55 protein-coding genes, 1 tRNA gene and 3 pseudogenes (1 of these 59 only partly in view) are annotated in these 57094 nt (G+C 62.8%); 29 read left to right on the top strand and 30 right to left on the bottom strand.

Annotated features, from left to right (window positions below; genetic code table 11):
• Positions 1-1062, bottom strand: partial view of a long-chain fatty acid--CoA ligase gene (locus B4F07_RS04775; RefSeq protein ID WP_349681311.1) — the 5' portion only. 591 nt of this gene lie to the left of the window's left edge; only the first 1062 of its 1653 coding nucleotides appear in the window; it begins with the start codon at positions 1060-1062; its stop codon lies off the left edge, out of view.
• 175 nt (positions 1063-1237) lie between these two features.
• A complete protein-coding gene (locus B4F07_RS04770) occupies positions 1238-2251 on the bottom strand; it encodes a serine hydrolase domain-containing protein (protein WP_037557614.1) in 1014 nt (337 codons plus the stop codon).
• Between the two features lie 196 nt (positions 2252-2447).
• On the opposite strand from B4F07_RS04770, the gene B4F07_RS04765 reads away from it, so the two are divergent.
• From B4F07_RS04765 to B4F07_RS04745, 5 genes are all read left to right on the top strand, one after another.
• Entirely contained in the window at positions 2448-3125 is a 678-nt protein-coding gene (locus B4F07_RS04765; RefSeq protein WP_197411506.1) for a GntR family transcriptional regulator, read from the top strand.
• The gene (locus B4F07_RS04760) at positions 3122-4426 is read left to right on the top strand and encodes a hypothetical protein (protein WP_037557615.1); all 1305 of its coding nucleotides are present in this window, start codon (positions 3122-3124) and stop codon (positions 4424-4426) included. The genes B4F07_RS04765 and B4F07_RS04760 overlap by 4 nt, the downstream gene beginning before the upstream one ends.
• A 242-nt stretch (positions 4427-4668) precedes the next feature.
• On the top strand, positions 4669-6771 hold the full coding sequence (locus B4F07_RS04755; RefSeq protein WP_293702472.1) for a TonB-dependent receptor: 2103 nt from the start codon (positions 4669-4671) through the stop codon (positions 6769-6771).
• A gap of 55 nt (positions 6772-6826) precedes the next feature.
• Entirely contained in the window at positions 6827-8374 is a 1548-nt protein-coding gene (locus B4F07_RS04750; protein ID WP_037557617.1) for a carboxylesterase/lipase family protein, read from the top strand.
• Positions 8375-8433: 59 nt separating this feature from the next.
• Positions 8434-9672: a serine hydrolase domain-containing protein gene (locus tag B4F07_RS04745; protein WP_293702467.1), complete on the top strand. Its 1239-nt coding sequence runs from the start codon at positions 8434-8436 to the stop codon at positions 9670-9672.
• 389 nt (positions 9673-10061) lie between these two features.
• Here B4F07_RS04745 and B4F07_RS04740 read toward each other — a convergent pair whose 3' ends face one another.
• Together B4F07_RS04740 and B4F07_RS04735 are read right to left on the bottom strand one after the other, a co-directional pair.
• Positions 10062-10475, bottom strand: a complete 414-nt coding sequence (locus B4F07_RS04740) for a hotdog fold thioesterase (protein ID WP_037557619.1) — start codon at positions 10473-10475, stop codon at positions 10062-10064.
• On the bottom strand, positions 10472-11263 hold the full coding sequence (locus B4F07_RS04735) for an alpha/beta fold hydrolase (RefSeq protein ID WP_293647197.1): 792 nt from the start codon (positions 11261-11263) through the stop codon (positions 10472-10474). Before B4F07_RS04735 ends, B4F07_RS04740 begins: the two co-directional genes overlap by 4 nt.
• A gap of 158 nt (positions 11264-11421) precedes the next feature.
• Between B4F07_RS04735 and B4F07_RS04730 the strand changes: the two genes are divergently transcribed.
• From B4F07_RS04730 to B4F07_RS17405, 5 genes and pseudogenes are all read left to right on the top strand, one after another.
• Complete coding sequence (locus B4F07_RS04730) at positions 11422-11691, top strand: MarR family winged helix-turn-helix transcriptional regulator (protein ID WP_058539116.1); 270 nt, start codon at positions 11422-11424, stop codon at positions 11689-11691.
• Positions 11688-11915 (top strand): hypothetical protein, encoded by a 228-nt coding sequence (locus B4F07_RS04725; protein WP_293646752.1) that lies wholly within the window; start codon positions 11688-11690, stop codon positions 11913-11915. The genes B4F07_RS04730 and B4F07_RS04725 overlap by 4 nt, the downstream gene beginning before the upstream one ends.
• Before the next feature lie 228 nt (positions 11916-12143).
• Complete coding sequence (locus B4F07_RS04720; protein ID WP_293646754.1) at positions 12144-12443, top strand: UbiX family flavin prenyltransferase; 300 nt, start codon at positions 12144-12146, stop codon at positions 12441-12443.
• A gap of 55 nt (positions 12444-12498) precedes the next feature.
• Positions 12499-13071 carry a hypothetical protein gene (locus tag B4F07_RS04715; RefSeq protein ID WP_052182497.1) on the top strand — a complete coding sequence of 191 codons (573 nt, stop codon included), beginning with the start codon at positions 12499-12501 and terminating at the stop codon, positions 13069-13071.
• Positions 13068-13553: pseudogene (locus B4F07_RS17405) on the top strand (FAD-binding oxidoreductase); the annotation flags it as partial. The gene B4F07_RS04715 and the pseudogene B4F07_RS17405, both read left to right, overlap by 4 nt.
• Positions 13554-13613: 60 nt before the next feature.
• On the opposite strand, the pseudogene B4F07_RS04705 reads toward B4F07_RS17405, so the two are convergent.
• The 11 genes and pseudogenes from B4F07_RS04705 to B4F07_RS04655 all read right to left on the bottom strand — a co-directional run.
• Positions 13614-13784: pseudogene (locus B4F07_RS04705) on the bottom strand (transposase); the annotation flags it as partial.
• Positions 13785-13878: 94 nt separating this feature from the next.
• Entirely contained in the window at positions 13879-14523 is a 645-nt protein-coding gene (locus B4F07_RS04700; protein WP_293646756.1) for a GntR family transcriptional regulator, read from the bottom strand.
• Positions 14524-14714: 191 nt separating this feature from the next.
• On the bottom strand, positions 14715-14882 hold the full coding sequence (locus B4F07_RS04695; protein WP_293702464.1) for a hypothetical protein: 168 nt from the start codon (positions 14880-14882) through the stop codon (positions 14715-14717).
• A gap of 47 nt (positions 14883-14929) precedes the next feature.
• Complete coding sequence (locus B4F07_RS04690; RefSeq protein WP_293702462.1) at positions 14930-16024, bottom strand: tyrosine-type recombinase/integrase; 1095 nt, start codon at positions 16022-16024, stop codon at positions 14930-14932.
• A gap of 45 nt (positions 16025-16069) precedes the next feature.
• Positions 16070-16783 carry a tRNA (guanine(46)-N(7))-methyltransferase TrmB gene (gene trmB / locus B4F07_RS04685; protein WP_293702460.1) on the bottom strand — a complete coding sequence of 238 codons (714 nt, stop codon included), beginning with the start codon at positions 16781-16783 and terminating at the stop codon, positions 16070-16072.
• A 41-nt stretch (positions 16784-16824) separates the two neighbouring features.
• Positions 16825-17880 carry a hypothetical protein gene (locus B4F07_RS04680; RefSeq protein ID WP_293702457.1) on the bottom strand — a complete coding sequence of 352 codons (1056 nt, stop codon included), beginning with the start codon at positions 17878-17880 and terminating at the stop codon, positions 16825-16827.
• A gap of 106 nt (positions 17881-17986) precedes the next feature.
• Complete coding sequence (metK, locus tag B4F07_RS04675; RefSeq protein WP_293702455.1) at positions 17987-19210, bottom strand: methionine adenosyltransferase; 1224 nt, start codon at positions 19208-19210, stop codon at positions 17987-17989.
• 51 nt (positions 19211-19261) lie between these two features.
• The gene (gene lnt, locus B4F07_RS04670; RefSeq protein WP_293702453.1) at positions 19262-20992 is read right to left on the bottom strand and encodes an apolipoprotein N-acyltransferase; all 1731 of its coding nucleotides are present in this window, start codon (positions 20990-20992) and stop codon (positions 19262-19264) included.
• Between the two features lie 33 nt (positions 20993-21025).
• Positions 21026-21436, bottom strand: a complete 411-nt coding sequence (locus B4F07_RS04665; protein WP_293702450.1) for a DUF2141 domain-containing protein — start codon at positions 21434-21436, stop codon at positions 21026-21028.
• A complete protein-coding gene (locus B4F07_RS04660; RefSeq protein ID WP_293702830.1) occupies positions 21381-22103 on the bottom strand; it encodes a sterol desaturase family protein in 723 nt (240 codons plus the stop codon). Before B4F07_RS04660 ends, B4F07_RS04665 begins: the two co-directional genes overlap by 56 nt.
• 35 nt (positions 22104-22138) lie before the next feature.
• Positions 22139-22888 (bottom strand): ParA family protein, encoded by a 750-nt coding sequence (locus tag B4F07_RS04655; RefSeq protein WP_293702447.1) that lies wholly within the window; start codon positions 22886-22888, stop codon positions 22139-22141.
• A gap of 100 nt (positions 22889-22988) precedes the next feature.
• Between B4F07_RS04655 and crtY the strand changes: the two genes are divergently transcribed.
• The 6 genes from crtY (at position 22989) to B4F07_RS04625 (ending at position 28384) form a co-directional block, all read left to right on the top strand.
• Complete coding sequence (gene crtY / locus B4F07_RS04650; RefSeq protein ID WP_293702444.1) at positions 22989-24146, top strand: lycopene beta-cyclase CrtY; 1158 nt, start codon at positions 22989-22991, stop codon at positions 24144-24146.
• Complete coding sequence (locus tag B4F07_RS04645) at positions 24143-25627, top strand: phytoene desaturase (protein WP_293702442.1); 1485 nt, start codon at positions 24143-24145, stop codon at positions 25625-25627. The genes crtY and B4F07_RS04645 overlap by 4 nt, the downstream gene beginning before the upstream one ends.
• 121 nt (positions 25628-25748) lie before the next feature.
• A complete protein-coding gene (locus B4F07_RS04640; protein WP_293702439.1) occupies positions 25749-26330 on the top strand; it encodes a TIGR00730 family Rossman fold protein in 582 nt (193 codons plus the stop codon).
• Positions 26331-26346: 16 nt separating this feature from the next.
• The gene (locus B4F07_RS04635) at positions 26347-27303 is read left to right on the top strand and encodes a phytoene/squalene synthase family protein (protein ID WP_293702436.1); all 957 of its coding nucleotides are present in this window, start codon (positions 26347-26349) and stop codon (positions 27301-27303) included.
• Positions 27300-27869: a nicotinamide riboside transporter PnuC gene (pnuC, locus tag B4F07_RS04630; protein ID WP_293702433.1), complete on the top strand. Its 570-nt coding sequence runs from the start codon at positions 27300-27302 to the stop codon at positions 27867-27869. Before B4F07_RS04635 ends, pnuC begins: the two co-directional genes overlap by 4 nt.
• Entirely contained in the window at positions 27869-28384 is a 516-nt protein-coding gene (locus tag B4F07_RS04625; RefSeq protein ID WP_293702431.1) for an AAA family ATPase, read from the top strand. The genes pnuC and B4F07_RS04625 overlap by 1 nt, the downstream gene beginning before the upstream one ends.
• A 140-nt stretch (positions 28385-28524) precedes the next feature.
• On the opposite strand, the gene B4F07_RS04620 is transcribed toward B4F07_RS04625, so the two are convergent.
• Positions 28525-30057, bottom strand: coding sequence for a class I adenylate-forming enzyme family protein (locus tag B4F07_RS04620; RefSeq protein WP_293702428.1), 1533 nt, complete (start codon positions 30055-30057; stop codon positions 28525-28527).
• 80 nt (positions 30058-30137) lie between these two features.
• Between B4F07_RS04620 and B4F07_RS04615 the strand changes: the two genes are divergently transcribed.
• The 4 genes from B4F07_RS04615 to B4F07_RS04600 all read left to right on the top strand — a co-directional run bounded on the left by B4F07_RS04615 (position 30138) and on the right by B4F07_RS04600 (position 33937).
• Positions 30138-30881, top strand: a complete 744-nt coding sequence (locus B4F07_RS04615; RefSeq protein WP_293702425.1) for a response regulator transcription factor — start codon at positions 30138-30140, stop codon at positions 30879-30881.
• Between the two features lie 95 nt (positions 30882-30976).
• Positions 30977-32509, top strand: coding sequence for an acyl-CoA synthetase (locus B4F07_RS04610; protein WP_293702423.1), 1533 nt, complete (start codon positions 30977-30979; stop codon positions 32507-32509).
• Positions 32510-32511: 2 nt separating this feature from the next.
• Complete coding sequence (locus tag B4F07_RS04605) at positions 32512-33120, top strand: 2-hydroxychromene-2-carboxylate isomerase (protein WP_293702420.1); 609 nt, start codon at positions 32512-32514, stop codon at positions 33118-33120.
• A 13-nt stretch (positions 33121-33133) separates the two neighbouring features.
• A complete protein-coding gene (locus B4F07_RS04600; protein WP_293702417.1) occupies positions 33134-33937 on the top strand; it encodes a crotonase/enoyl-CoA hydratase family protein in 804 nt (267 codons plus the stop codon).
• A gap of 119 nt (positions 33938-34056) precedes the next feature.
• Here B4F07_RS04600 and B4F07_RS04595 read toward each other — a convergent pair whose 3' ends face one another.
• Genes B4F07_RS04595 through B4F07_RS04570 form a run of 6 tightly spaced genes read right to left on the bottom strand, consistent with a single transcriptional unit; the run spans position 34057 to position 37814 of the window.
• Positions 34057-34746 (bottom strand): ATP12 family chaperone protein, encoded by a 690-nt coding sequence (locus tag B4F07_RS04595; protein WP_293702414.1) that lies wholly within the window; start codon positions 34744-34746, stop codon positions 34057-34059.
• A complete protein-coding gene (locus B4F07_RS04590) occupies positions 34743-34979 on the bottom strand; it encodes a hypothetical protein (protein WP_293702411.1) in 237 nt (78 codons plus the stop codon). Before B4F07_RS04590 ends, B4F07_RS04595 begins: the two co-directional genes overlap by 4 nt.
• A complete protein-coding gene (locus B4F07_RS04585) occupies positions 34976-35596 on the bottom strand; it encodes an FMN-binding negative transcriptional regulator (RefSeq protein WP_293702408.1) in 621 nt (206 codons plus the stop codon). The genes B4F07_RS04590 and B4F07_RS04585 overlap by 4 nt, the downstream gene beginning before the upstream one ends.
• Positions 35596-36828: an RluA family pseudouridine synthase gene (locus B4F07_RS04580; RefSeq protein ID WP_293702405.1), complete on the bottom strand. Its 1233-nt coding sequence runs from the start codon at positions 36826-36828 to the stop codon at positions 35596-35598. Before B4F07_RS04580 ends, B4F07_RS04585 begins: the two co-directional genes overlap by 1 nt.
• Positions 36825-37205: a fluoride efflux transporter CrcB gene (gene crcB / locus B4F07_RS04575; protein ID WP_293702402.1), complete on the bottom strand. Its 381-nt coding sequence runs from the start codon at positions 37203-37205 to the stop codon at positions 36825-36827. Before crcB ends, B4F07_RS04580 begins: the two co-directional genes overlap by 4 nt.
• 51 nt (positions 37206-37256) lie before the next feature.
• Positions 37257-37814, bottom strand: coding sequence for a thermonuclease family protein (locus B4F07_RS04570; protein WP_293704559.1), 558 nt, complete (start codon positions 37812-37814; stop codon positions 37257-37259).
• A 251-nt stretch (positions 37815-38065) separates the two neighbouring features.
• Here B4F07_RS04570 and B4F07_RS04565 point away from each other — a divergent pair, with 251 nt between their 5' ends.
• Positions 38066-39109, top strand: coding sequence for a MarR family winged helix-turn-helix transcriptional regulator (locus tag B4F07_RS04565; RefSeq protein WP_293702396.1), 1044 nt, complete (start codon positions 38066-38068; stop codon positions 39107-39109).
• A 55-nt stretch (positions 39110-39164) separates the two neighbouring features.
• Positions 39165-39240, top strand: a tRNA-Val gene (locus B4F07_RS04560).
• A gap of 359 nt (positions 39241-39599) precedes the next feature.
• On the opposite strand, the pseudogene B4F07_RS04555 reads toward B4F07_RS04560, so the two are convergent.
• Both B4F07_RS04555 and B4F07_RS04550 read right to left on the bottom strand, forming a co-directional pair.
• Positions 39600-39752: pseudogene (locus B4F07_RS04555) on the bottom strand (transposase); the annotation flags it as partial.
• Positions 39753-39787: 35 nt separating this feature from the next.
• Positions 39788-40948 (bottom strand): alpha-hydroxy-acid oxidizing protein, encoded by a 1161-nt coding sequence (locus B4F07_RS04550; protein ID WP_293702393.1) that lies wholly within the window; start codon positions 40946-40948, stop codon positions 39788-39790.
• A gap of 297 nt (positions 40949-41245) precedes the next feature.
• Here B4F07_RS04550 and B4F07_RS04545 point away from each other — a divergent pair, with 297 nt between their 5' ends.
• The 4 genes from B4F07_RS04545 (at position 41246) to B4F07_RS04530 (ending at position 46435) form a co-directional block, all read left to right on the top strand.
• Positions 41246-41878 carry a TetR/AcrR family transcriptional regulator gene (locus B4F07_RS04545; protein ID WP_293702348.1) on the top strand — a complete coding sequence of 211 codons (633 nt, stop codon included), beginning with the start codon at positions 41246-41248 and terminating at the stop codon, positions 41876-41878.
• A 120-nt stretch (positions 41879-41998) separates the two neighbouring features.
• A complete protein-coding gene (locus B4F07_RS04540; RefSeq protein ID WP_293702345.1) occupies positions 41999-44281 on the top strand; it encodes a TonB-dependent receptor in 2283 nt (760 codons plus the stop codon).
• A gap of 12 nt (positions 44282-44293) precedes the next feature.
• On the top strand, positions 44294-45184 hold the full coding sequence (locus tag B4F07_RS04535) for an MBL fold metallo-hydrolase (protein WP_293702343.1): 891 nt from the start codon (positions 44294-44296) through the stop codon (positions 45182-45184).
• 18 nt (positions 45185-45202) lie between these two features.
• Positions 45203-46435 carry a cytochrome P450 gene (locus tag B4F07_RS04530; protein WP_293702340.1) on the top strand — a complete coding sequence of 411 codons (1233 nt, stop codon included), beginning with the start codon at positions 45203-45205 and terminating at the stop codon, positions 46433-46435.
• Positions 46436-46439: 4 nt separating this feature from the next.
• Here the strand turns inward: B4F07_RS04530 and B4F07_RS04525 are convergent, their stop codons facing one another.
• The 5 genes from B4F07_RS04525 to B4F07_RS17440 all read right to left on the bottom strand — a co-directional run bounded on the left by B4F07_RS04525 (position 46440) and on the right by B4F07_RS17440 (position 52670).
• Positions 46440-47414, bottom strand: a complete 975-nt coding sequence (locus B4F07_RS04525; protein ID WP_293702337.1) for an NADPH:quinone oxidoreductase family protein — start codon at positions 47412-47414, stop codon at positions 46440-46442.
• A 21-nt stretch (positions 47415-47435) separates the two neighbouring features.
• The gene (locus B4F07_RS04520) at positions 47436-49391 is read right to left on the bottom strand and encodes a flavin-containing monooxygenase (protein ID WP_293702334.1); all 1956 of its coding nucleotides are present in this window, start codon (positions 49389-49391) and stop codon (positions 47436-47438) included.
• Positions 49392-49494: 103 nt separating this feature from the next.
• Entirely contained in the window at positions 49495-51129 is a 1635-nt protein-coding gene (locus B4F07_RS04515) for an AMP-binding protein (RefSeq protein ID WP_293704558.1), read from the bottom strand.
• A 47-nt stretch (positions 51130-51176) separates the two neighbouring features.
• A complete protein-coding gene (locus tag B4F07_RS04510) occupies positions 51177-52355 on the bottom strand; it encodes an iron-containing alcohol dehydrogenase (RefSeq protein WP_293702328.1) in 1179 nt (392 codons plus the stop codon).
• An 87-nt stretch (positions 52356-52442) separates the two neighbouring features.
• Positions 52443-52670, bottom strand: coding sequence for a hypothetical protein (locus B4F07_RS17440; RefSeq protein ID WP_414711726.1), 228 nt, complete (start codon positions 52668-52670; stop codon positions 52443-52445).
• On the opposite strand from B4F07_RS17440, the gene B4F07_RS04505 reads away from it, so the two are divergent.
• Entirely contained in the window at positions 52590-53660 is a 1071-nt protein-coding gene (locus B4F07_RS04505) for a CaiB/BaiF CoA transferase family protein (protein ID WP_414711724.1), read from the top strand. The two genes, B4F07_RS17440 and B4F07_RS04505, sit on opposite strands and share 81 nt — an antisense overlap.
• Positions 53661-53828: 168 nt before the next feature.
• On the opposite strand, the gene B4F07_RS04500 is transcribed toward B4F07_RS04505, so the two are convergent.
• The gene (locus tag B4F07_RS04500; RefSeq protein ID WP_293702322.1) at positions 53829-54833 is read right to left on the bottom strand and encodes a serine hydrolase domain-containing protein; all 1005 of its coding nucleotides are present in this window, start codon (positions 54831-54833) and stop codon (positions 53829-53831) included.
• 132 nt (positions 54834-54965) lie between these two features.
• On the opposite strand from B4F07_RS04500, the gene B4F07_RS04495 reads away from it, so the two are divergent.
• On the top strand, positions 54966-55706 hold the full coding sequence (locus B4F07_RS04495; RefSeq protein ID WP_293702319.1) for a GntR family transcriptional regulator: 741 nt from the start codon (positions 54966-54968) through the stop codon (positions 55704-55706).
• Positions 55703-57007 carry a hypothetical protein gene (locus B4F07_RS04490; protein WP_293702316.1) on the top strand — a complete coding sequence of 435 codons (1305 nt, stop codon included), beginning with the start codon at positions 55703-55705 and terminating at the stop codon, positions 57005-57007. The genes B4F07_RS04495 and B4F07_RS04490 overlap by 4 nt, the downstream gene beginning before the upstream one ends.
• Positions 57008-57094 lie beyond the last annotated feature (87 nt).

The raw sequence follows: 57094 nt of genomic DNA, 5'->3' as shown, positions 1-57094 counted from the left end.
GGAGGGCGTCGAAATCACGCCGAGCGGATTGGTTTCGGTCATGCCCCAGAGCTGCAGCACAGTGACACCATATTTGGCTCGGAATGTCTCGGCCATCGCCCGGGGGACGGCTGAGCCACCAATAACGAGGCGCTTGAGATTGCCGACCCCCGTCCCCGTGGTGTCGAGATGAGCGAGGTACATGGTCCAGATCGTGGGCACACCGCCCGAAAAGGTGACGCCCTCTTCGTTGATCAGATCGGCGAGACTGGCACCGTCCATCCTGTCGCAAGGAAGCACTAGCTTGCAGCCGTTAATCGCTGCCGTGAACGGAAGTCCCCATGCCGTCGCATGATACATGGACGAGCAGGGCATGATGACATCAAAAGCGCTGAACCCGAAGGCACTGCTCAGACCGGCCGCCATCCCGTGGAGAACGATTGATCGGTGGCTGTATAGGACGCCCTTGGGGTCGCCCGTCGTCCCCGAAGTGTAGCAAAGAAATGCGGCTGCCTTTTCATCGAAGCTCGGCCAGGTGAGGGCCCCGTCCTCGCGTGCCAGCAACGCTTCATAGTTCAACGCTTCAGCAACATCTGGCGCGGTCGCTCCGCGATCCGCGAGAAGGACATAACGCTCGATACCTGGAAGGAGAGGGCGCAGCCGTGCGACGAGCTCGGCTAGATTGGGCTCGAAGAAGAGAATGCGGCTGCCTGCATGAGCGATAGTAAAGGCGATTTGCTCGTCGCTGAGACGCGGGTTGGCAGTGTGCAATACAGCGCCCATGCCCGGCGCCGCATAGAAGAGTTCGAGGTGGCGGTGCGTGTTCCAGGCGAGCGACGAGACGCGGTCACCCGTTGCAATCCCGAGGACACCAAGAGCCTGCGCAGCCTGACGCGCACGCTGGTCGCAGCGGTGCCAGTCATACCGCCAAACCGGCTCATCGACAGCCTTCGAGACGATCTCCCTCTCGCCGTGCGCGCGCGCGGCATATTCCAATATTCCGCTGATCAGCAGCGGCGCGTCCTGCATCAATCCCCGTAACATGCTGCATCCTTCTTCGCCCCACTGCGGCGTCGCGTGCAAGATTCCGCCCCTCGGGTATGATTGCCGCGCGGGCTGTCAATGACCGTCATCATTTTGGTCCAGCGGCAAACTCCACGTGCCGCGTTTCCATTCGGCCAGCAATTCTCAATGATCATATTGCGGCGGCACGGCCTAGGTTCGATCGGCCCCGACATGTTTTCGGCCGCGTTTCAAATTATTCACTCGCTGGTTTCAGCAACAGCGACAGGAACCGCCAATCGGACCAATCACCTTTTTTCCCCGCCGCTAAGGCGGCAATGTCGAGTTTCGCCTGCCTCACGATCGTAAGCCGAAGCGACGGAATGATATAGAGGCGTTGATCGCCCGCGCCGGCGGCGACGACCATATCCGCCGGTAGTTCGGCGGCATGACTGGTGATATCGGTGGACCGAGTAACAATATCGACAGCCGGCGTGCTACGGGGTAGCCACCAAGTGAGACCGTAGGCAGGATTGACCTGGCTACCCTGGAACATCTCGCCGAATGTCGCTTCGTCGACAAGTGGCCTGCCTTCGAGCTTTCCGCCCCCGCGGACGAACTCGCCGATCTTCGCCCACTCGGATGCGGCCAGCACTAGGCCCTGCGGCATGAGCGGTGCGCCATCGGGGCCGCTGCGCCAATCGCCGACCGTTACGCCTAGCGGCATTAGAATGCGACGCTCGATATAATGGCGAGGGTTGCCGTCCTCGCCTTTGGCGACGAGCTTTCGGCGCATGATTTCGCCGACGACTTGCATCGGAGCAGGGCCATACTGGAATTTCCCGCCCGGTGCCGCCGCGAGCGGTGCCTTGACCGAGTCCAAATACCCTTGGGGTCTCCCGACGGTTGAGGCCTGACCACCTGTCATCGACAGCAGTTGGCGAAGCGTGATCTGTTCCTTTTCGGCGTCGCCCTTCCACTCAGCGAGCGTCTCTGATGCCCGCTCGTCGAGCGTCAAAAGCCCGTCCTGTACGGCCGCCGCCGCCATCAGCCCGACAAGACTCTTGGTGCCCGACCAGAGTTCCTGCGGTGTCGCAATATCTGCAGAACGGCATCGAACCTCGCCATCCTCAAGGATCAGCAGCGCCACGCCAGAGTTTGCCTCGGAATAGGCGATCGCCGCGGCACAGCCGGGAAGAGGAGCGGGTTCGCCTGCCGTGGCCGGCTGTGCCGCAACGGCTGCTGCGAAAAAGAGGATGGTGCGCTTCAAGTTCCGACTCCCATTTTCTGGTGCTTGTCATTCTCGATATTATCGATAATAATTTCATTCGCAATCATCGATTGCTCGCGTGCACTGTCCGATTAGGATGGTGCCGGTAGCAGGGAAAGCCGAACGGAGAGAAATGGGCGCGACGAAGACCGAAGACGACAGTGCACCGACTCAAGACCGCGTCATTGCGCGTCTCTTGACTGACGACATCGTCGAATGGCGCATCCAGCCGGGATCGTGGCTGCGCGAGCGCGAAATCGCCGCGCGCTTCGGGGTGAGCCATGCGCCCGTGCGCGAAGCATTCCGTCATCTTGCGCGGATCGGTCTCGTGAAGGTGGTCCCGTGGCGCGGAACCTATGTGATCGATATCGACGAGCATGCCGCGAACGAGGTCTATGAGCTGTGGAAATCCCTGTTCGGTGTAGTTTGCCGCCTGGCTGCGGTCGAGATGACGGATCGCGACGGGCGCGAACTGATGCACCGTCTGGTCGAATATAAGGATGTCACCCAGCGCACCGAAAATACGTTCGAGCATATCAAAGTCTCGAACCGCATCGGCCGCTTCATCGCCAAGCGGAGCAATGCGCCGCTCGCGCTGGAGCTCCTCGACCGGGTCGCGCTGCTCGCGCGCTGGCAGCACAATGTCTATACCGACAGCTATATCGAGACGCATGGCAATGACGCCGCGAAGCGATCGGCCATCCTCTACGACGCGCTTTGCCGCCATATCGTCACGCGCGATGGCGATGCCGCCGATGCGGTGGCGCGCGATCTGATCGGCGTTACTCAGAATAGTTTCGGGCGCGCACTCGAGGAATATAAGGCCCGGCACGCAAAGACTAAGCCCAGCCGCCGCCGCGCAAAAGTGACATGAGCCGCCTCCCGACCGACCGCCGCACGTTGCTTAAGGCGGGCCTCGCGGCGCCGATCGCATTGCAGGTTAACTCCGCTGCCGCTGTATCTCGGGATTTGACCATGTTCGGCTCCGAACGCCTCTTCACCGACGTCCAAAGCTATACCGAGGCCGGCAACAAGCAGTCGGGCGGCGAGGGCGATCGTTGGACCGCCGACTGGACAGCGAAGCGGCTGTCCAGTGCCGGATTCGAAGTCGAACGCCAGACGTTTGACGTGCCTTGGTTCGAGGCCTCGCGCTGCGACCTCAGGCTCGGCGACATCACGATACCGCTCGTCGCACAACCGCTCGCCATCGAAACCGGCGAGGCTGGACTCGCTGCGCCGCTGCGCCTCGCAGAAATTCCTGAACGCCTCGACGGCGCGATCGCCGTAGTGCGCCTGCCTTTCCGCCGCTGGTCGAGCCTCGTAGATCGTGCAGCGCGCGAGCCGCTCGCCGATGCGCTTGCGCGCGGTGCGAGCGGGGTCATTCTCATTACGACCGGGCCGACGGGCGAGGCCTTGCTCCTCAATGTCCCGGCCGGTCATCCCGTATCGGAAAAGCCACTTGCCTTGCTCGCGCCGCGACTCGCCGCCCCGGTGATTGAAGCCGCGCGCCACGGTGCCGCGGCGAAATTAGCGCTGCGCGGGCGCGGTGGGGCTCGGGCAGCTCAGAATATAATCGGGCGACTCGTTCGCTCCGGCCGCCCTTGGCTCGTCGTCTCGACGCCGCGTTCAGGCTGGACCGATTGCGCCGGCGAGCGGGGGCCGGGCATCGCGATGTGGCTCGCGCTCGCCGACTGGATGCCCCGAGCGTTTCCCCAGCACAGCCTGCTCTTTCTGTGCAACAGCGGGCATGAATATGAGAATCTCGGTGCGAGCCATATCGCCGACAAGTTTGGTCCAGCCCCCAGCGAGACGGCTTTCTGGTTGCATCTCGGCGCCAATGCCGCAGCACGTGACTATCAGGAAATGCCGGGGCGCTTGCTGCCGCTGCCGAGTGCCGATCCCTATCGTTTTCTCATGACATCGCCCGAATTCGTTGCGCGTGCGCGCGAGATATTCAAAGGCCAGCCAGGGTTGGAAATGGCCTATCCTTCGGCGGAAGGCACAGCGGGCGAACTCTCGGAAGTGATAAAGGCCGGCTACACACGTCATGCTGGCATCTTTGGCGCACACCGTCATCACCACGCTGTGACCGACGATTTATCTACCGTCACACCTGACCCGCTTGCCGCTACGGCGCGGGGCGTCCGCGACCTGCTGAGCGCCGTCGTCTCCTAAACCCGTGACCCACCTGCAATGACATTGCGCTTTCCGGCTTGACTCGCTCGCGTTTTCTGCACAAAATTATCGATAATAATTGCGATAACAAAATGGGGAGAGTGACCATGGGACGCAGGGCGAACCTTCTTTTCTGCACGGCCGCAATTTGGGTAGCCGTCGCTCCGCCTGCTTTCGCGCAAGACAGACCGCCCGAAGCTCTTCCGGACGCGGCGGAAGCGAACGATGACGGCGCGATCGTCGTGACGGCGCGGCGCCGCGAGGAGCGGCTCGCCGACGTTCCTACAGCCGCTTCTGTCATCGATATCACCTCACTCACCGATCGCGGCGGCGCAAGCGGCAGCGGCGAATTGCTAGCAGACCAGCCGAGCGTCAGGTTCAACAATCTCAGCTCATCGATCACTTCCGAGATTTCGATCCGCGCCTCGTCGACCGCGCGCGCGACCAATGGCGATCCCAGCGTCGGCCTGTATCGCAACGGTGCCTATATCGCCGGTGGTCCCGTGGGCGGGCGAAACTTCACCCGCCTCGATCTCCTCGATATCGGCCGGGTCGAGGTGCTGCGGGGGACACAGGGCGCACTCTATGGCCGCAACGCGGTCGGCGGCGCGATCAATATCATTTCGGCCGAGCCCGAATTCGATCTCTCAGGCTGGGCGAGTGCGCGCTACGGCTTCGAGAATAACAGCTTCCAGACGCAAGGCGCGATCAATGTTCCGCTTGCCGAAGGTCTTGCGATCCGTCTCAGCGGCGATCTCGTCGAGCAGGACAAGGGCTTCTTCTACAATCCGGACAACGACGTCTATTTCGACCAACAGAAGGGTCATGGTCTGCGCGGCCAGATCCGTCTCAAACGCGGACCCGTCGACGCGATCATCATGGCCGAGACCCAGCGGCTGATGACCCCGGCGGTTCATTATCAGATTTCCATCCCCGCCGGCACGCCAGGCTTCCCGGGGGGATATACCCAGGATCGCTTCCGCTATCCCTGGAACACGGCGCCCCGTGCCAGCCAGGATGTCGATGGACTGCAGGCGATTATCCGCGTGGACTTGGGCGGCGCCGACCTCACCTCGACAACATCCTTTCGCAAGCGCCACTCGGAATATGACCTTGACAATGACGCGGTGAGCCCGGCCGAACTTGCGCGCGCGCGCGCTGCAGGTCAGATCGGGGCGCTAACCCCGCTCGACCCGAGCGGCGCCTCCTATGTCGTCGACACCACCGACAATTTCTCGCAGGACATCCATGTGACGGGCGCGAGCGACCGTCTGACCTGGCTCGTGGGCGCCGAGATGCTGCTGCTCGACAGCGATTTCTCCGTGACGACGACGCGCACGCCGACGCTTGCCAATCCTTCTCCGGGCAACATCGCCCCCGCCCGGCTCCATTTCGAAAGCTATGCGGCTTATGGTTCGCTCGGTTTCGATATCACCGACAGCCTCAACTTGACCGGCGAGCTCCGCTATACACGCGACAGCCGGAGCATCAGCGCGCGGCTCTATGATCTCGCGACAGGCCTGCCAACAGGCGGGTCATCGCGGATTATCGACGACAACATCAGCGCCGACAATCTCTCCTACAATGCGACGCTTTCGTACAAACTTACTCCAAATATTCTCGCCTATGGCAAGGTCGGCAGCAGCTACCGCGCCGGCGGTTTCAACACGCGCCTGTCCGATCCCCGCGCTCCGAGCCCGGTACAGGTACTGTTCGGCAACGAAAGCAGCACCTCCTATGAGGTCGGCATCAAGGGCAGCCCGGTGCGGCGCGGCTATTTCGCAATCGCGGGATATTATACCGAGCTCAAGGATCTGATCGCGCAGGTCGACGATGGATGCGCGCTGACAAACGCGGCCTGCCCGGTCGCCGCGGTCGCCTATCTCACTAATGCCGGTAATGCGAAGAGCTGGGGTATCGAGGCAGAATATAGCCACGGATTCGACCTTGGAGAAGGCGACGGCCGCCTCGCGCTCAGCGGCTCGCGGCAGGGCGGCAAGGTCAAGACGGGCCGATACGACGGTCTCGATCTCGCGCAGGTTCCCGACTGGCTCGCCTCGGCGAACCTCAATCTTCGCTATCCGGTCACCGGCGACGTTGCCTTGACGAGCAATGTGCTTGTCAGCGGACAATGGGGTGGCAAGCAGGAGCTGACCGCAACGTCGGTCGACCTCGACAATTATGTCCTCGTCAATCTTCGCATCGGCGTCGACTTCGGAAAGGTCAATGTGAGCGCCTTCGCGAACAACCTCTTCGACAAGCTCTACTATGTTGCCCAGGCGCCGACGATCAACCGTTACAGCCAACCCCGGGTGCTAGGCGTCGAGGGCCGCATTTCTTTCTAGGGGATATGCTTGCCCGCGGCCTGCGGCCGCCAGCCGAGACGAAAGGGACGGCGAAATGCGGCAATGGGTCATGGCAGCATGTGCTGGAGCCGCGACGCTGCTCGCTTCAGCATCCGCCGCGGCGGCGGTTGCCCCTCCGCAAGCGACGCTGGCGCAGGGGCGACTAACGGGCGCTGCAGAGGCAGGAGTCGAGCGTTTTTTCGATATTCCCTTCGCTGCGCCTCCCGTAGGCGCGCTCCGCTGGCGCGCGCCGCAGGCTCCGCCGCGCTGGGCGGGTATTCGCAATGCCGCGAAGTTCGGACCCGCTTGCCCGCAGATGGTGCGGCCTGCGCTCGTCGCCGGTGGAGTAGCGGATGATCAATCCGAAGACTGCCTACAGCTCAATATCTGGCGCCCGGCCGGCGCGCGGAAACTTCCCGTCATGGTCTGGATCCATGGCGGTGCGCATGTCATCGGGTCGGGTACGTTCCCGGCTTTCGACGGTACAGCCTTCGCAAGGCAAGGGGTCATTCTTGTCACGATCAACTACCGGCTCGGCGCACTCGGCTATTTTGCCCACCCGGCTCTGAGCGCAGCCAAGCCGCGTCGCGAGGCGCTCGCCAATTATGGCCTCATGGACCAGATGGCCGCCCTTCGCTGGGTCCAGAAAAATATCGCAGCCTTTGGTGGCGATCCGGGGAAGGTCACTTTGTTCGGCGAGTCCGCGGGGGCAATCGGCGTGACGACGATCCTCGCCCACTCCGAAGCCAAGGGCCTGTTCGCGCGCGCCATCGTACAGTCGGGCGTCGGCCTACTCGACCCGCGCCCGCTTATCGAGCAGGAAGCGCTAGGCACGGCATTGGCGGCTCGCGCCGGCGCGCCGCCTTCGGCGACGATCGACGCGCTCCGGGCGCTTTCGGCCGACGCGCTCGTCGCGGCCGGCGATGTCCGGACGCCGGGCGCGATGGTCGGCCCCATTCTCGACGGCGAGCTGGTGCGCGAAGCGCCATGGCGCGTTTTTGCGCGCAGTGAGCCGATCGACGTGCCGCTCCTCGTCGGCGCTAACAGCAACGAAGCCAGCGTAATCCTCGCCATGGGCGTGCCGCCGGCGGCCGCGCTCACCTATCTCGGGCCCGACCAGGCGGCGGGCCGCGCCGCCTATGGCACCGGGCTCGCCGATGACGAACTGGCCCGCCAAATACTGGGCGACGCCTGGTTCGTCGCACCGTCGCGATGGCTCGCGGCGCGGACGTCCGCCGGCGCGCCGTCCTACCTCTATCATTTCGACTATGTTGCAGCAGCGCGCCGCGATCGGGCGAAGGGCGCCGGGCATGGCTCCGAAATTCCCTATATTTTCGGGACGCTGGGCTATTTCGCTTCGCTCGCCGGCCCCGTCGACGACGAGGATCGCCGCTTCGGCGAAGGCGTGTCCGCCTGCTGGGTCGCTTTCGCGAAGAATGGCGTACCCGACTGCGCGCTGGTGCCTGACTGGCCCCGGTACCAGCCGACTGACGACCGTCTCGCACATCTCGCGCCCCGGTCAGCCGTCGTCGCCGGTTTTCGCAAGGCGCAACTCGACCACCTGCTGAAAATCCATTTCGCGGCAGGCCAACCCAGGCCTTAGCCCGCTTGGCCAAACAGGCCCACCGTTTCGAAACGTGCAACGAAGCTGGGAGAGATAAAATGTCTGGACGACGGAAATCGATATGGCTTGCCGCCGGCGCCGCATTGGTCGGCGTAGCGGTTTTTGCGGCGCAAAGTGGCTTCGGGAGCAGCGACGGCGGCGAAACGCGTCCGATGGTCCAACTGCCACCCGCGCCGTCCGCCGCCAAGGCGACGGCATCCGCTGCGTCGGCGCTCGCGACCGCAAGCCTCACAACGACCGTCGGCGGTTACACCTATGACTGGACAGCGCTGAAGGCCGCGATCGTCGCTGACACCGAAGTCGCTAGTGGCTATTTCATTGTCGGGAACGCGTCCGATCCCACTTATCTTTTCGAATTCGACAAGGGCAGTTTTGGCATCGACCGGGTGACACCGCTCGCCTCGGCTTCCAAATGGTTTGCTGGCGCGCTCGGCATGCGCATGGTGCAGGCGGGCATTGCCACGCTCGACGATCCGATGCGGCCACCACTCGCCTTCTGGACGACGAGCGGAACGAAGAAGGATGTCAAACTCAAGCATACGCTGTCGATGACATCGGGCTTTAATGCGAGCCCGCTCGTCGGCGGCTGCCAGCTTCTCCCGACTTTTGGTCTCTATAACTGCGCCAAGAGCATCCACGACCTGCGCTACGACATCCTGCGCCCGGGCAATGCGCCTGGTGCTCAATATAGCTACGGTCCTCACGGCATTCAGGTCGCAGGGGCGTATTTGGAGGCCAAGGATACAAGCATAGAACCAGGAACGTCGCCAGCACGCGAGCGGAACTTCCACGAACTGTTTGCGCAGCACGTCACCATCCCGCTCGGGACGTCAAGCACCACGTGGTACGATCCCCACCCCCCCGCGACCGTCCCAACCAATCCGTGGGTGGCCGGCGGCGCCTTCTCCACGCCGCGCGACTATGCGAAACTGCTGCGCGCGTTCCTCGGCGGCAGCTTCATCACCAACATGACGGCCTTCACGCAGCCGCGCACGATCGGACTGCCGCGTGTTTTCGTTCCGGCGAGCACAGTGAACTGGGAATATGCGCTCGGCTCCTTCGTCGAATGCGACACGCCCTCGGCGTGCGCGACGTCGAAGATCAACTCTTCGCCCGGCGCCTATGGCTGGACCGGCTGGATCGATCGCGAGACCGGCTATTATGCCCTGATCGCGACCGAAATATCGAGCGGAGGCGACCGCAAGGGCGTCGAGCTCGAGCAGGTCATGCAGGATCTGATCGAGGATGCGATTGCGAACCGCACTCCGGCGCCCTGACCTGATCGGCAAAACTTCGCCTATGGTGCCTGGGCCAGGCCGCGCCGTGAGGTAGCGGTCTGGCTCAACGGAGGGGGCTGGACACCGCGTGGTTGTGCTGACAGCCGGCTTTCGAAGGGCATGAAGGACCGCTTTCTCGATCATGGAGCGGTTCAATACGAACGCGAGTAGAGCAAGTAGAACCGAAGGCGGACCATCTCGCCCTGCGCATCTTGCTCGAGCGTTCGGCGCGACGCATGACAGCGCCAAACGCGGTGCCGCAACTATGCCCTAAGACTTAGTTCCGCTCGATAACTCGCCGCAGCCGATCAGCGATGATCAAAAGGTCGCCGAGGCAGGACCGCACCAGCACGATGGCTGCGAGAAGTGCCACGACTCTTGCGCGATGGTCAGGCGACGTAAGCACCTCTACCACTCGCTATCAAGGTTCCGTCTGCAGACACAATCCGCGTCCCGGCTATGCTTATCTGCCGACCCAGTTTGACCGGCCTGCCGATCGCCCGCATCAGCCCTGGCAAGGCCGGTCGGTGAAAATCGACGTGCAAGTTTGCCGTAGCCCGCGCAGACCCTCCCATGGCAATGACCGTGTAAAGGCCGGTAAGATCGATCAGCGCCGATAAAATGCCACCATGCGCTGCGCCGACCGTCGGATTTGAGATTATTTCGTCTCGCCAGGGCATTGAGATCACCAACTCGTCGGTGCCGACCTCGGCGATCCTGAGCCCGAGCCAGCGGTGGAAAGGCGCAAGCAACAGCAGCTCCCCCAGTTCCTCAAGCCCAGGGGCGACCCGTGGGGCGTTCATGACTTCATCTCCATTTCATGGGTGCTGAGCAAAAACTCCACAATTGACTTGCCAAACGCGTCATTCTCGTCGCCCACCACCATATGGGTCGCATTCGCGATGTCGCTATATGCCATATGCGGGACCAATCTTCGGAAATGCTTGACGGCTTCCAGCGAAACTAGGTCGCTCGACCCACCGCGGATCAGATGCACAGGCAAGGCTAAACTGGCAGCGGCGGCGCTCAGTTCGCTGCGGCCATTGTCGCTTGAGACACCGCCTTGCCGCGTAACTCCTTCGATGAAGGTCGGGTCCCAATGCCAATAGAAGCGCCCATCGTCCTTGCGGCGCAGATAGTGGGCGAGCCCAGGCGAGGCCTTCCGGCTAGGCCGATGGGGCAGATAGTCGGAAATGACCTCAGCGGCCTCCTCCACCGACGCAAACCCTTCGCGCGCATGGGCCGCCATGAAACCGACCACGCGGGCAACGCCGCTCGGTTCCATCTGCGGCGTGACGTCGACCAAGGTAAGCGATCCAAAACTCCCCGGTGCGCGGTTTCCCTCCGCAATGATCCCAGCCAGCCCCCCAAGCGATGCGCCGATCATCGCCGGCTTTCTTCGCATCGCCGCAGCGATCTCAACGAGATCGGCCGCGAAATCGGAAATGTCATAAGCCCCATCACTGGCCCAAGCGCTCTCGCCGTGCCCGCGCATATCGACGGCGATCGTCCGAAAACCGTGGCTCGCGAGTTGACGGGTCACCGACTTCCACGCCCGGCGGGTCTGGCCGCCGCCGTGCGCCAAAATCACCGGAAAGCCCAGTTCCGGTCCATCGATCGACGCCGCGATTGCATGGCCCGCTTTTCCCGCAAGCGTGATCGTCCGATCATACATTCAGGCATCATACTGTATCATATCTTACAGTAAAGCATGTTCATATGCCGATAGTGGCTTTACAGTTTCAGCCGATGGTCGACTTTCGCAGCACCAGCGATGCTTCTCTCGGGAAAAGTCTTCTGACGGACTCAGACGAGTTTGTCTTTGTCATCGAAGAAGTGCCACGCAAACTTCGCCGCTTGTTCGACGCCTCAATGGCGCGCTTCGGATTGACCCGAACCCAGTGGCGCGCGCTCGTCTATATTTATCGGACCCCGGGCATTACCCAGACCGATCTCGCCAAATGCTCGAACTGGAGCGTGCCAGCGTTGGCCATGTTGTCGACCAGCTGGAAAGAATGACGCTCGCGGAACGGCGCGCTGCCAAGGGCGACCGGCGCGTCTGGGAGCTTCATCTCTTACCCCGAGCGATCGAAATCCTGCCCCAGCTGCGCGCCGAAGCCGACATGATCTACGCGCGGCTGCTCCATATGATTTCACCGAGTGAAATACGCGCGGTCCGCGCATTGCTGACGAAAATGTCAGGCAATCTCGAAAGCGGATCGGAAGACATGCCTCCTCGATAGAAGCATTGAAAGATTTGAAATAGCCGACGCCATTCATCGTCAGCAAGCCGATTTCCCCAATTGGCGCCGCTCGCGTTTGCGGCGGCGCACCGCCGCCGTTCTGCCCCCTCTGCACCAAATCGCCAGCACTGACGACTAACGGATTGCGAATATGGCGGCAGGGACGTGGTTCATAACATACGGAATGTCGGCGCCAGTATCGCGAGCGGATCGTTTCTCTGTGACGGCATGATTGTCGCGCCCTGCTCCATGCGCACCCTTGCGGCGATCGCCAATGGGCTCTCCGACAATCTGATCACCCGAGCTGCCGACGTCATGCTCAAGGAGCGTCGTCCATTAACGCTCATGGTGCGAGAGACGCCCCTGAACCTTGCCCATCTTCGAAACATGGCAGCCTGTACCGAAATGGGGGCGATAATTTTCCCACCCGTCCCGGCGTTCTACGCTCGGCCATCGTCGATCGACGAAATCGGGTCCTCGACCAGTTCGGCATCCATCGGGCCGCCGATCGCCGATGGACCGGACTGAAGGGCGCAGAAGTGATGCCTCTGGCGCAGGCGGATAAATCGGAAAGGACAATTTGATGGCGGCAGTGCTGATGCGCCGGGAGCTATTGGGCGCCGGGGTTTTTTGCGCGGGTCTGGTTGGAGCCTCCCGCTTCCGGTCAGGAAGTGCGGCGGACGAAGAGGCCGTTCTCGTCGTCAGCCAGCCAAGGGTTGAGGAAAGCGAGCGTTTTGCCGCGTCCCTCATATCGTCTTCGAAAAAGTCTCTCGCGCTGGATGTCGGAAGCGGGCTGGATGAGTTGCTTGGCGACTGGCCCCGCGGCGCGCAGGTGATTGCAGGCCTGACCTCCGACCCCGCTGCAATGATTGCGGCCCAGTTGCTCATCGAGAGTGGAGCGGAGCCTTTGCTTCGATGGGAACATTCCTATGAGGCGGGCCGCTGGACACACCGCATCGGCGCCGCCCCCGGCTTGGGCGCGCTCCCGCAATATACTTGGCCCGCCGTCGTTGCGCAGAAAGTTCGCGATGAGCTGGACGGCCACAAATCATCACCGCGCCGGGCCGCGTGCATTTCGGGGGAATGTGCACTCGCCTCGAATAGCCCCGGCCTACTTGTGACCTGGGCCTTTCGGCTTGCCGGAGAAACGCGGTGAGGCCGCCGCTGCCCGAGGGAATTGCGGCGGCCGACTTTTCACGGGCCCTCGATGAACTCGCAGGCGTCGTCGGCAAAACCTGGGTTTTCGTCGACGAGCTTCCGCTGTCGACTTACCGCGACGCGTATTCGCCGCTTGCCGATGGCACTCTGCTTCCTTCTGCCGCCGTCGCTCCGGAAAGCGTCGAACAGGTGCAGCGGATCCTTGCCATCGCCAACAGCTTCCGATTGCCGATCTGGACCATCGGGACTGGACGGAACTTCGCATATGGCGGGCCGGCACCCCGCAAATCCGGATATCTTGTCCTCGATCTGAAACGGATGAACCGGATCATCGAAGTCAACGAAAAATATGGATATGCGCTGGTCGAGCCGGGCGTTTCCTACATGCAGCTTTATCGCCACCTGCAGCGGATCGGCAGCAAATTGTGGATCGATCCGGCAGCGCCCGCCTGGGGCGGCGTCATGGGGAACGCGCGCGAGCATGGCGCCGGCTACACGCCCTATGGCGATCACTTCATTATGCAATGCGGGATGGAAGTTGCCGGCCTCCATGAACTCCTTCGACCAGGTGTAATACAGGCTCTGGGCGATCCCTTCCTTGCGGCACAGCTCGGCAATGCTGTCCTCGCCGCGCAAGCCTTCCAGCACGATCCGGATCTTGTCTTCGGCCGAGAAGTGCCGACGTGTCGCACGCCGGATGTCCTTCACCACCCGCTCCGCGGGAGCCTTGGGCGGCGATTTTTTTTAAGGAGGATTTGGGCTTCATCTTCGTTCCTTCGTCACTACGACGAAGCCCAAATCCTCCTTAAACCACAACCTCAAATCTGTGCCATTGGCCCTGACGGCGGACACCGATGTGTGATTCTGCCAGCCCGCGCGCGCGGGCAGGAGATTTGGAAGCGATCGCCTCAATGATTTCATCATGTTCACGTGCGGTATCGGCCATGAAATGATTGAAACCACCGGCTTGGTTGATGAAGAAATCAGACATGTCAAAATTGCTGTTCTGCCGCGCGTCGAGAAAGGGCGACTGAGCCATATCGTGGATGAGCTGATGGAAGGCACGGTTGAGTTCGCAATAAATTACCGCGCTGCGCGGCTCGTCAAAGTCGATCGTGAGAATACGTGCTTGCAGCGCGCGCAAATCGCGCGTTTGCGAATCGGTCCGACGCGCTGCCGCCAGTTCCGTCAGCAGTCCCTCGAGCCTTTCAAACATGATATAGAAATCTGCGATCTGGTCATAGCTTGGATTTATCACCTCGCAACCGACCTGCGGAATTATGCGAACAAATCCTTCCGAACTCAAACGGTTGAGCGCGGCCATGATCGGCTGGCGGCTCGCTCCGGTATCGCTCACAAGATCCTTGACCGACAGCCGCTGGCCAAAATTATATTGCGCGCCAACCATTCGGCTAACGAGAAGATCGTAAATTTCATCCTTCTTGTTCACTCGAATTGTCTCCAACTTTGGCGCTGCTACGCACGCCGCGAATATCCCCCTTGATTCAGCAAGAACGCAAGAGTCAGTCGTTGGCGAACGGATCCGGCTGCAAGAGCTGTTCGCAACGGAAATCGACAGATTCACTCTGCATATTTTGTTCGGCGCAATCGATCGTGGACAGCAAGTCTTTTTATAAGCGCTTACCATGCGCGATCACGCGCCATATTCGCCAAACGAATGATCGCCGCCAGATGATCGTTCCAACTCTTCATTGCTTCGCGCTTCTCGTCCTTCCAGTCGTGGCGCTGGTAGATACCGGCGACGCCCGCGCGGGAACCTCCGACGTGATTGAGCACAGCTTCGGTCACTTCAAATCGAACGCCTAGCCGTTGAAACCCGGTTGCAAGAGTTCGTCTCAAGTCATGCAGTCGCCAGTCCGGTAACGGTTCGCGGCCGTCTTGATAAGCAGGTCGAGCTTGATCTTGCCTTTGCTATATCCGGTGAACCTTCCGCCCCTGGAGGTCGTGAACATCCTGCCGCTACGCGGCCAGATAGCCGACCCGGCAACCTCGTCGAGGATCGCAACTGCAAGTTCGTTGAGCGGAATTCGGTTGGGCTCGCCATTCTTTGCCCGTTCGCCGGGCAGGGTCCATAGGAGATCTTTACGGTTGAGTTCCTCCCAACGCAGCGACGAAACCTCCTCTCGTCGCTGACCGGTGACGATCAGAAGGCGGATGATGGGTCCGAAACAGGAATGCGTGTTTGGCGCCGCCATCCAGATGCGGCCAAGCTCCTCGTCTGAAAGCCAGCGATCGCGAGGTTTGACCGGGGGCGGGGTTTCCATGCCTTCCATCGGACTCCGATCGATATCTCCCCGGCTGACGGCCCAGCGCAAAAGGCGGCGCAAAACAGCGAAGACGTTACGGATATTTGCGATCTGCGCGCGCGGCATGCGGTCGAAGACGGCAACGATGTCGATTCGCGTAAGATTGGGAAGGGGCTTTGATCCCAAGACCGGCTTTACATGCAGCTCGAGGCTGCGCTTGACGAGGCGCCTCCAGCCTTCTCCAACGCAGGCCTCAGCGAAGCGATCAGAGTAATTATCGAAGGCTAGATCGACCGACTCTCGCCGTCGTTGCCGCTCTGCTTCGCCTGGATCGATTCCCTGGGCGATCAGAATAGCCAGTCGCTCCGCTTCGGCTCTGGCGGTGGCTGGCGTCCATGGCGAGCCATGGCTGCCTATCGTGTAGCGACGCGTCTTAGATTCGCGACCGCCCATTCGGAATTGCAACACGTAAGACACGGCGCCAGCTTTGGTTCGCTTTGCGCCAAAACCCTTTATGCTATCATCCCAAAGAATGTCATGTTGCCCGCTCGAAATGAGAGCATCGACCGACCGTTTTGTGATCTTTCCGCTTGCCATAAATTGGTCTCCCAATACGGCGTTTCCAGCAATCACCCGGCAATCACCGTGGCGGAAATTGCCGCGTAATTGGGGAAAAGATAGCATAGGGAGTGGCTATAAAAAACTAGCCTTTTCAACCCTATAGCACTCCTATATACGCCTCCAGCGAAAATACCAGACTTCGTGCCCCAGTCGGCGCGCCTTGGCTTCGTAACGCGTTTCTGGCCAGCCGCCCGGGCGGTTCTGGAAATCCTGCGCGTCGCTGGCCAGCCATTCGAACTGGTGGCGGTGGCGGCGCATGACCATTAGCGCATGTTGCAGATAGATCGGGTGATCGGTGCCGAAACGGAATTCGCCGCCGGGCTTCAGTTTGGCCGCGATCAGGTCGAGCGGGCCGTCGTTCATCATCCGCCGTTTCGCATGGCGCGCCTTGGGCCAGGGGTCGGGGTGGAGCAGATAGGCAAAGCTGAGCGCGCCGTCGGGAACGCGCTGTAACACTTCCAAAGCGTCGCCGTGGTGGATGCGAACATTGCCCAGCGGCAGTTTCGCGCCATGATCGCCGGCAACATGGACCAGCGCCTGCGCGACCCCGTTGATGAACGGTTCGGCGCCGATAAAGCCATGGTCGGGCAGCATGTCGGCGCGCGCCGCCATATGCTCGCCGCCACCAAAACCGATTTCAAAATGCAACGGAATTTCGGATCCGAACACACGCTGCGCGGAAACTTCGCCAACATCCGGCACCGCAATCTGCGGCAACAGCGTGTCGATCAAATCCTGCTGTCCGGCACGCAGCGGCTTGCCCTTGGAACGGCCGTAAAGGCGGTTGATCGTCGTCGGATCGCCGGTTTTGTGCGCAGTCATGCGGCGCGCGTTAGCGCGGCCGGGCCGCCGGTGAAAGTGCGCTATTTCAGTTTTTCGCCACTGTTGATCTGGACCTGGCGATTCTTTCCCCACGTGCCCACCGTACTGGCGCGGTTGTTGGCGTTGAGTATTTCGACCACACGCTCAGGCGAGGGCAATCGGTCCTGCAACAAGAAATTGATGTCCTGCGTCGCCGTATGGAGCGTGACATTATAGCGCAAAGAGGCTTTGGTTCCGTTCTTGCTCGCAATCTCGTCCATCGCGAGCTTCATTGGCGAGGGGCCGACCCGTATCCCGTTGCCGTTGTCGCCATAAGCGAGCAAATAGCTCGTCTCCGAACCGCCGGGTCGATAGACGGCGATATTGCCTTCTAGCTGCCTGTCGCGGCACCATTGTCCGATAGGCGTTTTAGGTGGTTCTTTCTTGATCGAATCGTCACCGGCAGCGGCGGACATCAGTGCAACACCCAAGGCCTCGGCCGTCAGGTCGCTGCCGCTCGCATCTGCCGATTTTCCTTGGAACTGGAGGGGTTTGGCGCACGGCACAGCAGGCGAAGCTGCCTCGGCAGGTGCAATGTTCCGTGGCCACTCGATCTCCGCCAGCGCTGCGTCCATCCACCTCGCGAGGTCGGCGGGTGACCGCGTTTGCGACGACGCCCGAATTTTCACATACCAATTGCCGATGGGCAGCAGCATTACACCGGTGCTCTTATACTGCGAGCGCCCGTTGGCGGCATAAATCGCGCTGAGCCCTGATGCCGTCGTCTGCCCGGGCGGCGTGAAGGCCGAGGGAGCGCCGACAATGTTCGGATCGCCGTAAATGGCGCGATTCTCGATCGCCCATTGCGCCTGGGCGAACCACACCGAGACCGCGCCATTGGTGTTGCGGTAGATATAGACCGAAACCGCTTCCGCCGAGCCCGGGGTGTCAAACTGCAGGCCGACATCCAGATCATCCGCGGCAAAGCTGGTCGCACTCGTCCGGACATTGCCAGCCAGCGTCGCGGGCACCGATATGCCGCTATGCTGGTGTTTCCAAACCTTACCCGGCTTGACCTTGAGCGGTTCTTGCGCGGCCACAGGGCCAGCGATCAGCATTAATGCTGCTGCAAGAAAACACGCGTTCACCCAACACCTTGCCATCCCGTTACTCCCGCAGCCTGATCGCCGAAACTGTATGATCGGAGCGGCAATGGCAAGCCGGTCAAGCGATGAGCGCGGCCTTCAGCTTGTCGGTCAGGTCGGTGCGTTCCCACGGGAAGGCATCGCCGGTCGCGGTGCGGCCGAAATGCCCATAAGCCGCGGTCTGCTTGTAGATCGGCTTGTTGAGGCCGAGGTGGGTGCGGATGCCCTTGGGCGTCAGGCGCACGAGCTGCGGGATCGCCGCTTCGATGCGGCTTTCCTCGACCGTGCCGGTGCCGTGCAGGTCGACGTAGATCGACAGCGGCTCGGCAACGCCGATCGCATAGCTGAGCTGGATCGTGCAGCGGCGCGCGAGACCCGCGGCGACGATATTCTTCGCAAGATAGCGGGTGATATAGGCCGCCGAACGGTCGACCTTCGTCGGATCCTTGCCGCTGAACGCGCCGCCGCCGTGCGGGGCCGCGCCGCCATAGGTGTCGACGATGATCTTGCGGCCGGTGAGGCCCGCGTCGCCGTCGGGGCCGCCGATCTCGAAACAGCCGGTGGGGTTGATATGATAGACGGTGTTCGCGGTGAGCAGCTCGGCGGGGAGCACGTCGGCGATCACGCCGAGGACGTACTTGCGCAGCTCGGTATATTTTGCTTCGTCACCGTCGCCATTGTGCCAGAAATAGCCCGGCGCATGCTGGGTCGACACGACGATCGCGGTTGCTTCGACCGGGCGTTCGTTGGCGTAACGCAGCGTGACTTGGCTCTTGGCGTCGGGCTCTAGGAACGGCGCGGTCCCGGCTTTGCGGTCGGCGGCCATGCGCTCGAGGATCTTGTGGCTGTAATCCAGCGTCGCGGGCATCAAGTCGGGGGTTTCGTCCGATGCGTAACCGAACATGATGCCTTGGTCACCGGCGCCCTCGTCCTTGTTCTCGCCGGCATCGACGCCTTGCGCGATATGCGCCGACTGCGGGTGCAGGTTGTTTTCAAAGCGAAACGTCTGCCAGTGGAAACCCGACTGTTCGTAACCGATCTCGCGCACCGTTGCGCGCACCGCGGCCTCGACTTCTTCGGGGACACCCGGCGCCCAATTGCCGTCTTCATCCATGATCCCCTTGCCGCGAATCTCGCCCGCCAACACGACGAGCTGGGTCGTGGTCAGCGTTTCGCAGGCGACGCGCGCTTCGGGATCCTTCGACAGGAACAGGTCGACGATCGAATCGCTGATCTGGTCGGCAACCTTGTCGGGGTGTCCTTCGGACACGCTTTCGGAGGTGAAGAGGAAGCTGTTGCGCATGGGAGGCCTTCTGTGAATCGGATATAAAGGAAGCTTTATGTGGCGCTGCTGTTAGCGTCCGCGGCGACGAAAGGCAATGGCCGCGGCGAGCAGCAGCAGCGCAAATCCGACCGGCAGCATGTTGCCGTAACGCGCGAACAGCGTCGGGGCGTGGGCGGCGGGGATGACGGTGTCGATCCGTCCAGCGGCGTGCATCGGCAGCGATTCGCGGATGCGGCCGTCGGCATCGATCACCGCGCTGATGCCGGTCGGCGTCGCGCGCACGATGGGCAGGCCTTCTTCGATCGCGCGCAGCCGCGCCTGCGCCAGATGCTGCGGCGGACCCCATGCTCCGAACCACGCGTCGTTCGACGGGTTGAAGATGAAATCGGGGCGGTGGGCGCGGTCGACGACCTGCCCCGAAAAGATGATCTCGTAACAGATTTGCAGTCCCGCGCGGCCGAAGGCGCCCAGGTCGAGCGTGCGGGCGCCGGGGCCGGGCCAGAAATCGATGTCGCCCGGCGCGAGGCGCGACAGGCCGATTGCCGACAGGATTGGGCGCATCGGCAGATATTCGCCATAAGGCACCAGATGCGCCTTGTCGTACCGCGCGCCGAGGGTGCCGTCGGCATGGACGGTCATCACCGCATTGCGCGCACCGACGACGTCGCCCGTCTTGTCGAGTTCGAGCTTGAGCGCGCCGAGCAGCATCAGGTCGCCGGGGTTCATCAGCGCGGTCAACCGCGCGCGCGCCGCGGCGGGCGAGCGGTCGTAATAGACCGCCGGATAGCCCCATTCGAGATAATCGGGTACCGCCGCCTCGGGCCACAGGATCAGCCGCGGCGTGTCACCCTTCGGCGCGGTCAACCGCGCGAGTTTGGCGAAATTGGCGTCGGCCTTGACCCCGACCCATTTGTCTTGCTGTCCGACATTGGGCTGAACGACGGTGATGGGGATGGCCCTCGTGGAAAGATAATCTCTGCTCCGGCTTTCCTCGTCCAGAATGGATATTGGGACATAGAGCATCGCTCCTGTAAACCACCAAATGAAGAACCGGGCGACTGGCCGTTCGGCCAAATTCGAACGGTCTGACCGTTGATAATACCCCCACAGCCAAATCAGGATTCCGACCTGTAAAAGTAGGAGGCCCGATGCCCCGTATGTGCCAATCCATCGAATTAGTGAGGGTGCGACGAAATCTTGAAGCAACACGGCTGAGAGCGGGTTCCACGCAAAGCCGGTGAAAACCCAGCTGCGCAGCCATTCGGTAAGCGTCCACAGTGCGGCAAAGGCGAGGATGAATGACAGCGAAATCCTCCCCGGAACGGGGAGGGGGACCGCCGAAGGCGGTGGAGGGGGTTCGCCGCCTTCCGCGATGGCGGCTGCAGGATGCCCCCCCCCTCCGTCAGCGCTTTGCGCTGCCACCTCCCCGTTCCGGGGAGGAATGAAGAGCCAGGCCCCCCAAGCCGCCAGCGCCGGATACACCGCCAGATACAGTGCGAGCAACACCACCGCGATCCACCCCAGCCACGCGGGCATCGCCGCCTGATAGGTGAAGGCCGTCGCGATCCAGTTCAGCCCGACGATGAAATGCCCGACCCCAAACGCCCAGCCGATCCCGAACGTCCGCCAACCGTTGGGACTGCGCGCCACGAGCGCCATCCAGCCCGCAAAAGCCAGCAGCGTCAGCGGCCACAAATTCAACGGCGCAAATCCCGTCGCCGAAACGGCGCCCAATGTCAGGGCAATCAGCTTGGGCCAGCGGTCGGCAAAAGCGGCGATGCGGGGGGATGGCGCGGTCACGCGCGCTGCTTTAGCCGGGCGCCGCGATGCTCACTAGAGCATATATTTCATCTTGATCGCCTGGTGCGTCTCACCGGTGACCGCAAAGCTCGCCGATTTGAACTTGGGCGCACCCATGCCGATCGCGGGATTGCGCGAAAAGCCAAAGCCCTCCTTGGGCATGAAAAGCGCCATATCCATCTTGTTGTTGCTGTTTTCGTCGTGGACGACGGCGACTGCATAGGTGCCTTCGGCGGGCGCGGCGACCTTGAAGTGACCCGCATTGGCGGCCTTCACCGCCAGGCGCACCGACGCCTTGTCCTCGCTGCAATCGGGGAAAGCCTTGGGATTGGCGGTCAGGCAGACAAGTATCTGTCCCTTGGTGCTGCGCAATCCGGTAACGCTGACATCAACCGTCGGCGGCGGCGCGCTCGCTGCGGCGGTGAGCAGCAGCAAAGCTGCCAAGCCCGATATCGGTGCCACAAATCTTGTCCCAGAAACGGAAATACAGGCCATAATTCCCCCGGTAAGCGGCATGATGCTGCTCGTGATGCGTTGCGGTTATCAGCCACCGCCCGACTGGTCCATGAACAAGCGCGCGTGGGAACATTTCCCAGCCCATATGATTGCCGACCCCCATGAGCGTCATGATCGTCAGCACCAGCCCCAGCACGCCGACATGGATCGGGATCAGGAACACGAGCGCCGGAATGACGACCGCGCCGGTCAGCGCCTCGACCGGATGAAAACTCATCGCCGCCCACGCCGTCGGCGGGCGGCTGGCGTGATGCACCGCATGCGCAATCCGGAACGGCCGCGGCCGGTGCATCCAGCGGTGCGTCCAGTAAAACCATGTGTCATGCGCGAGCAGATAGGCAAACAGGCTGACCGGCAGATACCAGAGCGGCCAGGCATCGACGTCGATGTAGATGCGCGTCCAGCCGTGCTCCTGCCACCCCCACGCGACCACCCCCGCGGGAATCCCGTAAATCGCGGCGCTGGCAAGGCTCCAGCCGATCTCGCGCCGCATCTGGGGTTCGAGTCCGCGATAGAGACCGGGATGCTTGATCCGCGTCGCCAGCGCAAAACCGCCGCTGCTGAGCAGATAACGGACCCCGACGATCAGCGTCATCGCCAGCGCAGACCAGAGCAGGGCGACGGCCGCTGTCACCCGCGTTTCGCGTCGAGCAGTCCGGCGACTCGCTGCCACAGCGCGGCATAGGCTTTGCCCGCCTTGCTGGAGCGGGCATAGGCGGCGAGCGGCTTGCGGCGCGCCGCCATCTGTTCGACGATGCTCGCCATCGGCAGCACCGGCCAAGCGGCTTCGGCGGCCAGCGCGGCGCGGTGAAGTCCCCGCCGCGCATTGACCATGGCATAGACGGGCAGCAAGGGGGCGCTGTCCTTTTTGGCCGGACGCAGATGCGCGATCACTTCGTCGAGCGCGCGGCGCGACAGCGGCGAAGGGATCACCGGCACGACGATGAGGTCGGCCGCGCGCATCATCTGCTCGCTGGTTTCGGTCAGCCCCGGCGGGCAGTCGAGGATGATGCGATCGTAATCGGTGCCGACGTCGGCAAGCAGCCGCGCAAGGCGCTTTTTCTTGCCGGCGTCGAGGAACAGGGCATCGAGGCCGCGCAGTGATGTATCGGCGGGCAGCAGGTCAAGTCCAGCGATCGCCGTTCCGGTGACAAGCTTGGACGGTGCGACGTCGCGGTCGAACACCTGTTCGGCGGTGCGTTTGCCTGGCCCGTCGTGACCCAGAATGAAGCTCGACGCCGCCTGCCCATCCAGATCCCAAAGCAGCGTGCGCCCGCCCGCTTGCAGCGCCGCCTCGGCGGCCAGATTCACCGCCAGGCTGGTTTTTCCGACCCCACCTTTCAGGCTGTAAATCGCGATGACATGCGCCGTTTTGCTCATGCCGCCCGGATTCGGTCGTTTCTCCCGGCAAGTCAAGCAAGGAGCGACCGGCACGGCGAACGGCTTTGCGCTTCGTCGTTAGCGCCGCTAGGGCGGTCGCATGACCGCGTCCGAACCTGATTATTGCGACATTGCCATCGTCGGCGGCGGGCTGGCGGGCGGGCTCGCCGCGCTGGCGCTCACGGCCAAGCGTCCTGCGCTCGACGTGCGGCTGATCGAACCCGATGCGATCGGTGGCAATCATATCTGGTCGTTTTTCGACAGCGACATCGCCAAGCGCGACCGCTGGCTCGTCGCGCCGCTCGTCCGCTATCACTGGGACAGCTATGACGTCGCTTTCCCTGACCGCGAGCGCCGGGTGAGGATGGGGTATAAGAGCATCACCGGCGAAGCGCTGGCCGAAGCGGTGGCTGCGGCACTGCCGCCGGGCCGAATCATCGCCGATAAAGCCAGGCATTTCGCGCCCGACCATGTGCTTTTGTCGCGCGGCGGGCGATTGACGGCAAAGCATGTCATCGACGCGCGCGGTACCGGCAAAACGTCGATGCTCGATTGCGGCTGGCAGAAATTCGTCGGGCAGGCGCTGACCGTCGAGGGTGGGCATGGCATCGAGCGGCCGTTGGTGATGGATGCCACGGTCGAACAGCTCGACGGCTATCGCTTCGTGTACCTGCTTCCCTTCGATGCTCAGACGGTCTTTGTCGAGGACACTTACTACAGCGACACACCCGATCTAGATGTCGCAGCGGTGCGCGACCGGATCGCGATCTATGCGGCGCGGCGGCAGTGGAATGTCACCGCGGTGACGCGCGAGGAAACCGGCGTGCTCCCCGTCGTCGTCGCGGGCGCGTTTGACCGTCTGTGGCCCGCGATCGACCGCACCGCGCGCATCGGCGTGCGCGCTGGGGTGTTCCACGCCCTGACCGGCTATTCGCTGCCCGATGCCGTGCGCACCGCGGCGGCGCTGCCCGCGTTGCTCGACCGCGGCGATCTGGGCGCTCGGCTGCGCAGCCGCGCCGCGGGGTCATGGCGCCGCCAGCGTTTCTATCGGATGCTCGGCGCGATGCTGTTTCGCGCCGCCGAACCGGATGAGCGATACCGCATTTTTCAGCGCTTTTACGGCCTCGCGCCCGGCCTGATTGCGCGCTTTTATGCGGGACGGTCGAATACCGCCGACAAATTGCGCATCCTGTCGGGCAAGCCGCCCGTATCTGTACGCCGCGCGCTTGCGGCACTTTCAAAACTGGACTGGAAATGACTCGCACCGCACTTGTTATCGGCGCTGGCTTCGGCGGCCTCGCGCTTGCCATCCGGCTGCAATCGGCCGGAGTGGTGACGACGATCGTCGAGGCACGCGACAAGGCCGGGGGGCGCGGTTACCACTGGCAGCGGCAGGGGTTCACCTTCGACGCCGGGCCGACGGTGATCACCGATCCGCCGTGCCTGCAGGAACTATGGGCGCTTAGCGGGCAGGATATGGCCGCCGACGTGACGCTCGATCCCGTGATGCCCTTTTACCGCCTGAACTGGCCCGACGGCACCAATTTCGATTATTCGAACGACGAAGCGGCGCTGAACGCCGAAATCGCGAAGCTCAATCCTGCCGACGTCGCGGGGTATGAGAAATTCCTGACCTATTCGAAGGGGGTGTATGAGGAGGGCTATGTCAAGCTCGGCTCGGCGGCATTCCTTGACTTCGCCTCCATGATCAAGGCGGCGCCAGCGCTGATGAAATATCAGGCGTGGCGCAGCGTCTATTCGATCGTCTCCTCCTATGTGCAGGACGAGCGGCTGCGCCAGGCGCTGTCGTTCCACACGCTGCTCGTCGGCGGCAACCCGATGAACACCAGTTCCATCTATGCGCTGATCCACACGATCGAGAAAGAGGGCGGGGTGTGGTTCGCGCGCGGCGGCACGAACAAGCTGGTCGCGGGCATGGTGGCGCTGTTCGATCGGCTGGGCGGGACAATCCGTCTCGCCGACCCGGTGACCAAGATCGAGACGCAGGGCGACCGCGCGACCGCGGTGCAGACCGCGAGCGGCTGGCGCCGTGAGGCGGACATGATCGCATCGAACGGTGACATGATGCACAATTATGCTGCGCTGCTGTCTGACCATCCGCGCGGCAAAAAAGCGGCCAAATCGCTGGCGCGCAAGCGCTGGTCGCCGTCGCTTTTCGTCGTCCATTTCGGGGTGAAGGGCGAATATCCCGACATCGCCCATCACAGCATCTTGTTCGGGCCGCGCTACAAGGGGCTGCTCGACGACATCTACAAGAACGGCGTCGTGCCGGACGATTTCTCGCTCTATCTCCACCACCCGACCGCGACCGACAAGGCGATGGCGCCCGACGGCTATTCGACTTTTTACGTGCTCGCCCCGGTCGCGCATCTGGGCAAGGCGAAGGTCGACTGGGACGGCGCGTTCGGCCAGCAGTTTGCCGATGCGATCCTGGACGAGGTCGAGGCGCGGGTGCTGCCGGGGCTGAAAGCCAATCTCGCGACCAGCTTCCACTACACCCCCGCCGATTTCGGTCGCGACCTGTCGGCGCATCTGGGCAGCGCCTTCAGCCTGGAGCCGGTGCTGTGGCAAAGCGCATGGTTCCGCGCGCACAACCGCGACGATGTGATTTCGAACCTTTATTTCGTCGGCGCCGGGACGCATCCGGGAGCGGGGATTCCTGGGGTGGTGGGGAGCGCGAAGGCGACTGCAAAACTGATGCTGGAAGACGCTACCTGAATGCCAAACACCGTTCGCCCTGAGCTTGTCGAAGGGTCGTTCTTCCTTCAAAGGCGAGGAAGGAAAGGGCAGGGCTTCGACAAGCTCAGCCCGAACGGAAATTTGTGAAAGCCTCAGAGCAATGAAACGTCTTGCCGTCTATTGCGGGTCCGCCACCCCTGCCGATCCGATCTATATCGAAACCGCGCGCCATGTTGGCCGCACGCTGGCTGAGCGCGGCATTGGCGTCGTTTATGGCGGTGGCCGCCTTGGGCTGATGGGCGCGGTGGCCGACAGCGCGCTTGAGGCAGGCGGCGAAGTCATCGGGGTAATCCCCGACGCGCTCGTCGGCACCGAAGTTGCGCACCGCGGCTGCACCGAATTGCACGTCGTTTCGGGCATGCACGAACGTAAGAAGATGTTTACCGACCTCTCCGACGGTTTTCTCACTATCCCCGGCGGCGTCGGCACGATGGACGAATTGTGGGAAGCGATCAGCTGGGCGCAGCTGGGTTATCACAACAAGCCGGTCGGGCTGCTCAACGCCGCGGGATTTTACAACGACTTGATCGCATTCAACCAGAATATGATCGACGTCGGCTTCATCCGCCCCGCGCATGCCGGGATCATGATCGTCGACGCCGGGCTCGACGATCTTCTCGAGAAGATGGCGACCTATGAACCCCATGCGCCGATCTTCGCGATGAAGGCCGACGATCTGTAATGGATGCGGCGCCACAATGATTGAGGGGGTCTATGACGCGCACGCCCTCCACGGTTTCGCGCACGACAGCATCGCGCGCGGCTCGAAAAGCTTTGCGCTCGCCAGCCAGTTGTTCGACCGCGAAACCCGCGAACGCGTCTGGCTGCTCTATGCCTGGTGCCGCGCTGCTGACGATCTGACCGACGGGCAGGATCACGGCGGCGCGATGTCGCAGGACCATGATGCGCAGGCCGCGCTCGCGCGCATCCGCACCCTGACCGACGCCGCCTTTGCCGGACAGCCGACGGGCGACAAGGCGTTCGACGCGCTCGGCTTCCTGCTCACCGAAGTCGCAATCCCGCGCGCGGTGGTTGACGACATTATCGCGGGCTTCGCGCTCGACGCCGACGACTGGCGCCCGCGTAGCGAGGCCGATCTGCTGCGCTATTGCTATCATGTCGCGGGCGCGGTCGGGGTCGCCATGGCGCTGGTGATGGGGGTCGATCCCGCTGACGAAGCGACGCTCGACCGCGCCTGCGACCTCGGCATCGCGTTCCAGCTCGCCAATATCGCGCGCGATGTCGCGGAGGATGCCGCCGCCGACCGCTGTTATTTGCCGATGGAATGGATGGTCGAACTCGATATCCCGCCGGGGCAGCATATGCATCCGGCGTTCCGCGGGCGGCTGACGGTGATGGCCAAATGGCTCGCCGAAATGGCCGAGGAATATGAGGCATCGGCGCGCTGGGGGGCGCGCAAGCTGCCGCCGCGCAGCCGCTGGGCCGTGCTCGCTGCCGCGGGCATCTATGGCGACATCGCGCGCGAAGTCCGCGCCCGCGGCGACCATGCGTGGGACCACCGCGCCAGCACGACGCGGCTCGCCAAGCTTGGCTGGATCGCGCGCGCGGGGTGGTCGGTGCTCCGCCGCCCGCCGGGACACCGGATCAGCCGCGACGGGCTGTGGACGCGCCCGCGCAACGGGGCGAGTGGATGACCCAGATCGAATGGCTGGCCGCGGTGCTGGTCCTGATCAACGTCGCGCTCGTCGCGCTGCGCAGCGTATGGAACTATCCCTTCGCGCTGGTCGCGGTCAGCCTTTATGCGGTCGTCTTCTATGATGCACGGCTGTACAGTGATATGGTTTTGCAGGGTTTTTTCTTCGCGCTCAATCTCTATGGCTGGGCCAGCTGGATGCGCGCCCGCGATGACAGCGGGGTTCCGGTCGGGTGGATGGACCAACGCGCGCGCCAGCGATGGGCGATCGTTACGATCGCCGCATGGGCCGCGTGGAGTTTCGCGATGGACCGTTACACCGATGCCGTCGCTCCCTGGATCGACGGCGCGGTCGCGATGTTCAGCATCACCGCGCAATGGCTGCTCGCGCGGCGGCGGGTGGAAAGCTGGTATCTGTGGATCATCGTCGATCTGATCGCGATCCCGCTTTTCGCGTGGCGCGGGCTGTATGCCACCAGCGCGGTCTATGTTGTGTTGCTCGGCCTGTCGATCGACGGGTTGATCCAGTGGCGCCGCGCCGCGGCAACGGGCAGGGTGGCGTTGTAATGCACCATGTCTGTTTCCACGGCGCCGAGAGCACCGGCAAATCGACGCTGGCCCCGCGCCTTGCGCTGCGACTGGGCGGGCTGGTCGTCCCTGAATATGGCCGCACCTATGCCGAGGCGAACGGCACCGACCTCGACGAGATCGACCTGCTGGCGATTTTCGACGGCCATATCGCGGCGACCCGCGAAGCAATGGCGCAAAACCCCGACTGGTTGATTTCGGACACCGATCCGCTGATGACGCAGGCTTGGGCGATCATGCTGCTCGGCCGCCGTTTGCCCGAAATCGATCTGTGGGACGATGTTGCAGACCTCTACCTCGTGCCGGCGATGGACCTTGAATGGCAGGAGGACGGCACCCGCCTGTTCGGCAGCGACCTGGCGCGGCGGCAGTTTATGGACGTCGCGATCGGCGAGCTTGAGCGACGAAGGCTTAGATGGGCCTGGGTCCAAGGCGATGGCGACGCGCGGCTGCAAAGCGCGCTGGCGGCGGTGGAGGCGGCGGGATTGGGGTGATCTATCCTCCCTGTGGCGAAGCCATGGGGAGGCGGACCGTTCGCGAAGCGAATGGTGGAGGGGCGTTGCGACGGTAGCGTTATCGCCCCTCCGTCAGCGCTTCGCGCTGCCACCTCCCCATCGCTACGCGACAGGGAGGATCAAGCGGCGTAAGCATCCCGCAGTTCGCGCTTCAGCACCTTACCGATCGGGCTGCGCGGCAGTTCGTCCACGACGGTGATGCCGCTGATCCGCTGCGTCTTGCCGACCTTGGCGTTGCAGTCGGCACGGACGCTTTCTGGATCGGCGCCGTCTTTCAGCACCACGAACGCCACCGGCGTCTCGCCCCATTCCTCGCTCGGCATGCCGACCACGGCGGCCTCGACGACGCGGTCGTCGGCGAGCAGGATCGCTTCCAGGTCGCTCGGGAAGATATTGAAGCCGCCCGAAATGATCATGTCCTTGGCGCGGTCCATCAGGGTCAGGAACCCATCCTCGTCGATCCGTCCGATGTCGCCGTGGCGATAGTATAGATTGCCGTCGGTATCGTACCAGTGCATCGCCTTGGTCGCGTCGGGACGGTTGTTATATCCGGTCATCATCGCAGGCGAGCGGCCGACGACTTCGCCGACCGACCCTTGCGGCAGTTCGTTACCCTCCTCGTCGATCACCTTGGCGATATGGCCTGGCGCGGGGCGGCCGACGGTGTGCAGCTTGTCGGGAAATTGATGCGCCTCGAGGATGAACGCTGCGCCGCCCTCGGTCATCCCGTAAATCTCGACCAGCCCGCCCGGCCAGCGTGCGAGCACATCGGCTTTCAGCGCGGCAGGGAAGGGAGCCGAGGTGCAGTATTTGACGACAAAGCTGCTGAGGTCGAAGCTGTCGAAATCTTCCAGTGCCATGATGCGGCGATATTGCACCGGGACCAGCATGGTGTTGGTCGCGCGCTCGCCCGCCGCGAGTTCGAGGAACCCGCGGGCGTCGAATTTTTTCATCAAGACGGTCTGCCCGCCCGACCCGACGGTCGGCAGGAAGCTCGCCATCGTCGTGTTCGAATAGAGCGGAGTCGATAATATGGTGACCGCGTTGGGACCATAAGCGGGGGCGCCGCGAATGATATGCTGCCAGCGCATCGCATGGCTGTGGATGATACCCTTCGGCGTGCCGGTCGTCCCCGACGAATAGATGATGTTGAAACCGTCCTCGGGCAGGATCTCGACCGGCGTGGGCTTGGCGCCTGCCAGCGACAGCCAGGCATCGAGTGGCGTCCCCGCCTCGCTGCCGTCCATCGCGATCAGGTCGCTGGCGGCGATGGCCTGTCCCTCCAGGCTCGCTCTGGCCGCGCTGTCGAGGAACAGGTGGCGCGCGCCGGTATCGGCGATCATCGCCGCCATCTGCTCGCCCGTCGCACTGTTGGTGACCAGTCCCGCGACGCCGCCCGCGCGTAGCGTGCCGATGATGACGGCCATTTGTTCGACGCTGTTCAGCCCCGCGATCGCGGTGCGGTCGCCCTTCGCAAAGCCGTCCTGCTGCAAGCGCGCCGCGATTCGGTCGGCCAATTGATCCAGTTCGGACCAGCTAAGCCGCCGCTCGGCGTCGGCAGCCGCTAGGGCATCGGGGCGTTCCGCGGCGTGGGCACGGACCAGGTCGGGCAGGGTGGCGAAGTCGCCGTCGAGCATCTGGGCTGCAGTCATGCTGCGGAGTTAGCACAGGCGCGGTGTCGCGCAATGCCCGGTGCTGCGGGTAGCTTGTCGGTCGGGGCGAGGGAGTGCGGATGGAATCGAGCGCTGGGACTGCATCCGAAACGCTGTACGCTGCCCCTCACGCCGCGCCGCTGGTGGCGCTTTTCCATCCCGACACAGCGCGCGCCGCGCAGTTCGCGGCCGCTATCGTCGCCGAGGGATGGCGCGTCGAGCGGCTCGTTCCACCCGCCGCCGGTTTGCGGCCTTGGCTCGACAGCTGTTTCGATATGCTTGTCCTCAACCCCTTTCTCGGCTGGCAGGAACCCGCAGAATTCGTTCGCCTGGCGCGCAGTATCGCGGGCCGTCGGCCGATGCTGGTGCTGTCCGATCGCGACAGCGTTGCTGACCGGCTGTTGGCCCTGCGCGGAGGCGCGGATGATGCCGCAGGATGGACCGGGAATTTGCCCGAAATACTTGCCCGAATTGCGGGATTGCTGCGGCGCGCGCGGCTGACGGCGGGGCAGATCGGCGCGGGCGAGCTTCGCATCGATCTGATCGACCGGCGGGTCGAGCGCGCAGGACGGCTCATCCGCCTGCCGCTGCGCGAGTTCGACCTGCTCGCCAATCTGGCGCGCGTTCCCGATCGACCGATGTCGCGCGATGCGCTGCTCCGCGCGGTGTGGCGGCTCGATTTCGACCCCGGCACCAACCGCGTCGAAGTGCATATGTCGCGGCTGCGCGCCAAGGTCGATCGCGGCTTCGCCTGGCCGATGCTGTGGACGGTAAAGGGGCAGGGTTATGCGCTGCGGTCGCGACCAGACCAAGGTTCGGACTAGGACAGGGTATCGAGGCGCCCTCGCTTGACCAAAAGTTTCAGCTTGCTACTGATCTGGGACATAAGAAACCAACGATTCCCGGAGATGATGGCCCGATGCACCCTTCCGTTCATGCTCGCAGTAACCCTGACAAAGCCGCGATCATTGTCGCCGAAACGGGCGAGGCGATCAGCTATGGCGAACTCGACGCGGCGTCGAATCGCGCCGCGCAGCTGTTTCGCGCGCATGGGCTTGGGCATGAAGATGTCGTCGCCTTCATGCTCGAGAACACCCCGCATTATTATGGCCTGACTTGGGGCGCGCAGCGGTCGGGGCTGCGCTATGTCTGCATCTCGTCGCGGCTGACGCAGGACGAGACCGACTATATCCTCGAAAATTCGGGCGCCAAGATGCTTGTCGTCTCCGCCAGCCTGAGTGAGGCGGCGCAGCAGCTGACCACCACGATCACGCGTTTCGCGATGGGCGGCGAGATCGCGGGCTGGCCGCGTTGGGAGGATGCAGTCGCCGCGATGCCCGCGACCCCTGTCGCCGACGAGCGCGCCGGGGTCGACATGCTCTATTCGTCGGGGACCACCGGGCGGCCCAAGGGGGTGCGCGTTCCGCTGCCCGAAGAGCCCGCGATCGACGCGATGAACAGCCTGGTCATGCTTGCCTCGGCGGTATTCCAGATCAATGCCGACAGCATCTATCTGTCGCCCGCGCCGCTGTATCATGCCGCCCCGCTGCGCTGGTCGATGACGATCCACCGGCTGGGCGGTACCGTTGTGCTGATGAAGAAATTCGATCCCGAAGCGGCGCTGGCGCACATCGAAAAATATCGTGTCAATTCCAGCCAGTGGGTGCCGACGCATTTTGTGCGGATGCTGAAACTGCCCGAGGAGGTTCGTACCCGCTACGATACCTCGTCGCTCAAGGTCGCGATCCACGCCGCCGCGCCGTGTCCGATCCCGGTGAAGCAGGCGATGATCGACTGGTGGGGGCCGGTTCTCTTCGAATATTATGCCGGGTCCGAAGGCAATGGCATGACGTTCATCTCCAGCGCCGACTGGCTGACCCACCGGGGCAGCGTCGGGCGCCCGATCCTGGGCACCGTGCACATTATGGGCGAGGATAACGAGACCGAGCTTGGACCCAACGAGGAAGGCACCGTCTTTTTCGAAAGCGAGAATGTCTTCGAATATCACGGCGATGACGAGAAAACCGCGTCGAGCCGCAACTCGAAGGGTTGGTCGACGCTGGGCGATGTCGGCAAGCTGGACGAAGAGGGTTTCCTGTATCTCACCGACCGCAAGAGTTTCATGATCATCACCGGCGGCGTGAACGTCTATCCGCAGGAGATTGAAAATCACCTCGTCAACCATCCGAAGGTCGCCGACGTCGCCGTGGTCGGCGGGCCGCACGACGAAATGGGCGAGGAGGTGATCGCGGTGATCCAGCCGGCGGATATGGCGGATGCGACCGACGAACTCCGCGGCGAACTGATTGCCTATGCGCGAGAGAAACTGTCGGGGGTAAAAATCCCGCGCCGCATCGACTTTCTGGAAGCGCTGCCGCGCCACGACACTGGGAAACTGTACAAACGCCTACTCCGTGACCAGTATTGGGACAAGGCGAAGGCGGAGACCTGAGCATGAGCGCGCGTGTCGAATTTTTCTTCGACCTGTCGTCGCCTTGGACCTGCCTTGCGTTTCACAATCTGCCGGGCCTGCTGGAACGCACGGGCGCGACCGCCCGGTACCGACCGATCCTGGTCGGCGGGGTGTTCAATGCGGTCAATCCTGCCGTCTATGCGGCGCGTGAGCAGGCAGACAACCGGCGGCTCCAGCACAGCTGGAAGGTGCTGCAGGACTGGGCGCGACTTGCGGGCGTGCCGATGAATTTTCCTTCGCAGTGGCATCCGGCCAAAAGCATCGCTGCAATGCGGTTCTGCTGCGCGCTGGAGGAGGATCAGGCGGCGCTCGTGCGGTTCGCGCGCGGGGCCTTTGCCAGCTATTTCGAGCGGCAGGAAAATCTCGACGATCCGGGGGTACTTGCCGCGGTCGCCGATGCCGAGGGACTGGACGGCGCCGCGCTCGCGGCGGCGGCGGGCAGCGATGCGGCCAAGGCGCGACTTCGCGCCAATACTGATGAGGTCATTGCGCGCGGCGGCTATGGATCGCCGACGATTTTTGTCGATGGCGATGATATGTATTTCGGCAACGATCAACTCCCGCTCGTCGAAGCGGCTTTGAAACGCTGAAAGGGATGCTCCCGTGAAAGACCGTATTTCCATCACTATGCTCGACGGCGGCATCGCCGACGTCCGCTTGATCCGCGCCGACAAGATGAACGCGCTCGACCCCGCAATGTGGGCGGCGCTGACCGAGGCGGTCGATACGCTGAAGGCGACGGCAGGGCTGCGCGTTGTTGTCCTGTCGGGGGAGGGCCGTGCCTTTTGCGCCGGGCTTGATCTCTCCAGCCTGAGCAATGAGCGAGATCCCGGGACCAGCAGCACCGGCGGCAGTCTGAACGAACGCGCACACGGGATTGCCAATGGCCCGCAATATGCGGCGTGGGGGTGGCGCGAACTGCCTGTACCGGTGATCGCCGCGGTGCATGGCGTTGCCTTTGGTGCGGGCAGCCAGATCATGGCCGCTGCCGACATCCGCATCGTCCATCCCGACACGCGGATCGCGATCATGGAAATGCGCTGGGGCCTGGTTCCCGACGTCGCCGGCATGGCGCTGTGGCGCACGCAGGTCGCCGACGATGTGCTGCGCGAGATGATCTACACCAACCGCGAATTCAACGGTTCGGAGGCGAAGCTGCTCGGGTTCGCGACGCATGTGTCCGATAATCCGTTGGCTAAGGCGTTGGAGCTGGCCGCGGTGATCGCCGACAAGAACCCCCATGCGATCCGCGGCGCCAAGCGGCTGTGCAACATGCTCGCCGACGCGACCGACGCCGAGATTTTGCAGGCCGAAAGCGATGAGCAGGTGAAGGTTATCCGGACTCCGAACCAGATGGAGGCGGTGATGGCGGGGATGCAGAAGCGGAAGCCGAATTTCGTGGATTGAACGAGCCGGAAGGCTGTCCTTTCCCTCTTCGTTCGCATCGAGCGAAGTCGAGATGCGTCTAACGCCGCGCTAGCGTGTCTCGACTTCGCTCGACACGAACGGGTTGAAGGGCAGGTTCTTTACAGCAACCCCAAAAACCGCACCGCATTGTCCCAGTCGCGCTTGTGCGCGGCGCGTTGCGCCTGCGCCTCGGCATCGACGCCCCAGCGGCGTTCCTGATATAATTGGTCCAGGCTGACTGCGTCCCACAAATGCTCGGGGTGGAACGCTTGCGCCATGCAGGCCAACCCGGCGACGAGCGACCCGCCGATCGTCACGAGCGGGGTCAGCGCGGTCATCCGCCACGGGTCGAACGCAAACACCGTGTCGCGCAGCGCCGAGACCGTCGCGGGCGGCTGGTCGACCGGGAGTATTCCCTGCGTGATGATGAATTCGACCCCGAATTGCGCTTCGGCCCAAGCCAGAATCGGGTTCCACGCCGCCACCTGCTCGGCCTGTAACGCCGCATCGCGGTCGTCGCGGTAACAGAGGAGGTCGGTTGCCGCATAGGCGGCGACGGGTTCGGCGAATACAACCGGGTCGGGCGCGGCAAGGTCGATCGCGGCATTGGCGAGCCCGGTCATCGGCATCGCACGCGGATCGATCGTCTCGCCCTGCGCCTGCCATTCGGCTGCAATCGTTTCGGCCAGCGCCGCGCTCGCCACCACCAGCGGTGCGCGGTGCGGGGTGCGCATCGGCCGTCCGTCGAGCGCGACACCCCAGCCACCGTCCTGCGGGACGACGGCGACCTCTTTCCAGAAGCGTTTCACAGGTTTTTGGGGGAGCGCCAGCGCCGCGCGAGCAACCGCGGCATCACAGCGAAATCGAAAGCGCCGATCAACACCAGCGCCACGCCGATCCAGCGGTCGGTCGGCTGCCCCGCCAGCTCCCAGCCGCCGCGAATCAGCACGAAGCCGATCAGCACCAGCAACGCGCCCGCAAGGCGCATCGCGACAATCGCGAAATATCGTTTCTTGGCGAGCGCGTCGTCGGCTTGGGTCATGCCCCCTCCCTATCGCCGCCAAGGTGGCGCATCAACTGCGCGAGCGCGCCATGACCCGTTGCTTCGACGCCCGCGGCAACGCGCTCGCGTTCGTCGGCGGACTTGTTCTGCGACAACTTGACCGTCGGTCGCCATGCGGTGACCCGCAGCTCGAAACCGGTAATGGCGCCGGTCATCTTGCTGAACAGCGCCGGGTTCATCTTGTCGCGCGTCCACGGCGGGTTCGCGCAGACGCGCGCCTCATGGTTCGCCGACAGCGTGTCGAGGTGAGCGATGAGCGTTGCGTCGTCGAGCTTGCTGACGACGCCCTCCATTTCAATCGCGACATAATTCCACGTCGGCACCTGGTCGGCTGCCTCATACCAGCTGGCGCTGACATAGGCGTCAGGCCCCTGCACGACGGCGAGCGCGGTCGCGCCATCGAGGTGCCGGGTCAGCGCATTGCCGCGCGCGAGGTGAAATTGCAGCGTGTTGCGGTTATCGCTCAGCACCACCGGTGCGTGCGCGACGCGTGGGCCGTCGGGGGTGGCGGCGAAGATCGCGGCAAAACCGATCTCGCGGACCAGCAGTTCGGCCAGGTCGTCCTGCCGCGGCCGAAAGGCGGAGTTCGGGTGCATCAGCTTGCTCGCGGTGGGCGCGCCGGGTGTTTCTTCGCGCTCGGTTTTTTGCCTGCGGCTTTTGCGGGCGCCGGTTTGCCGGGCTTGCCCGATTTCGCCTTGGCCTTGGGTTTAGGCTTGCCGACGAAGTCGGTGGGCTTGCCCTCCGCAGTGCGCCCGCGGCGTTCGCCGCGCCGCGCCTTGCGGATTTGTTTGCTGTGCGCCTTCGCCTGCGCTTTCAGCGCCGCTTTGGGCGGCGGGCCTTTGTCGGTCGGATCGATCCCGACCTCGCCCAGCAGCAGGTCGAAGCCCAGCGCGTCAAGGCTGGCTGCGAAATGGTCCGGCACTTCTGCGCTGATATCGATCGCGCCGCCATCGGGATGATCGATGCGCAGGCGGCGGCTGTGCAGGTGCATCTTGCGGCTGATCGTGCCGGTCAGGAACGCACCCTTGCCGCCATATTTGCCGTCGCCGACGATCGGATGGCCGATCGCCGCCATATGGACGCGCAGCTGGTGGGTGCGGCCGGTCAGCGGTTGCAATTCGACCCACGCGGCGCTGTTCCCCGCGCGCTCGATCACGCGGTACCGGGTCTTGGACGGCAGGCCGTCGTCGTGGACATGCATTTTCTCGCCGCCCGAACCCGGCTGTTTGGCCAGCGGCAGGTCGATCTCGCCCTGCTGGATGTCGGGCACCCCGACGATCAACGCCCAGTAGGTCTTTTTTGCGCTGCGATTGGAAAAGCTCTTGGCGAAATAAGCGGCGGCGCGCGGGGTGCGCGCGATCAGCAGCGCGCCTGACGTATCCTTGTCGAGCCGGTGGACGAGCTTGGGGCGCGTCGGTGCGTCGAATTTCAGCGCGTCGAGCAGACCGTCAACATGGCTTTCGGTCTTGGTGCCGCCTTGGGTGGCAAGGCCCGGCAGTTTGTTGAGGACGATCGCGCTCGCGTCCCTGTGGATCATCATCCCCGTCGCCAGTTCGATGTCGGCGTCGGTCAGGGGGCGCCCCTTGCGCGCCGGACGCGCTGCGGCTTCGACCGGCGGGGTCGGCATCACCAGCTTTTGACCTGCGGCGATGCGGTCCGACACATCGGCCTTTTTGCCGTCGAGGGTCAGCTGGCCGGAGCGCGCCCAGCGCGCGAGCAGCGCGTGCGGCGTACCTTCGCGGTGGCGCTTGAACCAACGGTCGAGCCGGATGCCGTCGTCTTCCTCGGCGATCGTAGCGCCGTCGAGTTGTGGCTTGGCGTCGCTCATGCCGGCACCTGCCGCATGATGAAGAGCCCGAGCCCGCACGCCGCGATCGCGCCGATTACCGACGCGAGGACATAGGCGGCCGCCTGAGCGTTTTGGCCGCGTTCGAAAAGCATCCAGAATTCCATGCTGAAAGAGGAGAAGGTGGTGAAGCCGCCGAGAATCCCGACGCCAACGAACAGCCGCACGGTGTCGCTGATACCATCGCCGCGCGCGAGCGCACCGATGAGCAGTCCCATGAGCAGGCTGCCGACGATATTGATCGCCAGCGTCCACCAGGGAAAGCCGGGACCGAGCCGCGCGAGCATCGCCTGCCCCACCAGATGGCGGGCACCGGCGCCGATCGCGCCGCCGATCATGACGGGAAGCAAGCTGTTCATGGCGCTCGCCCTAGCCCGAAACGGCGGCGAGGCATAGCGGGTGCGTTTTCGCTAGAGGTCGGGAGCTGCCAGCACAGTCGCCGGACGGCCCTGCGCTGCGCGCCATTCGGCGGGCCGGACAAAGTCGCCCTGCCAGATGCCGCGCCGCTTTGCCTGCGCTTCGGCTTCCTCGATCCTATAGGCATCGCTGGTCGCGACCGCCCAGCCCTGCCGTACCAGTTCGGCGCCCAGGTCCAGCCCATTCGGGAAAACAGCGGTGCGGCATGTGGCGAGCGTGCGTGCATAACGATCCTTTGCCGTCAATTCGCAATGGAGCGGCCCGCGACCAGCCAGCTTCGCCAGCGCCGATCGCGCCTCCTGCCCGCAGGGCCAACGCGCGGCGGCGCGGGCGCAACCCTGTCGATATTCGACCGCATCGACACCCGAAAGCCGGATCGACAGCGCGGTGTCATCCTGCCGAACCGTCAGGCTGTCGCCGTCGATCACATGGACCAGCGGCACGGTGACCGTTGGTGCGGGCAACCACACCCATGCTGTAAAAGCGAGACCGGTCAGCGCCATCAGCGCGGCCAACGACCGTAAGCGACGCCGCCAGCGGAGTCGGGTCAACGAAGTGCGTCCTTTCGTCATAGCCTCGCCTGACCGGCGCGGGGCTCCTTGGCAAGCGGCGAAAATCTGTTGACGAAAAGAACAAACCATGTCCATTTTGGACTAAATTCATCGCCATAAACCCGCATCAACCCACGGCAGATCCGGCAAATGGGTCCGAATTGGCGGCGAATACGAACGAACAAAAGGTGAATATCGCCGAAATGACGACATAGTTACGCCAAGGTGGAGCAAGCAGGAGGGAACATTAGATGATGGACCATGACATGCGGATTCGGTCGGACGCGGCGGCCTTTCCCGGCAATGACGGGGATGCGGGGGATTGGGGAGCGCCTCTGCCGTTCGGTCATCTGGCGCATAGGGGCGTCCCCTCGTCGCTGGTGTTCGTGGGGCCGCAGCATGCCGTCCCGGACGTTGAACAGGGCGATGGCATACGCATTGCCGCGGTCGTTCCGGCGCAGCGTGCTGCGGAACATTTGCGACAAATGGGCGCCATCGACATTGTCTGGATTGCTGCGACAGACGCGATCGAATCCGCAACGCTGGCCGATCTGTTTGCGGTCGCGGTCGAGCGAAAGAGCAGGCTGATCTGCGAGACGACGCTCGCAGCGCTCGACCGTATTGCGGGCGTGGTACCCGAAACGCTGCGAACCGAATATCTGATCGATGCCGATGGAACCGATCGGCGAATGGCCCTGGCGGCAGCCCGCCGCGCGCCGCGGATGATGGTCCACGATATTGCGCGGGGCGATGCGATGGAGCGGATCGACCAGTTGCAGGAGGAGGTGGCGCGCATATCCCGGTTGCTCGGCGATCTGGCGGGTCGGCGCGGACTGGAAGGTACTCCGACCGGCTTTGCGCCGCAGGGCGGAGACTATGCCGACTATCCGGGGCAGGTTCGCGCGTCGATCCGCGACTATGCCGCAATTCCGCGCAGCTTCGTCCCCGAACAGCGTATCCTTGACCGGCAACGCGCCAAGGCGGTGCGCCAAATGCTGCGCCAGCGGCGAATGCGCGAGCAATTTTTCCCCGCCGACCTGTTCGCCGATCCGGCGTGGGACATGCTGCTCGACCTTTACGCGGCACGGCTCGAACGCCAGCCAGTATCGGTATCAAGCCTGTGTATCGCCGCTGCCGTTCCGGCGACGACGGCGCTGCGCTGGATCAAGACGATGACCGACGCCGGATTGTTCATCCGCGAAGCTGACCCGCACGACGGTCGCCGCATCTTCATCGCGTTGGCCGAAGGCGCGTGCGATGCGCTCGCGCGCTATTTCGAGGCGCTGGAGGAATAGCGACGGCTTGCCAGCGGTGACAGGTTGTGGCAGGGGCGCGCTTCCCGGATTTCGGGGGCGCTTAGCTCAGTTGGTAGAGCATCTCGTTTACACCGAGAGGGTCGGCGGTTCGAGCCCGTCAGCGCCCACCATCCAGTCACTAGTTGACTGCATTGTCCCCGACTCAGTAATTTCATCGGCGATAATATCACAACGTGTTAGTAACTTAGCGTGATATCGGTCTCGCTCGCCGCCGACGTAGAGACGCTTTCGGTAGCTGAAATCTCGAACGATCGGACGCGGATTCTCTGTTCGACGATTTTGCCGTCGGAGTATGCGTTGGACGAAAGATGCGCATCAGGTGCGCATCTCGTCCTATGATTATGTGGAAGTGGGTTTGAGCGAGCCCGAGCATTTCGCGCTGGCCCTGCCAATCGGTTGGCAGTTTATTGGGGCGCGCGAGAAACTGCCTGTTGAGGTGCGCGGGCTGTCGACCATCAAGGATGCGCACCCATACACCCTGTTCGGCCCAGCGCCGGACGTGGTTGTAGAGGGTCTTCTTCGGGCCATAGACGTGCCTGCGACAGTCGCCCCGGCGACCACCGCTCTTCAGGGCGTGGATGATGCCTGAAAGCAGCCGCCGATCATCAACCCTCGGCATCCCGACACCACGGTGAATCCCGTTTATGGGTCTGGACCCTAGATTCGCGACGCCCCCTCCTCGACCAATGCCTCAATTGTCGGATAGCCATTGACGGCCATCAGCAAGTCCGCTTCGGCGAGGATTGACCGGAGCACGTGCGCGGCACCCTTTGCCCCGCCGATCGCAAGGCCGTAGGCGTATGGACGCCCGATCCCTACCGCCTTGGCTCCCAGTGCCAACGCCTTTATCACGTCGCTGCCCGAACGGACGCCACTGTCGAACAAGGTCGGCATTTCGCCGGCAGCCTTCACCACGTCCGGAAGCATATCGATTGCAGCAATCCCGCCATTTGCCTGGCGGCCGCCGTGGTTCGAGCAATATATTGCGTCGACCCCATGGTCAGCCGCTCGGCGAGCGTCGTCGGGGTGGCAAATGCCCTTTAAAATGATGGGCAACCGGGTGATTGATCTGAACCATTCGATGTCGCTCCACGTCAGTACCTTCCCGAATATCGCCGCCCAGGCTTGAACGGCGGCGACGATATCGTCTTCCGGCGGACGCGCCAGCGTCGCCCGGAAGACCGGATCTGAAAAATAGTTCTCAAGCACCTTGCCGCGTAGCTGGGGAAAATTCGAGGCATTGAGATCGCGGGGACGCCATCCGGTCACCCATGTGTCGAGCGTGATGACCAGCGCCTTGTAGTCGGCCGCCTCGGCACGGCGGATCAGGCTCTCGGCCAAGTCCGGATTCTTGGGAGTGTAGAGCTGGAAAAACGCCGGGACGGTTCCCGTCGCGTTCGCCACCTCTTCCAGCGGGCTGTTCGACAATGTCGAAGCGCAATAGGGGACACCGGTCATTGCAGATGCTTGCGCCGCGGCAATGTCGCCGCGCCGGTCCTGGGTGATCTCTCCGTTGACGCCGATCGGCGCCATAAAGATCGGGGAAGGTAGCGTCATCCCGAACAGGTCGATTGACAGATCGCGCGATGTGCAATCGACCAGCATGCGGGGGATCATGCCCCAATGGTGAAAGGCGCTCGCATTCGAGCGCTGGGTATGTTCGTCGCCGCATCCGCCCTGCACATAATTCAGCAGTGAGGGGGAAAGCGCATTTTCAGCGCGCTTTTCCAGCGTTGCAAAATCGACAGGATAATCGGGAAGTACCCCGCGCAGGCCGTCCTGATAGATCTGCGTCTGCAGATCGCCATAATGTCCCATTGTCCCGTCTCTCCGCTCAATCGCCGACGCATATTTGCGTGTGCCGGCCGTTCGTCCACGTCCACCAGTCGGTACCGTATCGCTTTTTTACCGGTTCAAAAGCGCAAAACAGGCCGCGTTTCTCGACATCCTTGTGGCAGCAACGCGAAAGTTACCAGCCTCATGTAAAAACTACTAGCAGGTAGATGTCTTTTGCGGCATACCCTCGCAGCGGCCCGCCATCGATAGAATGGCGCCGCAGAGGGAGGTTTTGGTGTCACTATCCGGCTGCCTTGGGTCGATGCTATGACCGTTGCCGTGTCCAGTGATTCCCTGATCCGCCCGCGCGTCTCCGGCGCTTCGCTCAAGTCCGAGTTCGTTGCCTTCAAGGTCAACCGGATCGTCGAGGCAGCGAGCCATCTTTTTTACGAGCGCGGTTACAGCAGCTGCACCCTCGACAATGTCGCGAGCCAGCTCAGCGTCACCAAGCCGTTCCTCTACTCCTATTTCAAGAACAAGGAGGCGATCCTCGCGGCGATCTGCGAGGTCGGGATCAGCGAGGCGCTGGCGGTGCTGGAAGACGTCCTGGCGCATGAGCATGGCAGCCATCGGGCACGGCTTGCCGAAGTGGTGCGCAAGGTCGGTCAGATCGTGATCGATCGGCAGGAATATGTCGTCGTTTACCAGCGCGAGATGAAACATCTGAGTGCTGAAGACTACAAGCGAATTTTGCGTCTGCGGCACAGTTTCGATCATCAGATCGGCGAGATGATCCGCGAAGGTGTTGCCAGCGGCGAATTCCGCGAGGACATCGATCCCTTCATTGCGGTGTGGATCGGCGGGCTCATCAGTTGGATTCCGACCTGGTACTCGTCCAGCGGCCAGCGATCTGCGGAAGAAGTGATCGAATATCTCGTCCAGGCCGCACTGCGGCTGGCGGGCGCGGAATAGCTTTAAAAGGACTTAGCAAAAGCAAAGGATGAACGGGCAGGATCGCCCGACTAGCATAACCAGACATGTGATTACTGACCGGTAGAAAATTATATACCCGGTATATCAGGGAGAGAGATTATGAATTCGAAGATCAAGCATTTGCTGTTGGCGACGGTCATGGGCTCGGTCGCTGTCGCGTCCCCTGTTTTGGCGCAAGACACCAACCCCGATGCCGTCACAGACGGCAATGATGACGGCACGATCATCGTGACCGCGACCAAATCGGGCAAGTCGCTGGAAGATACCGGCGCGTCGATCTCGGTGCTCGGCGCCGACGATGTCGGGGCAGGTGGTATCGAGGATGCCGGCGATCTCGCCGCAGCGGTGCCCAACGTCTCCGTTGGCGACCAGTTTGGCGTCAACCGCACCTTCATTCGCGGCATCGGCCTGACCAGCATCGATCTGGGGGCCGACGGCGCCGTTGCTTTTCTTCAGAATGGCGCGATCATCAGCCGTCCGGCGGCGCAGCTCAGCGGCTTTTATGATATCCAGCAAATCGAGGTGCTGCGCGGGCCACAGGGGACGACCTATGGCCGCGGCGCGACCGGCGGCGTGATCAATATCGTCACCGCGCGGCCGACCCCCGAATTCGACGGCTTCGCTCGCGCCACCTATGGCAATTATGATGCGCGCACTCTTGAAGCGGCGCTCGGCGGGCCGATCGCGGGCGAAAGTCTGATGTTCCGCGTTGCGGGCAAATATGAAAAGCGTGACGGCTATGGCACCAATTTATTCACCGGCAATCCGATCGACGATCGCGACGCCTATGCCATTCGCGGGTCGCTGCTTGCCAAACTGTCGCCCGACCTCGAACTGCTGATCGTCGCCGATCATTTCAAGGAAGACGATAACAATTATGCATTCCACTATTTTGGGCCGACGGTGGTGCCGGAAGCGGGGCTCGCATCGTCGCTGCTGGGCGGCAACACGATTTTCGATTATTATGCGGCGCGCGGCGAAAAGCCGGACCTGCGCAACATCTATTCGGACGAGGACGCGATCAACAAGCGCGACGGGTCGAGCATCCAGGGCATATTGACGTGGGACTCGGGTGATTTCTCGCTGGTTTCGACGACCGCCTATCGCAAGTTCAAACGCTTCAACCGCGACGACCTCGACGTGAGCGATTTCAATGCCTTTGGCCGGAACGACTACACCGAAAACAGCGAATCGTTCAGTCAGGAAGTGAATTTCAACTATAATGTCGGCAGTCTGTCGCTGCTGGGCGGCGCGACCTATTTCGAGGAAAAGCTGTTCGGCGAAGTCCGTGTTCCTACGGTCAACCTGGCATCCTATTTCAATATCGTGCTGGGCACCAACCTGCCTGCGAACCTGTTCGACAATGGCAATTATCTCCAGCGCGGCACGGTCAAGACCAAGGCCGCTGGTGCCTATCTCGAGGCGGCTTTCGAAATCCTGCCCGACCTCACGATCACCGCGGGCGCGCGTTACAACTGGGAAAAGCGCAGCGGTGTCGGGCGTTTCACCTTCGAGGCGCAGGGGCTCGATATTCCGACCGACAAGACCGGCAGCTGGGACGCGATCACGCCCAAGTTTGCCATCGAATATCGCACCCCTGGCGGCACGCTTTTCTATGGCAAGGTGACACGCGGTTTCAAATCGGGCGTCGTGAACATCGGCAGCATCAATTCGGTCATCGATCCCGAATATGTGTGGAGCTATGAAGCCGGTTTCCGCGGGGAAACCGCCGACCGGAAATTTGGTTTGTCGGGTGCGGTCTTCTATTATGACTATACCAATTTGCAGGTCGGCTTCGTCAATGCCAACAGCATCGTCGAGACGATCAATGCCGCGTCGGCGCGTAACTATGGGGTCGAACTGGAGGCGACCTTCCGCCCCGGCGACAACACGACGATCCGCGTCTATGGCACCTATCTCAACGCCAAATACAAGGACTTCTGCAACGGCTATTACGCCGCGGGCAATGCCAGCCGCCCGCAATATCCGACGTGTGCGACCGACCCGGGGCTGGTCGACCTGTCGGGCAACCGCTTGTCGAACGCGCCCAAATATACCGTTGCAGCGTTCGTCGATCAGCGTTTCAATCTCGGCAATTCCGGCTTCCTTGACCTGTCTGCCGACATCAATCTGCAGGACGAGGTTTTCTTCACCGAGTTCAACAATAATGACGCGCGGCAAGAAGCCTTTGCGCTCGTCAACGCGAGCATCACTTATCGTTCGCCTGACGAGAGATGGTCGCTGGCGCTGTGGGGCAAGAATCTGACCGACAAATATGCGCTGGCGAACACGATCATTGCCGCGCCGCTCTACAGCTTCGTGTCGGTGGGATCGCTGCGGCCGCCGCGGACCTATGGCGTAACGCTCGGGGTCGATTTCTGATCGGAGGATCGCATGATGGACGCAGCCTTCACCATCGGCCGCTATCAGGTTTATCGCTTGGAGGAGTGGCAAGGCGGCTTCAGTCCGGCCGAAGCACTCTTCGCCGAGTATGAGGATGCTGCGTTCAACCAGCAAGTGGCGGATTTCGAACCAGACTTTTTTCGCGGAGGCCTGATTTATGGCTATCTGCAAAGCTGGCTGATCGACACCGGTAGCGAGAGGATCATCGTTGATACCGGGGCGGGCAATGACAAGGACCGCCCCGGTATCCCGATCTTCGGTCAGCTGACGACCCCGTTTCTGGACGGTCTTGCGGCGGCGGGTTTCGCGCCGGGCGATATCGACAAGGTCTTTTGTACTCATCTGCACGTTGATCATGTGGGGTGGAACACCGAATGGCGCGATGGCGGCTGGCAGCCGACCTTTCCCAAGGCGCGCTACTATTTCCCGCGGGCCGATGAAGAGGCGTGGAATCCGGCCAAGGCGCAGTATGCGACGCTCGCTGGTGCGGGTGTGAACGCCAATGTGTTCGAGGATAGCGTTCAGCCGATCATCGATGCGGGGCTGGCCGAGCTGATCGACGATGGCGCCCTGATCGCGCCGGGGATGACCGCTTGGACGTCGCCAGGACACACGCCGGGGCATATGGTTCTGGAGGTCGAGAACGACGGCGAAACGGCGCTGTTTACCGGTGACATATTGCATCACCCGATGCAGATTGCGCGCCCCGACTGGAATAGCGTCTATTGCGAAGACCGGATCGCCGCCGCTGATACGCGGAGGCGCATTCTTCATCGTGCGAGTGCAAAAGGCGCGCGGATCGTACCGGCGCATTTTGGTGCCCCGCATTCGGTGTTTGTCGAACGCCGTGACGATGGGACATTCGCGCCGCGCTACCGCTAGTTTTCAGGGAGACGATTTGTGACCGACCTCCGCGTGCCTTCTTTTTCTCCCGACGATGTTGCGCTGAAGGCCGATCCGTACATCGCCTTCGCCCGATTGCGCGAAGACGATCCAATCCATCGCTCCGATCTGGGCTATTGGGTGGTCAGCCGCCACGAAGATGTTCGCGCCGTCCTCATGAACCGCGACGATTTCGGCCAGGGCGATTTTGTCGAGAACATTCGGCTCTTTTATGGTCCCGATTTCGATGTGATGGGACAACGCGGCTACAAATGGCTGTCCGAGGTATTCCTGATGCAGGACCCGCCGCGCCACACGCGGGTGCGCGGGCTGGTGACGGGGGCGCTGACTGCCAGGCGCGTGCGCGCGATGGAGCCTCGGATTCGTGAAATTGCCGACCGGTTGATCGACGGCTTAGCGGGCGACGGGCACGGCGACCTGATTGCCCGGTTTGCCTATGAACTGCCGGTGCGCGTCATGTGCGATATGCTCGGTATCGATCCCGACGACGATCGGCTGCCTGCGGTCATTGATGCCATTGCGCAAAGTTTCATCGTTTTCGAAGCGCGCGCGTTGACCGATACCGAACTGGCGACGGCGAACACGCAGATTGCGGTGTTGCAGAATTTCTTTGAGTCGCTGTTCAACGAACGCAAGGCCGTGCCTCAGGACGATCTCGCGACCGCACTGGTTCACGCGGGCGGGGTGGAGGATGCGCTGTCGCACGACGAGCTGGTCACTGTAGCGATCGGATTGTTCGGCGCCGGATTCGAGACAACCGCACATATGATCGGCAACGGCCTCCTCAGCTTCAGCCGCTTTCCTGATCAGTGGCAACGTCTGGTCGGCGATCCGGCGGCTTATGCCGCCGGGACGGTCGATGAGGTGCTGCGCTACGAAAGCTCGCTCATCGCCACCTATCGCACCGCGCTGCGCGCGACGCAGGTTCGGGGAGAGGCCATCGCGAAGGGCGAAAAGATCCTCACCCTGATCGGCGCCGGAAATCGCGACCCGCGCGTGTTCGATAATCCTGACAGCTTCGACATCGGGCGCGACAATGCGGCGCGACATCTCAGCTTTGGTGGCGGTATCCATTTCTGCGTGGGCGCCGAACTTGCGCGGCTGGAAGGGCGAATCGCGTTTGAGAGACTGGCGACGCGGCTGCCGGGAATGACGGTCGACACCGATGCACCGGCTTGGCGCGACGGATTTTTGTTTCGCGGCATGAGCACGCTTCCCGCCCGCTGGTGACGTCTTAGGGCGTGACGACAATCTTGCCGATGCGCGTGCCCGAGCCGAGCGCGCGGAACGCTGCCGGGGCTTCGGCGAGCGGGAAAATCTGATCGACCCACGATTGGATCCGGCCGCGTTCTGCAAGGCGGAAGATGATCCCCAATATGGCCCGCACTCGCGCGGGATCGCTTTCGCCAAGATAGCGAGCATCGACTCCCGCGAGTTCGCCGGACTTCAACAGTGGGAGATTGGCAGGGAGCTGTGGAATGCCGTCGCTCGATGCAAATCCGACCACGAGGTGGCGCCCATGCTTGGCGAGCGAACGGAAGCAGGGCTCGAACAACGGACCACCCACGGGATCAAAGACCCGGTCGATCCCCGCGGGGTATCGGACCTTCAGCTGCTTGCGCCAGTCAGGGTCGCGATAGTCGAGCACCATGTCCGCGCCGAGCGCCGCGACATGGCGCATCTTGGCCTCGCCCGACGCGAGCCCGATGACGACACCACCGCAAGCATGCGCGAGTTGCACCGCCGCCGATCCGACGCCGCCGGAGGCGCCGGTGACGAGCAGCGACTGGCTTGCCTGGTAATGACCGCGGTCGAACAGGCCGTAGTGCGCGGTCAGGAAATCGAGGATCAGCGCCGAAGCAGCTGGCGCTTCAAGGGTGTCGGGAACTGCCACGCTGCTTGCCGCGTGGACGATCGCCTGCTCGGCGAGGCCGCCGCCGAATTGCCAGCTTGCGATACGCTGGCCCGGTACAAAACCCGTCACGCCCGCACCCAGCGCTTCGATGCAGCCGACGATTTCACCGCCTGGCGTGAAAGGAAGGGGCGGCTGTGCCTGATAGAGACCACGCATCACCAGCGCATCGACAAAGCCCAATGATGTCGCCTCGACGCGCAGGAGGATTTCGCCCGCACCCGGCGCGCCCGCCGATCGTTCTTCGAGCGCGAAGTCCTCAACCGCGCCCAGGCGATGTCCCTGAAAGGCTTTCATCCGGTTTAACCTCGCTGCCGCTCAACCGGCCTCGGCGAGAGGCTGGCGGTCGCTGGCAGTATTGCCGAACTCCAGATCGTCGGCCTTCGGCGAGCGCGTCATGCGCCAGAAGGCATCGTTGCGCCACGGCGTGATCGCGATGACGCGGCCCTTCGCATTGCGGTACCAGTTTTCGGTGCCGGGGTGGGTCCACACCAGTTTCTCGTGCGCTGCGTCGATCTGGCGGCGATAGTCCTGATAGACGGCCTCTTTCACCTCGACTGTGTCGGCGCCGCGCGCGGCACTTGCCAGCACGACTTCACCGGCAAAATGCATCTGATTTTCGATATTGCGGATCATGCTGCCACCGTGACCCGACCCGACATTGGGGCCGAGCAGGATGAACAGATTGGGAAAGCCCGGCACGAGGGTGCCGAGATAGGCTGCGGCGTCATCCTCACCCCACAGATCGCGCAGCACCTGGCCGTTGCGCCCGATGACATCATAGGATCCAAGCACTCTCGTGGTCTGGAATCCGGTGGCAAGAATGATGACATCGGCCTCGACCTCGATCCCCGATGACGAGATCAGCCGATTGCCTTCGACGCGCGCCAGATGTTCGGGGATCAGCCGGACGTTCGGCTTGCGGAGCGTCCGATACCACCCATTGTCGAGCAGCATCCGCTTGGCGAAGGGGGGATAGTCGGGCAGCACGTCATCGATCAGTTCCGGGCGATCGGCCAGCTGCTCATGAACATAGCGAGTGAAATGACGACGATGACCGTCGTTGATCTCGTTCACCGCGCGCTCGGGATGCGGCCATTCGGGATCACGGCGCAGCGTGCCGTGAACGCGGTCGTTGAACGTCCACGACAAGCGTTGTTCCAGCCACGCCCGGTAAAGCGGCACGGCCCGCATCAGGTAGCGTACACCGTTGGGAACGTCCTTGCGGAATTGCGGGAACGGCGCCGCCCATTGTTTGGACCGTGCAAACAGCGTGAGCGCGCTGGCCTCGTCGGCAACCGCCGGGGCCACCTGCATTCCCGACGCGCCATTGCCGATCACCGCGATGCGCTTGCCCGACAGGTTGACGTCCTTTGGCCAGCGACTGGTGTGAATCACCTCGCCTGAAAAGGAGTCGAGGCCTTCGATTTTGGGATATTGCGGGATGTTGAGAATGCCGACGGCGCTGAAAAGATAGTCGCCGCGGTACGTGGCGGTCGAGCCGTCGGGCTTCGACACCATCACCTCCCATTGACCGGCGTCGTCGATCCAGCGCGCCGATTCGACTTTCGACTTGAACTGCGCGCGGGCCGGGAGCCCATATTCGCGCGCGGTGTCGAGCAGATAGTCTTCGATTTCGTCGCGTAGCGGGAAATATTTCGACCAGTCGTTCGGACGGCACGAGAATGTGTAGGTCAGTGAGGGGGTGTCGACCCCGCATCCGGGATAGCGATTCTCGAACCAAGTGCCGCCGAAATCCTCGTTCTTCTCGAAGATGACATAGTCGATGCCCAGCCGCTGAAGTTCGATTCCGGCGCAAATGCCCGATATCCCGGCGCCGATGACGATGGCGGATTTCGTCTTGAGCAGCGGAGGTATGTCGCGCTTGGCCGGCACTGGCATCATGCCGGCAGCAACAATATCGCCATATTCCTCGGGGACATGTTCGGTCATCGCGACGCTCAGCATCTTGGCCAGATGAGCGTTGTCGGGCTGGGGCAGGGCAAGCGGCTTGCCCGTCAACCAGTCTTCGATCGCCTGACGCGCGTGGTCGCGTATCGTGCGCTGGATATCCTCGGGCAGCTGACCGCTATCATTGTCATCGAGTCCCGGCGCCCGTTTCGGCAGAAAGGGCTCCTTGATCCATTTTGTTTTGCCGGTCATCTGGTGAAGCAGCATCAGAAGGGCAGGGATATTTCCCTGCTCGATCCCCGAGGCCAGAAGTTGCCAGTCGACCTGGTCAGCAGCGATCGGCCGGTCAAGGGTGTGGGTCATGTCGAAAATATCCTGGCGCAAGCGAAGAAAGGGGAGAGCGAAGTTATCTTATCGCCGGAATGGCGGCGTTGGCGGCCCGAACCTGTCGGATTAAACAGGCGGTTCATGGCGCGAAGGATTCGCGGCGAACCCGCAGACCCGCGGCTTCACGGTCCCACGTGTCGTCTGTCACGCCCTCGCGCCGGAGGTCGGTCTTCAAAACCTTGGCCGACGGCGTCTTGGGGAGCTCGTCCAACACCCGGAAATACCGAGGGACCATGAAATAGGGCATGGTTTCTATCAGGAATTCGGCCAGCGCGCGGCAGTCGATCGACCGGCCGGGAACGGGCGCGACGACGACCATCACCTCGTCTTCCGAGTATTCGCTCGGCACCGCGATCGCGGCGGCTTCGCGCACGTCAGGGTGGCGGCAGACATCGGCCTCGACTTCGAAGGAGGAGATGTTTTCACCGCGGCGGCGGATCGCATCCTTCACCCGATCGACAAAATAATAATAGCCGTCCGCGTCGCGCCGAAAAGCGTCGCCGGTATGAAACCATCCGTTGCGCCATGCGGCGGCGGTCGCTTCGGGATTGGCGTTATAGCCGCTGTTCATAGCCCATGGCCGGTCGGTGCGAACCAGCATCTCGCCGATTTCGCCGACGGCGACTTCGCAATCATTGCCGTCAACAAGACGAACGTCGACGCCGGAACGGACGCGGCCGCAGGTTCCGATCTTCGTCGGATTGGCCTCCGACACGACGGGCGACGAAATCTCGGTCATGTTGAAAATCGTATAGATGTCGATGCCGAAGCGCTCCGTAAAGGCAGGCGCGTCGCCGGTCAGCGGCACCATGAAAGCCTTTTGCACGCCATGTTCGCGGTCCTGCGGCGACGGCGGCGCCTTGAGCAGGAAGGTCGCCATGACACCGAGCAGGAAGACTACCGTCGCCCCGGTGCGCTTGGCGACCGACCAGAATTCGTCGGTCGAAAAATTGTCGATCATCGCAACCGAAGCGCCCCGTGCCAGCATCACAAAGGGTGGCCCCATGCCGCCGATATGAAAGATCGGCGCAACGCACATATAGCGGTCGTCCTCGCCGACCATCGGCCAGCTTTCCGGCCCGGCGTTCGAGAACATGTGGAGATAGGAGGACAGAACGCCTTTCGAAGGGCCAGTCGTCCCCGAGGTGTAGATGATCGACTGAATATCCCAAGGCTCGATCGGGCGTTCCAGCGGCAATTCATCAGATGGGTCGCCGATCACGTCATCGAACCGCACCGACGCGAGCGGCGTTTCCGCCACCACGTTTGCGGTCGTGACAACCAGCAGCTCAAGACCGGCGAGATCGACCTCCGCCAGACGCGGGACCAGGTCGGGATGGACGAGCAAGGTCCGGGCGGACGAGTTCGCCAGCACATGCTCGAGCAATCCACCACGGTATGCCGTGTTGAAGGGTACAAACACGGCGCCGAGATAGTTGATCGCATAAAAAGCGATCAGCGCGTCGGGCCCATTGGGCAGCCACACCGCGACATGTTCGCCCTGCCGGACGCCCAGTTGGCGAAGCCCGGCGGCTTTGGCACGAACGCGCACATGGATATCGGCGAAACTCCATTCCGAGCCGTCGGCAAAGACGACATGCGCCTTGTTCGGGCGCTCGACTGCCCAGCGGTCGAGTAGATAGCGCAACACGCATTCGTCGCGATTGGGAATGCGCGGGTCCTGAAAATCTCGCGATCTTGCGGCGTTCGGCATGGTCGTTCCTTTATCTGCGGTCGCTATGGCCATGGTCGATCGTGTCGTCAGGCAGCGCGGCGCAGGATTTCGAGTATGTCGGCGGCAGAGGTAACGGGTCGGGGGTTGGTGCGGCCCCAGATGTCGAGCAGCGTGTATTCGGCAACCTGCTGAAAGCGCGACGCATCGACGCCGACGTCGCTCAGTCGGCGCGGCATGCCCAGCCCGGAGATAAACGCGTCAAGTGCGGCCGAAGCGCTCGCGTGCTCGCCACCGAATACGGCCAGTGTGCGCGCCTGGCGGCTGGCGTCATGCTCGGCGTTCCACGCCAGCACATAAGGCGACATGACGCACGACGTGTAGCCATGCGGGACGTCGCAGGTGCCGCCCAGGATGTGGCCGATCGCATGACTCGCCCCCATCGGCACGCCGCCAATGATGCTGATCATCGATTGCCAGGCGCCGATCTGGCATTTCAGCCGCGCTTCCAGATCGCCGGGATCGGCTTTGACCCGCGGCAACCCCTCGACCAGCAACCGTAGTGCGCTTTCGGCCAGTCCGTCGGCGAAATCGTTCGACTGGTACGACGACAAGGTCTCGACCGCATGATCCACCGAACGAACGCCCGTGGAGAGCCAGAGCCATTCGGGTGTATGACGCGTGATCGACGGATCGAGCACGACCATGACCGGCGCCATGTTGCGGTGCTCATAGCCCTGCTTGTGCTGGGTCGCCTCGTCGGTAGCGCCCGACAGCGCATTGAACTCGCCGCCCGACAGCGTTGTTGGAACGCAAATAACAGGAATGTCGGGACCGACGGTGATTGGGTTGATCACTTCGCCTGCGTCCGTGACATATGTACGCAGCGGCTCGAACGCTTCGACGCTTCGTACATCATGCTTGATTAACAGCGCGACGATCTTGGCCGCGTCGGTCGCTGAACCGCCGCCGACGGAGACAATCAGGTCGGCGCCGACGGCGCGGGCGGCATCGGCGGCTTTCAGCACATCGGCGCGCGGCGCGTGCGACGCAATGCCGCTGTAGGTGCCGCCGTGATGGGCGCCTAGACCCGCTTCGATCTTTTGGATTTCATCGGTATTTTCCCGCAGGCTCGACGAAGCGAGCAGAAAGACCTTTTTGCATCCCATTTTACCCGCTTCGTCAGCGATCGCCTCTGCGGTCGGGACGCCCATTGTCACGCGTTCGGTGCGGGTAAAGCGCAATTCGCTTGGGGTGATCTCAGCCATCGTCTCACTCTCCTTTAATCGTCCAGTCTGTGCCGGACTCGTGAATCAGATAGTGACAGGACAAGCAGATACTGGCTAGTATATTTTTCAACTGATGAGAATGTTGTCGGCCGCGCACAGTTGTTGGAGGGGAACCAAGTCAATATGAACGAACGGGAAAATGGCGTGCAGCCGCCTATCGCAAACATTCGCATTCTTGAATTTTCCGGGCTCGGTCCAACTCCGTTCGGCGCGATGCTGCTCGCCGACCTCGGCGCCGACGTCCTGCGGATCGAGCGGTTCGGTGCGGCGCGCCCAATGGGCGGCGATCCGCAATATGATTTTCTCTATCGCAACCGACGGTCGGTTGCGATCGATCTGAAGTCGCCTGCGGGATCAGCGCTGGTTCGCGATTTGGCGACGCGGGCCGACGTCGTCATCGAAGGCTATAGACCGGGGGTGATGGAGCGTCTCGGGCTGGGACCAGATACGCTCTGCGAAACGAATGAGCGACTGATTTACGCGCGTATGAGCGGCTGGGGACAAACCGGGCCGCTGGCATCGCGCGCGGGACATGACATCAATTATCTCGCGCTAACCGGTGCGCTGTTTCCGATGGGATCAAGCGACGCGCCGCCAACCCCACCCCTCAACCTCGTCGGCAATTTTGGCGGTGGCGGGACATTTCTTGCCATGGGCGTGCTCGCCGCGCTGCTCGAGCGGCAGCGATCAGGTAGGGGTCAGGTTCTTGACGTGGCGATGGTTGACGGAATTTCAGTTCTATTGACCCAAATGGCAGGCTGGATGCAGATGGGTCTATGGAATCAGGGCCGCGGCGAAAATCTGCTCGATGGCAGCGCCTATTTCTATCGCTGCTATGCAACCGCCGATGGTCGGCACATGGCTGTCGGCGCACTCGAACGTAATTTCCATGATGCGTTTTTGGTGGGGCTTGGGCTCGAACCGCAGCATTTTGACGACTATCTCAATCCCGCGGTCTGGCCCGATCGTATTGCCCAGATCGAGCCGTTATTCCGGTCGCGACCGCAGCGCGAGTGGCGCGCAATTTTCGATGAACTGGACGCCTGCGTCTCCCCCGTGCTGACGTTTCATGAGGCGGCCGACCACCCGGCAAATCGGGTGCGACACGTCCATGCGCATTCTGGTTCGTCACTGCAGCCAGCGCCCGCTCCAAGATTTTCGCGGTCACCGAGCCGAACACCGAGCGCCGTGGTCTCGAAGTGCGATATTTCCGAGAGTTTGATGAGCTGGGCCGTGACGGCCGATGAGATCCGGTCGCTGCAGGTTGAGGGGGTTCTGCGGTAGCGCCTTGAAGGTTCGATATGGACGCGACTGTTCGAACTTGCACAATGGCTGGGTGCGGGCGCAAGCCGTGACGTATCGGACGCGACGGTCTAAGCCTATTCGCGCCGAACTGGAACGCGCCGATTTGAACGGGATGGCCGACCTTGCAGTGCCGAAGCGGTCCTTCCGCTAGTCGGAGAGAACGAGGCCGAGGAAATGACTATCGGACCAGCCGCTCTTCCTGCCGGTGGCCAGCGCTGCGAGATCGAGCTTCGCCTGCCGCACAATGGTGAAGCGCCTCGAAGGGATCACATAAAGTCGCTGTTCGCCCGCGCCGGCGGCGACGACTAGATCAGCAGGGAGCATGTCGGCGTGGGCCGTGATATCGGTCGAGGCGGTTACGGCATCCTTGGCGGGTGTGGCGCGCGGCAGCCACCAGGTCAGCCCATAAGCCGGATTGGCGGCACTTCCCTTGAAAAGCTCTGCGAGCGCCCCCCGATCGACAAGCGGCTTGCCATCGACCTGCCCGCCTGTGCGGACAAATTCTCCGATCTTCGCCCACTCCTCTGCGGCGAGAACAAGGCCTTGGGGCATCAGGGGCGCTCCATCGGGACCGCTTCGCCAACCCCCGACGTTCACGCCGATCGGGCCGAGGACACGCCGCTCAATATAGAGGCGCGGATTGCCGTCCTCGCCTTTGGCGACGAGCTTGCGGAGCATGATCTCGCCGAAAATCTGCATCGGCGCCGGACCATATTGGAACTTGCTGCCCGGCAGCGCGCTGAGCGGAGTCTTTAGCGAATCGAGATAGCCTTGGGGCCGGCCGACGGTCGAGGCCTGCCCGCCAGTCATCGAAAGCAACTGGCGAAGCGTGATCTGCGCCTTTTCACGATCGTTTTTCCATTCGGCAAGCGTGTCCGATGCCTGCTCGTCGAGCGTCAACAGCCCATCCTGCACCGCAGCGGCCGCCATCAGCCCCACGATGCTTTTGGTGCCCGACCACAGTTCCTGCGGTGTTGCGATATCGGCTGACCGGCAGCGGACCTTTCCGCCCTCGAGCACCAGCAGCGCGACGCCGTTATGCGCTTCGGAATAGGCGATCGCTGCGGCACAGCCGGGAAGCGGGGCAGGTTCGGCCGCCAGCGCGGGGACCGCCGCAACGGCGGCAGCGAGAAGGAGGGTGGTGCGCTTCAAAATCCTGCTCCCGTTTCTGATGCTTGTCATTGTTGATATTATCGATAATAATTTCAATCGCAATCATCGATTGCTCGCGCGCTTTGCCGGATTAGGATGGCGCCGAAATCATGGAAAGCCGAACGGAGAGACATGGCCGCGACGAAAACCGAAGAGGACAGCGCGCCGACGCAGGACCGCGTGATCGCGCGCCTGTTGACCGACGACATCGTCGAATGGCGGATCCCGCCCGGATCGTGGCTGCGCGAGCGCGAGATCGCCGCGCGCTTCGGGGTGAGCCATGCCCCGGTTCGCGAGGCGTTCCGGCATCTCGCGCGCATCGGACTCGTCAAGGTCGTGCCGTGGCGCGGCACTTATGTCATCGACATCGACGAGCATGCCGCGAACGAGGTCTATGAACTGTGGAAATCGCTGTTCGGGGTCGTTTGCCGGCTGGCCGCCGCTGAAATGACCGATCGCGACGGGCGCGAACTCATGCATCGGCTCGTCGAATATAAGGATGTCACCCAGCGCACCGACAACACGTTCGAGCATATCAAGGTCTCGAACCGCATCGGTCGCTTTATCGCCAAACGCAGCAACGCGCCGCTCGCGCTCGAGCTTCTCGATCGGGTCGCGCTGCTCGCGCGCTGGCAGCACAATGTCTATACCGACAGCTATATCGAGACGCATGGCAACGAGGCGGCGAAGCGCTCGGCCATTTTGTACGACGAACTTTGTCGGCATATCGTCGCGCGCAACGGCGACGCAGCCGATGCGGTGGCGCGTGCCTTGATCGGCGTGACACAGGACAGCTTCGGGCGCGCGCTCGAGGAATATAAGGCACGCCACGCAAAGCCCAAGCCGGGTCGTCGTCGTACGAAAGCGACATGAGCGGTTTTCCAAGCGACCGCCGCACGCTCCTCAAGGCCGGTCTCGCGGCGCCGATCGCGTTGCAGGCCGGACCCGCTGCGGGCGCATCGGGGGATTTGACGATGCTCGGACCCGAACGATTGTTCGCCGATGTCAAAAGCTATGCCGAGGCTGGCAACAAGCAATCGGGCGGGGCAGGCGACGGCTGGACCGCCGATTGGACCGCCAAACGCTTGACTGCGGCCGGGTTCGAGGTCGAACGCCAGACGTTCGATGTGCCGTGGTTCGAGGCTTCGCGCTGCGAACTCGTTCTGGGGGATCTCGGGGTGCCGCTCGTGGCGCAGCCACTGGCGATCGAGACCGGCGAAACCGGGCTCAAAGGCCCGCTGCGCCTTGTCGAAGCCGCCGGTCGCCTCGACGGAGCGATCGCCGTGCTGCGCTTGCCGTATCGCCGCTGGTCGAGCCTCGTCGATCGCGCCGTCCGCGACCCGCTCGCCGATGCGCTGGCGCGCGGTGCGAGCGCCGTCATTCTCGTTACGACCGGCCCGACCGGCGAAGCCTTGCTCCTTAATGCGCCGGCCGATCGGCCTGCCTCTGACAATCCGCTGGCCTTGCTCGCGCCGCGGCTTGCCGCGCCGGTGATCGAGGCCGCGCGCCACAGCGCCGCGGCGAAACTGATGCTTCGCGGTCGCGGCGGCACGCGCGCGGCGCAGAATGTGATCGGTCGGCGCGTTCTCCCGGGCCGCCCCTGGCTCGTCGTCTCGACGCCGCGCTCGGGCTGGACCGATTGCGCGGGGGAGCGGGGGCCTGGCATCGCGATCTGGCTCGCGCTCGCCGACTGGATACCGCGCGCCTTCCCGCAGCACAGCCTGCTCTTTGTCTGCAACAGCGGGCATGAATATGAAAATCTCGGCGCAAGCCATATCGTCGAAAAGGTCGGCCCGCCGACAGGCGATACCGCTTTCTGGCTGCATCTTGGCGCCAATGCCGCGACGCGCGATTATCAGGAAACGCCGGGGCGCCTGCTGCCGCTACCGAGCGCCGATCCCTATCGCTTTTTGATGACCTCGCCCGGATTCGTCGAGCGCGCCCGCCACATATTCAAAGGCCAGCCCGGATTAGAGATGGCCTATCCCTCGTCCGAAGGGACTGCCGGTGAACTCTCCGAGGTCATCAAGGCCGGTTACCCGCGCCATGCCGGCATTTTCGGTGCCCATCGTCATCACCATGCCGCGACCGACGATCTGTCGACCGTCGCGCCCGGACCGCTTGCCGCTACGGCGCGCGGCGTTCGAGACCTGCTGATCGCCAGCGTCGCCTAAATCGCCAAACGGTGCGCCGGGTGCCGCATTTTTCCGGCTTGACTCGTGCGCGCTTATGCACAAAATTATCGATAATAATTGCGATAA

It is taken from the genome of Sphingopyxis sp. UBA6723 (assembly GCF_002454115.1).
Taxonomy (GTDB): Bacteria; Pseudomonadota; Alphaproteobacteria; order Sphingomonadales; family Sphingomonadaceae; genus Sphingopyxis.
This window is presented reverse-complemented; position numbering and strand designations above follow the sequence as displayed.

Excerpts from the sequence above, each read along its gene's own strand:
- B4F07_RS04760 (WP_037557615.1), top strand. The coding sequence starts at position 3,122 with ATGAGCCGCCTCCCGACCGACCGCCGCACGTTGCTTAAGGCGGGCCTC.
- B4F07_RS04750 (WP_037557617.1), top strand. The coding sequence starts at position 6,827 with ATGCGGCAATGGGTCATGGCAGCATGTGCTGGAGCCGCGACGCTGCTC.
- B4F07_RS04745 (WP_293702467.1), top strand. The coding sequence starts at position 8,434 with ATGTCTGGACGACGGAAATCGATATGGCTTGCCGCCGGCGCCGCATTG.
- B4F07_RS04740 (WP_037557619.1), bottom strand. The coding sequence starts at position 10,475 with ATGAACGCCCCACGGGTCGCCCCTGGGCTTGAGGAACTGGGGGAGCTG.
- B4F07_RS04730 (WP_058539116.1), top strand. The coding sequence starts at position 11,422 with ATGGTCGACTTTCGCAGCACCAGCGATGCTTCTCTCGGGAAAAGTCTT.
- B4F07_RS04725 (WP_293646752.1), top strand. The coding sequence starts at position 11,688 with ATGACGCTCGCGGAACGGCGCGCTGCCAAGGGCGACCGGCGCGTCTGG.
- B4F07_RS04720 (WP_293646754.1), top strand. The coding sequence starts at position 12,144 with ATGATTGTCGCGCCCTGCTCCATGCGCACCCTTGCGGCGATCGCCAAT.
- B4F07_RS04715 (WP_052182497.1), top strand. The coding sequence starts at position 12,499 with ATGGCGGCAGTGCTGATGCGCCGGGAGCTATTGGGCGCCGGGGTTTTT.
- B4F07_RS04690 (WP_293702462.1), bottom strand. The coding sequence starts at position 16,024 with ATGCTATCTTTTCCCCAATTACGCGGCAATTTCCGCCACGGTGATTGC.
- trmB (WP_293702460.1), bottom strand. The coding sequence starts at position 16,783 with ATGACTGCGCACAAAACCGGCGATCCGACGACGATCAACCGCCTTTAC.
- B4F07_RS04680 (WP_293702457.1), bottom strand. The coding sequence starts at position 17,880 with ATGCTGATCGCTGGCCCTGTGGCCGCGCAAGAACCGCTCAAGGTCAAG.
- metK (WP_293702455.1), bottom strand. The coding sequence starts at position 19,210 with ATGCGCAACAGCTTCCTCTTCACCTCCGAAAGCGTGTCCGAAGGACAC.
- B4F07_RS04660 (WP_293702830.1), bottom strand. The coding sequence starts at position 22,103 with ATGACGCTGATCGTCGGGGTCCGTTATCTGCTCAGCAGCGGCGGTTTT.
- B4F07_RS04655 (WP_293702447.1), bottom strand. The coding sequence starts at position 22,888 with ATGAGCAAAACGGCGCATGTCATCGCGATTTACAGCCTGAAAGGTGGG.
- crtY (WP_293702444.1), top strand. The coding sequence starts at position 22,989 with ATGACCGCGTCCGAACCTGATTATTGCGACATTGCCATCGTCGGCGGC.
- B4F07_RS04645 (WP_293702442.1), top strand. The coding sequence starts at position 24,143 with ATGACTCGCACCGCACTTGTTATCGGCGCTGGCTTCGGCGGCCTCGCG.
- B4F07_RS04640 (WP_293702439.1), top strand. The coding sequence starts at position 25,749 with ATGAAACGTCTTGCCGTCTATTGCGGGTCCGCCACCCCTGCCGATCCG.
- B4F07_RS04635 (WP_293702436.1), top strand. The coding sequence starts at position 26,347 with ATGATTGAGGGGGTCTATGACGCGCACGCCCTCCACGGTTTCGCGCAC.
- pnuC (WP_293702433.1), top strand. The coding sequence starts at position 27,300 with ATGACCCAGATCGAATGGCTGGCCGCGGTGCTGGTCCTGATCAACGTC.
- B4F07_RS04625 (WP_293702431.1), top strand. The coding sequence starts at position 27,869 with ATGCACCATGTCTGTTTCCACGGCGCCGAGAGCACCGGCAAATCGACG.
- B4F07_RS04620 (WP_293702428.1), bottom strand. The coding sequence starts at position 30,057 with ATGACTGCAGCCCAGATGCTCGACGGCGACTTCGCCACCCTGCCCGAC.
- B4F07_RS04615 (WP_293702425.1), top strand. The coding sequence starts at position 30,138 with ATGGAATCGAGCGCTGGGACTGCATCCGAAACGCTGTACGCTGCCCCT.
- B4F07_RS04610 (WP_293702423.1), top strand. The coding sequence starts at position 30,977 with ATGCACCCTTCCGTTCATGCTCGCAGTAACCCTGACAAAGCCGCGATC.
- B4F07_RS04605 (WP_293702420.1), top strand. The coding sequence starts at position 32,512 with ATGAGCGCGCGTGTCGAATTTTTCTTCGACCTGTCGTCGCCTTGGACC.
- B4F07_RS04590 (WP_293702411.1), bottom strand. The coding sequence starts at position 34,979 with ATGACCCAAGCCGACGACGCGCTCGCCAAGAAACGATATTTCGCGATT.
- B4F07_RS04585 (WP_293702408.1), bottom strand. The coding sequence starts at position 35,596 with ATGCACCCGAACTCCGCCTTTCGGCCGCGGCAGGACGACCTGGCCGAA.
- B4F07_RS04580 (WP_293702405.1), bottom strand. The coding sequence starts at position 36,828 with ATGAGCGACGCCAAGCCACAACTCGACGGCGCTACGATCGCCGAGGAA.
- crcB (WP_293702402.1), bottom strand. The coding sequence starts at position 37,205 with ATGAACAGCTTGCTTCCCGTCATGATCGGCGGCGCGATCGGCGCCGGT.
- B4F07_RS04565 (WP_293702396.1), top strand. The coding sequence starts at position 38,066 with ATGATGGACCATGACATGCGGATTCGGTCGGACGCGGCGGCCTTTCCC.
- B4F07_RS04550 (WP_293702393.1), bottom strand. The coding sequence starts at position 40,948 with ATGGGACATTATGGCGATCTGCAGACGCAGATCTATCAGGACGGCCTG.
- B4F07_RS04540 (WP_293702345.1), top strand. The coding sequence starts at position 41,999 with ATGAATTCGAAGATCAAGCATTTGCTGTTGGCGACGGTCATGGGCTCG.
- B4F07_RS04535 (WP_293702343.1), top strand. The coding sequence starts at position 44,294 with ATGATGGACGCAGCCTTCACCATCGGCCGCTATCAGGTTTATCGCTTG.
- B4F07_RS04525 (WP_293702337.1), bottom strand. The coding sequence starts at position 47,414 with ATGAAAGCCTTTCAGGGACATCGCCTGGGCGCGGTTGAGGACTTCGCG.
- B4F07_RS04520 (WP_293702334.1), bottom strand. The coding sequence starts at position 49,391 with ATGACCCACACCCTTGACCGGCCGATCGCTGCTGACCAGGTCGACTGG.
- B4F07_RS04515 (WP_293704558.1), bottom strand. The coding sequence starts at position 51,129 with ATGCCGAACGCCGCAAGATCGCGAGATTTTCAGGACCCGCGCATTCCC.
- B4F07_RS04510 (WP_293702328.1), bottom strand. The coding sequence starts at position 52,355 with ATGGCTGAGATCACCCCAAGCGAATTGCGCTTTACCCGCACCGAACGC.
- B4F07_RS04505 (WP_414711724.1), top strand. The coding sequence starts at position 52,590 with ATGCTGCTCGCCGACCTCGGCGCCGACGTCCTGCGGATCGAGCGGTTC.
- B4F07_RS04495 (WP_293702319.1), top strand. The coding sequence starts at position 54,966 with ATGGCCGCGACGAAAACCGAAGAGGACAGCGCGCCGACGCAGGACCGC.
- B4F07_RS04490 (WP_293702316.1), top strand. The coding sequence starts at position 55,703 with ATGAGCGGTTTTCCAAGCGACCGCCGCACGCTCCTCAAGGCCGGTCTC.